The 56,275-nt window shown below is 60.4% G+C and carries 52 protein-coding genes (2 of these 52 cut by a window edge); 26 read left to right on the top strand and 26 right to left on the bottom strand.

Going from position 1 to position 56,275, the window contains the following annotated elements:
* Positions 1 to 477 carry the 5' portion of an Rnf-Nqr domain containing protein gene (locus PspS34_RS22605; protein ID WP_154860461.1) on the bottom strand. 93 nt of this gene lie to the left of the window's left edge, so only the first 477 of its 570 coding nucleotides appear in the window; its start codon is at positions 475 to 477; its stop codon lies off the left edge, out of view.
* A gap of 253 nt (positions 478 to 730) precedes the next feature.
* Complete coding sequence (gene metG / locus PspS34_RS22600) at positions 731 to 2,782, bottom strand: methionine--tRNA ligase (RefSeq protein ID WP_056726133.1); 2,052 nt, start codon at positions 2,780 to 2,782, stop codon at positions 731 to 733.
* Between the two features lie 332 nt (positions 2,783 to 3,114).
* On the opposite strand from metG, the gene apbC reads away from it, so the two are divergent.
* Positions 3,115 to 4,209, top strand: coding sequence for an iron-sulfur cluster carrier protein ApbC (gene apbC, locus PspS34_RS22595; RefSeq protein WP_150813353.1), 1,095 nt, complete (start codon positions 3,115 to 3,117; stop codon positions 4,207 to 4,209).
* 133 nt (positions 4,210 to 4,342) lie between these two features.
* Here apbC and PspS34_RS22590 read toward each other — a convergent pair whose 3' ends face one another.
* Positions 4,343 to 5,101: an SDR family oxidoreductase gene (locus PspS34_RS22590; RefSeq protein ID WP_154860460.1), complete on the bottom strand. Its 759-nt coding sequence runs from the start codon at positions 5,099 to 5,101 to the stop codon at positions 4,343 to 4,345.
* 163 nt (positions 5,102 to 5,264) lie between these two features.
* Between PspS34_RS22590 and PspS34_RS22585 the strand changes: the two genes are divergently transcribed.
* From PspS34_RS22585 to groL, 4 genes are all read left to right on the top strand, one after another.
* Complete coding sequence (locus PspS34_RS22585; RefSeq protein ID WP_150813351.1) at positions 5,265 to 5,996, top strand: HugZ family protein; 732 nt, start codon at positions 5,265 to 5,267, stop codon at positions 5,994 to 5,996.
* 66 nt (positions 5,997 to 6,062) lie between these two features.
* Positions 6,063 to 6,539: an FxsA family protein gene (locus PspS34_RS22580; RefSeq protein WP_008053539.1), complete on the top strand. Its 477-nt coding sequence runs from the start codon at positions 6,063 to 6,065 to the stop codon at positions 6,537 to 6,539.
* Positions 6,540 to 6,787: 248 nt separating this feature from the next.
* Positions 6,788 to 7,081: a co-chaperone GroES gene (locus PspS34_RS22575; RefSeq protein WP_007985847.1), complete on the top strand. Its 294-nt coding sequence runs from the start codon at positions 6,788 to 6,790 to the stop codon at positions 7,079 to 7,081.
* A gap of 50 nt (positions 7,082 to 7,131) precedes the next feature.
* Positions 7,132 to 8,778, top strand: coding sequence for a chaperonin GroEL (gene groL, locus PspS34_RS22570; protein ID WP_090457529.1), 1,647 nt, complete (start codon positions 7,132 to 7,134; stop codon positions 8,776 to 8,778).
* Positions 8,779 to 9,007: 229 nt separating this feature from the next.
* On the opposite strand, the gene PspS34_RS22565 is transcribed toward groL, so the two are convergent.
* Complete coding sequence (locus PspS34_RS22565; RefSeq protein WP_154860459.1) at positions 9,008 to 9,751, bottom strand: phosphatase PAP2 family protein; 744 nt, start codon at positions 9,749 to 9,751, stop codon at positions 9,008 to 9,010.
* 218 nt (positions 9,752 to 9,969) lie between these two features.
* Between PspS34_RS22565 and colR the strand changes: the two genes are divergently transcribed.
* From colR to PspS34_RS28720, 5 genes are all read left to right on the top strand, one after another.
* Positions 9,970 to 10,653 carry a two-component system response regulator ColR gene (gene colR, locus PspS34_RS22560; RefSeq protein ID WP_007985839.1) on the top strand — a complete coding sequence of 228 codons (684 nt, stop codon included), beginning with the start codon at positions 9,970 to 9,972 and terminating at the stop codon, positions 10,651 to 10,653.
* The gene (locus PspS34_RS22555) at positions 10,643 to 11,917 is read left to right on the top strand and encodes a HAMP domain-containing sensor histidine kinase (RefSeq protein ID WP_057713451.1); all 1,275 of its coding nucleotides are present in this window, start codon (positions 10,643 to 10,645) and stop codon (positions 11,915 to 11,917) included. The genes colR and PspS34_RS22555 overlap by 11 nt, the downstream gene beginning before the upstream one ends.
* Before the next feature lie 154 nt (positions 11,918 to 12,071).
* The gene (locus PspS34_RS22550) at positions 12,072 to 12,740 is read left to right on the top strand and encodes a class I SAM-dependent methyltransferase (protein ID WP_057716567.1); all 669 of its coding nucleotides are present in this window, start codon (positions 12,072 to 12,074) and stop codon (positions 12,738 to 12,740) included.
* A 4-nt stretch (positions 12,741 to 12,744) separates the two neighbouring features.
* Positions 12,745 to 13,458: a lipopolysaccharide kinase InaA family protein gene (locus tag PspS34_RS22545; RefSeq protein WP_154860458.1), complete on the top strand. Its 714-nt coding sequence runs from the start codon at positions 12,745 to 12,747 to the stop codon at positions 13,456 to 13,458.
* Positions 13,459 to 13,460: 2 nt separating this feature from the next.
* Positions 13,461 to 13,688, top strand: coding sequence for a hypothetical protein (locus PspS34_RS28720; protein ID WP_079246712.1), 228 nt, complete (start codon positions 13,461 to 13,463; stop codon positions 13,686 to 13,688).
* Between the two features lie 183 nt (positions 13,689 to 13,871).
* Here PspS34_RS28720 and PspS34_RS22535 read toward each other — a convergent pair whose 3' ends face one another.
* From PspS34_RS22535 to PspS34_RS22505, 7 genes are all read right to left on the bottom strand, one after another.
* Positions 13,872 to 16,898 carry a multidrug efflux RND transporter permease subunit gene (locus tag PspS34_RS22535; RefSeq protein ID WP_150813349.1) on the bottom strand — a complete coding sequence of 1,009 codons (3,027 nt, stop codon included), beginning with the start codon at positions 16,896 to 16,898 and terminating at the stop codon, positions 13,872 to 13,874.
* 13 nt (positions 16,899 to 16,911) lie between these two features.
* On the bottom strand, positions 16,912 to 18,060 hold the full coding sequence (locus PspS34_RS22530) for an efflux RND transporter periplasmic adaptor subunit (protein WP_150813348.1): 1,149 nt from the start codon (positions 18,058 to 18,060) through the stop codon (positions 16,912 to 16,914).
* Between the two features lie 200 nt (positions 18,061 to 18,260).
* Positions 18,261 to 19,361, bottom strand: coding sequence for a DUF1513 domain-containing protein (locus PspS34_RS22525; RefSeq protein ID WP_090457519.1), 1,101 nt, complete (start codon positions 19,359 to 19,361; stop codon positions 18,261 to 18,263).
* A 14-nt stretch (positions 19,362 to 19,375) separates the two neighbouring features.
* Positions 19,376 to 20,440: an imelysin family protein gene (locus PspS34_RS22520; RefSeq protein WP_057713455.1), complete on the bottom strand. Its 1,065-nt coding sequence runs from the start codon at positions 20,438 to 20,440 to the stop codon at positions 19,376 to 19,378.
* Positions 20,441 to 20,467: 27 nt separating this feature from the next.
* Complete coding sequence (locus tag PspS34_RS22515) at positions 20,468 to 21,895, bottom strand: di-heme oxidoredictase family protein (RefSeq protein ID WP_154860457.1); 1,428 nt, start codon at positions 21,893 to 21,895, stop codon at positions 20,468 to 20,470.
* Between the two features lie 277 nt (positions 21,896 to 22,172).
* Positions 22,173 to 23,522, bottom strand: a complete 1,350-nt coding sequence (locus tag PspS34_RS22510; protein WP_154860456.1) for an imelysin family protein — start codon at positions 23,520 to 23,522, stop codon at positions 22,173 to 22,175.
* Between the two features lie 241 nt (positions 23,523 to 23,763).
* Positions 23,764 to 25,815, bottom strand: a complete 2,052-nt coding sequence (locus tag PspS34_RS22505) for a GGDEF domain-containing phosphodiesterase (protein ID WP_102671210.1) — start codon at positions 25,813 to 25,815, stop codon at positions 23,764 to 23,766.
* 1,255 nt (positions 25,816 to 27,070) lie between these two features.
* Here PspS34_RS22505 and PspS34_RS22500 point away from each other — a divergent pair.
* A complete protein-coding gene (locus PspS34_RS22500; RefSeq protein WP_090457509.1) occupies positions 27,071 to 27,334 on the top strand; it encodes a DUF6124 family protein in 264 nt (87 codons plus the stop codon).
* Positions 27,335 to 27,527: 193 nt separating this feature from the next.
* Here PspS34_RS22500 and PspS34_RS22495 read toward each other — a convergent pair whose 3' ends face one another.
* The 3 genes from PspS34_RS22495 to PspS34_RS22485 all read right to left on the bottom strand — a co-directional run bounded on the left by PspS34_RS22495 (position 27,528) and on the right by PspS34_RS22485 (position 29,299).
* Positions 27,528 to 28,124, bottom strand: a complete 597-nt coding sequence (locus tag PspS34_RS22495; RefSeq protein WP_008022038.1) for a Fe-Mn family superoxide dismutase — start codon at positions 28,122 to 28,124, stop codon at positions 27,528 to 27,530.
* A gap of 164 nt (positions 28,125 to 28,288) precedes the next feature.
* Positions 28,289 to 28,891: a LysE/ArgO family amino acid transporter gene (locus PspS34_RS22490; RefSeq protein WP_154860455.1), complete on the bottom strand. Its 603-nt coding sequence runs from the start codon at positions 28,889 to 28,891 to the stop codon at positions 28,289 to 28,291.
* A 6-nt stretch (positions 28,892 to 28,897) separates the two neighbouring features.
* Positions 28,898 to 29,299: an ACT domain-containing protein gene (locus PspS34_RS22485; protein ID WP_150813343.1), complete on the bottom strand. Its 402-nt coding sequence runs from the start codon at positions 29,297 to 29,299 to the stop codon at positions 28,898 to 28,900.
* Positions 29,300 to 29,395: 96 nt separating this feature from the next.
* Here PspS34_RS22485 and PspS34_RS22480 point away from each other — a divergent pair, with 96 nt between their 5' ends.
* The 4 genes from PspS34_RS22480 (at position 29,396) to PspS34_RS22465 (ending at position 33,423) form a co-directional block, all read left to right on the top strand.
* A complete protein-coding gene (locus PspS34_RS22480; RefSeq protein ID WP_057713462.1) occupies positions 29,396 to 30,289 on the top strand; it encodes a LysR family transcriptional regulator ArgP in 894 nt (297 codons plus the stop codon).
* 54 nt (positions 30,290 to 30,343) lie between these two features.
* Positions 30,344 to 31,336 (top strand): NAD(P)-dependent oxidoreductase, encoded by a 993-nt coding sequence (locus PspS34_RS22475; RefSeq protein WP_150813342.1) that lies wholly within the window; start codon positions 30,344 to 30,346, stop codon positions 31,334 to 31,336.
* Positions 31,337 to 31,452: 116 nt separating this feature from the next.
* Complete coding sequence (locus PspS34_RS22470; protein WP_154860454.1) at positions 31,453 to 32,325, top strand: ATPase; 873 nt, start codon at positions 31,453 to 31,455, stop codon at positions 32,323 to 32,325.
* A 249-nt stretch (positions 32,326 to 32,574) separates the two neighbouring features.
* Positions 32,575 to 33,423 carry a cache domain-containing protein gene (locus PspS34_RS22465; RefSeq protein WP_154860453.1) on the top strand — a complete coding sequence of 283 codons (849 nt, stop codon included), beginning with the start codon at positions 32,575 to 32,577 and terminating at the stop codon, positions 33,421 to 33,423.
* 123 nt (positions 33,424 to 33,546) lie between these two features.
* On the opposite strand, the gene PspS34_RS22460 is transcribed toward PspS34_RS22465, so the two are convergent.
* Entirely contained in the window at positions 33,547 to 35,064 is a 1,518-nt protein-coding gene (locus tag PspS34_RS22460; RefSeq protein WP_154860452.1) for an MDR family MFS transporter, read from the bottom strand.
* A 78-nt stretch (positions 35,065 to 35,142) separates the two neighbouring features.
* On the bottom strand, positions 35,143 to 36,336 hold the full coding sequence (pobA, locus tag PspS34_RS22455) for a 4-hydroxybenzoate 3-monooxygenase (RefSeq protein WP_154860451.1): 1,194 nt from the start codon (positions 36,334 to 36,336) through the stop codon (positions 35,143 to 35,145).
* 181 nt (positions 36,337 to 36,517) lie between these two features.
* Here pobA and PspS34_RS22450 point away from each other — a divergent pair, with 181 nt between their 5' ends.
* Positions 36,518 to 37,414, top strand: a complete 897-nt coding sequence (locus PspS34_RS22450) for a helix-turn-helix domain-containing protein (RefSeq protein WP_150813337.1) — start codon at positions 36,518 to 36,520, stop codon at positions 37,412 to 37,414.
* Between the two features lie 9 nt (positions 37,415 to 37,423).
* Here the strand turns inward: PspS34_RS22450 and PspS34_RS28345 are convergent, their stop codons facing one another.
* Both PspS34_RS28345 and PspS34_RS22445 read right to left on the bottom strand, forming a co-directional pair.
* A complete protein-coding gene (locus tag PspS34_RS28345) occupies positions 37,424 to 37,600 on the bottom strand; it encodes a hypothetical protein (RefSeq protein WP_007978514.1) in 177 nt (58 codons plus the stop codon).
* A 140-nt stretch (positions 37,601 to 37,740) separates the two neighbouring features.
* A complete protein-coding gene (locus PspS34_RS22445; protein ID WP_202982163.1) occupies positions 37,741 to 38,646 on the bottom strand; it encodes a LysR family transcriptional regulator in 906 nt (301 codons plus the stop codon).
* Positions 38,647 to 38,869: 223 nt separating this feature from the next.
* Here PspS34_RS22445 and PspS34_RS22440 point away from each other — a divergent pair, with 223 nt between their 5' ends.
* Together PspS34_RS22440 and PspS34_RS22435 are read left to right on the top strand one after the other, a co-directional pair.
* Entirely contained in the window at positions 38,870 to 39,745 is an 876-nt protein-coding gene (locus PspS34_RS22440; protein WP_150813336.1) for an MBL fold metallo-hydrolase, read from the top strand.
* 220 nt (positions 39,746 to 39,965) lie between these two features.
* On the top strand, positions 39,966 to 40,580 hold the full coding sequence (locus PspS34_RS22435; protein WP_154860450.1) for an NAD(P)-dependent oxidoreductase: 615 nt from the start codon (positions 39,966 to 39,968) through the stop codon (positions 40,578 to 40,580).
* Positions 40,581 to 40,721: 141 nt separating this feature from the next.
* Here PspS34_RS22435 and PspS34_RS22430 read toward each other — a convergent pair whose 3' ends face one another.
* Entirely contained in the window at positions 40,722 to 41,603 is an 882-nt protein-coding gene (locus tag PspS34_RS22430; protein ID WP_154860449.1) for a LysR substrate-binding domain-containing protein, read from the bottom strand.
* 159 nt (positions 41,604 to 41,762) lie between these two features.
* Between PspS34_RS22430 and PspS34_RS22425 the strand changes: the two genes are divergently transcribed.
* The 6 genes from PspS34_RS22425 to PspS34_RS22400 all read left to right on the top strand — a co-directional run bounded on the left by PspS34_RS22425 (position 41,763) and on the right by PspS34_RS22400 (position 49,274).
* Positions 41,763 to 43,400, top strand: a complete 1,638-nt coding sequence (locus PspS34_RS22425; RefSeq protein WP_154860448.1) for a 5-guanidino-2-oxopentanoate decarboxylase — start codon at positions 41,763 to 41,765, stop codon at positions 43,398 to 43,400.
* Complete coding sequence (locus PspS34_RS22420) at positions 43,397 to 44,845, top strand: aldehyde dehydrogenase family protein (RefSeq protein WP_154860447.1); 1,449 nt, start codon at positions 43,397 to 43,399, stop codon at positions 44,843 to 44,845. Before PspS34_RS22425 ends, PspS34_RS22420 begins: the two co-directional genes overlap by 4 nt.
* A 304-nt stretch (positions 44,846 to 45,149) precedes the next feature.
* The gene (locus PspS34_RS22415) at positions 45,150 to 46,253 is read left to right on the top strand and encodes an extracellular solute-binding protein (RefSeq protein ID WP_159390335.1); all 1,104 of its coding nucleotides are present in this window, start codon (positions 45,150 to 45,152) and stop codon (positions 46,251 to 46,253) included.
* Between the two features lie 193 nt (positions 46,254 to 46,446).
* On the top strand, positions 46,447 to 47,355 hold the full coding sequence (locus tag PspS34_RS22410) for an ABC transporter permease (protein ID WP_057713477.1): 909 nt from the start codon (positions 46,447 to 46,449) through the stop codon (positions 47,353 to 47,355).
* Positions 47,352 to 48,200, top strand: a complete 849-nt coding sequence (locus PspS34_RS22405; RefSeq protein WP_007978496.1) for an ABC transporter permease — start codon at positions 47,352 to 47,354, stop codon at positions 48,198 to 48,200. The genes PspS34_RS22410 and PspS34_RS22405 overlap by 4 nt, the downstream gene beginning before the upstream one ends.
* An 18-nt stretch (positions 48,201 to 48,218) precedes the next feature.
* Positions 48,219 to 49,274: an ABC transporter ATP-binding protein gene (locus tag PspS34_RS22400; protein WP_057713479.1), complete on the top strand. Its 1,056-nt coding sequence runs from the start codon at positions 48,219 to 48,221 to the stop codon at positions 49,272 to 49,274.
* A gap of 126 nt (positions 49,275 to 49,400) precedes the next feature.
* Here the strand turns inward: PspS34_RS22400 and PspS34_RS22395 are convergent, their stop codons facing one another.
* Positions 49,401 to 50,330 (bottom strand): AraC family transcriptional regulator, encoded by a 930-nt coding sequence (locus tag PspS34_RS22395; RefSeq protein WP_154860446.1) that lies wholly within the window; start codon positions 50,328 to 50,330, stop codon positions 49,401 to 49,403.
* Between the two features lie 339 nt (positions 50,331 to 50,669).
* On the opposite strand from PspS34_RS22395, the gene PspS34_RS22390 reads away from it, so the two are divergent.
* Positions 50,670 to 51,023, top strand: coding sequence for an antibiotic biosynthesis monooxygenase family protein (locus tag PspS34_RS22390; RefSeq protein ID WP_057713481.1), 354 nt, complete (start codon positions 50,670 to 50,672; stop codon positions 51,021 to 51,023).
* Between the two features lie 41 nt (positions 51,024 to 51,064).
* Positions 51,065 to 51,295: a hypothetical protein gene (locus PspS34_RS22385; RefSeq protein ID WP_150813329.1), complete on the top strand. Its 231-nt coding sequence runs from the start codon at positions 51,065 to 51,067 to the stop codon at positions 51,293 to 51,295.
* Here the strand turns inward: PspS34_RS22385 and PspS34_RS22380 are convergent, their stop codons facing one another.
* The 6 genes from PspS34_RS22380 to PspS34_RS22360 form a co-directional block, all read right to left on the bottom strand.
* Positions 51,296 to 51,925 carry a flavin reductase family protein gene (locus tag PspS34_RS22380; protein ID WP_056726095.1) on the bottom strand — a complete coding sequence of 210 codons (630 nt, stop codon included), beginning with the start codon at positions 51,923 to 51,925 and terminating at the stop codon, positions 51,296 to 51,298.
* A gap of 268 nt (positions 51,926 to 52,193) precedes the next feature.
* On the bottom strand, positions 52,194 to 52,427 hold the full coding sequence (locus PspS34_RS22375; RefSeq protein WP_154860445.1) for a hypothetical protein: 234 nt from the start codon (positions 52,425 to 52,427) through the stop codon (positions 52,194 to 52,196).
* Between the two features lie 165 nt (positions 52,428 to 52,592).
* The gene (locus PspS34_RS28840) at positions 52,593 to 52,724 is read right to left on the bottom strand and encodes a hypothetical protein (RefSeq protein ID WP_263289999.1); all 132 of its coding nucleotides are present in this window, start codon (positions 52,722 to 52,724) and stop codon (positions 52,593 to 52,595) included.
* A 146-nt stretch (positions 52,725 to 52,870) separates the two neighbouring features.
* Positions 52,871 to 54,190 carry an MFS transporter gene (locus PspS34_RS22370; RefSeq protein ID WP_150813328.1) on the bottom strand — a complete coding sequence of 440 codons (1,320 nt, stop codon included), beginning with the start codon at positions 54,188 to 54,190 and terminating at the stop codon, positions 52,871 to 52,873.
* Positions 54,191 to 54,504: 314 nt separating this feature from the next.
* The gene (locus PspS34_RS22365) at positions 54,505 to 55,830 is read right to left on the bottom strand and encodes a sigma-54 dependent transcriptional regulator (RefSeq protein ID WP_008052500.1); all 1,326 of its coding nucleotides are present in this window, start codon (positions 55,828 to 55,830) and stop codon (positions 54,505 to 54,507) included.
* Positions 55,824 to 56,275, bottom strand: partial view of an ATP-binding protein gene (locus tag PspS34_RS22360; RefSeq protein WP_154860444.1) — the end only. It continues 1,315 nt past the right edge of the window; the window shows 452 of its 1,767 coding nt (coding positions 1,316-1,767); its start codon lies beyond the right edge, outside the window — the gene reads right to left on this strand; its stop codon occupies positions 55,824 to 55,826. The genes PspS34_RS22365 and PspS34_RS22360 overlap by 7 nt, the downstream gene beginning before the upstream one ends.

Here is a 56,275-nt window from a genome sequence, read left to right as displayed (position 1 = left end):
AACATCGTTGTCGGCCGTGCGTTCACGCAAATCAGTGAACAGGCTCAACACCAGCCAGAAGCCCAACCCTGCACCGAGGCTCAAGGCAGTGGCGTGAAAAAAGCCCTTGTCTTCCTGAGCATTGAGCAGGGCCACGCCGAGTACGCCAGCGTTGCCCAATAGCAACGGCCAGAGGCCTTCGAATGGTAGTGTCGAAAACAACCGCGCCAGCAACTTCAGCAACGGGCTGATCAGCAGCACGCTCAATGGCAGAAACACAAACAGACGCAGCGGCGTCAATTGTAGTGGCACCAGCATCCATTGATAGAGCGCGTAGCCGAGCATGCCCACGACCAGCATCAGGCATGTCGTCGCAATGCCCAGGGCATGTACCTGACGACGCTGACCGGCCAACAGTGGATCGACGGCCAATGGCCATTGCAACACGAGGTTGTTGATCAGGGCAGCGCTGATAAGCGTAAGCAGGATTTCGGTCATTGTTCGTGCCGACAAGAACGGTAGTTTTTGTAGGAGCGAGCTTGGTCCGGGCGGCGTTCCGACGATCGACTCAAGGGCGCTGCGTTCAACCTGTGGACACGCATAATCGTTAACGACCATCGCGAGCGAGCTCGCTCCTACAGGAGATGGTCTAAAAAGCTTAGGCATTATCCGGCAAGGCGGGAGGGTGGGCCAGACATGAAAATCCCACAGCCGCGCCAGGCACGACTGTGGGATCGTTTTGCCGCAGACCTTACTTGATGCGCTGGCCAGGCTTGGCGCCGCTGTCAGGGCTGAGCAGGTAGATTTCTTCTCCGCCAGGGCCTGCCGCCATCACCATGCCTTCGGAGATACCGAACTTCATTTTCCGTGGCTTGAGGTTGGCGATCATCATGGTCAGGCGCCCATCGAGCTTGGACGGGTCCGGGTAAGCGCTCTTGATCCCGGAGAACACGTTGCGTTGCTCGTCACCGATATCCAGGGTCAGGCGCAACAGCTTGTCGGCACCTTCCACGTGTTCAGCCTTGACGATCAGCGCGACACGCAGGTCGACAGCGGCAAAGGTGTCGAACTCGATTTCCGGCGACAGTGGATCCTTGGCCAGTTCGCCATTGCCGGCAGGTGCGGCTTCGCCGGTGTCGGTCTGGCTGGCGGTCAGGTCTTCTTTCGAAGCGTCGGTCATGGCTTGCACTTTTACCGGGTCGATGCGGGTCATCAGCGGCTTGAACTCGTTCAGCTGGTGATTGCCGAGCAAGGTCGCGTGATCGTTCCAGGTCAGCGGCGCGACGTTGAGGAACGCCTCGGCGTCGGCGGCCAGCAGCGGCAGCACCGGCTTGAGGAAGATCACCAGTTGGCGGAACAGGTTGACGCCTGTGGCGCAGATGGCCTGGACTTCATCCTGTTTGCCTTCCTGTTTGTTCAACGACCACGGCGCCTTGTCGGCGATCCAGGCGTTGGCGCGGTCGGCCAGGCCCATGATCTCGCGCATGGCACGGGCAAAGTCGCGGGCTTCATAGGCGTCGGCGATACCTGGCGCGGCGGCCAGGAAGGCTTCGGTCAGTTCAGGCGCGGCGTTGGTGTCGACCATTACGCCAGCATTGCCCTTGTTGATGAAACCGGCACAGCGGCTGGCGATGTTGACGACCTTGCCCACCAGGTCGGAATTGACCTTCTGCACGAAGTCTTCGAGGTTCAGGTCGAGGTCATCAACGCCACGGCCCAGCTTGGCCGCGTAGTAATAGCGCAGGTATTCCGGCGACAGGTGGTCCAGGTAGGTCCGGGCCTTGATGAAGGTGCCGCGGGACTTGGACATTTTCTGACCGTTGACAGTCAGGTAGCCGTGCACGTTGATGCCGGTCGGCTTGCGGTAGCCCGCGCCCTCGAGCATGGCTGGCCAGAACAGGGCGTGGAAGTTGACGATGTCCTTGCCGATGAAGTGGTACAGCTCGGCGGTGGAGTCCTTGCCCCAGAACGCGTCGAAGTCCAGCTCCGGCGTGCGGTTGCACAGGTTCTTGAAGCTGGCCATGTAACCGATCGGTGCATCCAGCCACACGTAGAAGTACTTGCCCGGCTCGTCGGGGATTTCAAAACCGAAATACGGTGCATCGCGGGAGATGTCCCACTGTTGCAGGCCGGCATCCAGCCATTCGGCGATCTTGTTGGCGACGGCATCCTGCAGGGTGCCGCTGCGGGTCCAGGTTTGCAGCATTTGCTGGAAGTCTGGCAGCTTGAAGAAGAAGTGCTGGGAATCCTTGAGCACCGGGGTGGCGCCGGAGATCGCCGACTTCGGATCCTTCAGGTCGGTCGGTGCGTAGGTCGCACCGCATTTTTCGCAGTTGTCGCCGTACTGGTCTTCGGTGCCGCATTTCGGGCAGGTGCCCTTGATGAAGCGGTCGGCCAGGAACATTTTCTTTTCCGGGTCGAAGTACTGGGTGATCGAACGCGTGGCGATGTGCCCGGCGTCACGCAGCTTCAGGTAGATCTGGCTCGACAGCTCACGGTTTTCTTCGGCGTGAGTGGAGTGGAAATTGTCGAAGTCCACCAGGAAGTCGGCAAAGTCGGCGCTGTGTTCGGCCTGGACGTTGGCGATCAGTTGTTCCGGGGTGATGCCTTCCTTTTCCGCGCGCAGCATGATCGCCGAACCGTGGGCGTCGTCGGCGCAGACATAGATGCATTGATTGCCGCGGTGCTTCTGGAAACGCACCCACATATCGGTCTGGATGTATTCCAGCATATGGCCGAGGTGAATCGAACCATTGGCATAGGGCAGGGCGCTGGTGACGAGGATCTTGCGTGGCTCGGACATGGGGCTCGGCTACTTGATGAAACGGAGGTCGGCCACTATAAAGCGCCGGCGCATATTTTTCACCCTGTGAGCCTGTTTCCGGATGCATAGCTGGTGAAAACTGTGGCGAGGGGGCTCGCCCCCGTTCGACTGCGCAGCAGTCGTAATAAGGCTGATGCGATCCAATTGTCGGAACCGGGCTGCCGGGATTGGGGCGGCTTCGCCACCCAACGGGGGCAAGCCCCCTCGCCACATGAATGCCTGCGCAACAAATGGTCTACAGGCATGCCGCCTCGGGCGCAGAACAGGTACGATACCCACTATCTTTTCCAGTCCTGTTTTCGGAGTTGCCCATGAGCGCCGTCAATCGCGCAGCGGTGGAAGCCGTCCTTCGCCAGTATACCGACCCTTACCTGAACCTGGACCCGGTCAGCGCCGGGTGCGTGCGCAACATCGAGATTCAGGGCGACCGCGTCAGCGTTCAGCTTGAACTGGGTTACGCCGCCGGTCTGTTCAAGAGTGGCTGGGCGCAGATGCTGGAAATGGCCATTCAGGGGCTGGATGGCGTGGCAAGTGCCAAGGTCGAAATCACCAGCGTGATCGCCGCGCACAAGGCTCAGGTGCAGATTCCGGGCTTGGCGAACGTGAAAAACGTGGTGGCCGTGGCGTCCGGCAAGGGCGGCGTGGGCAAATCCACCACGGCGGCCAACCTGGCCCTGGCTCTGGCCCGGGAAGGCGCCAAGGTCGGGATTCTCGATGCGGACATCTACGGCCCGAGCCAGGGCATCATGTTCGGCATACCCGAGCGTACCCGCCCCGAGGTCAAGGATCAGAAGTGGTTCGTTCCGCTCAAGTCCCATGGCGTCGAAGTGATGTCCATGGCTTTCCTCACCGACGACAACACGCCGATGGTCTGGCGCGGGCCGATGGTTTCGGGCGCCCTGTTGCAACTGGTCACCCAGACCGCGTGGGGTGACCTCGATTACCTGGTCATCGACATGCCGCCAGGCACCGGTGACATCCAGTTGACCCTGGCGCAGAAAGTGCCGGTGGCCGGTGCGGTGATCGTGACCACCCCACAGGACCTGGCATTGCTGGACGCACGCAAGGGCGTGGAAATGTTCCGCAAGGTCAACATCCCGGTGCTGGGCGTGGTGGAGAACATGGCCGTGCACATCTGCTCCAACTGCGGGCATGCCGAGCATCTGTTTGGCGAAGGCGGTGGTGTGAAACTGGCCAACCAGTATGGCGTTGAACTGCTGGCTTCGCTGCCGCTGTCGATGGTCATCCGCGAGCAGGCCGATGGCGGTAAGCCAACAGTGATCGCCGAGCCTGATAGCCAGATTGCGATGGTTTACCAGGAACTGGCCCGCCATGTCGGCGCGCGGATCGTGTTGCAGGAAGCGTTGACGCCGGCGATGCCGAACATCAGCGTCAGCGACGACTAATGTTCGCCAGATAAACGCTGACCAAATGTGGGAGCGGGCTTGCTCGCGAAAGCGGTGTGTCATTCAACCAACAAGTTGACTGATCTATCGCCTTCGCGAGCAAGCCCGCTCCCACAGTTGTTTGGGGTTGGGCTTAGATCCGCAACCCGCCATCCATCTCCAGAATCCGACCGGTGTAATAGTCGTTCTCGAAGATGTAAGCCGCCGAATGGGCGATTTCCTCAGGCTTGCCCATGCGCTTGAGCGGGATCCCCGCAGTCATCTTCTCCAGCGCTTCAGGCTTCATGCCCAGGGTCATTTCGGTTTCGATGAAGCCCGGTGCAATGCCGGCGACGCGAATGCCGTAGCGTGCCAGCTCCTTGGCCCAGGTCACGGTCGCCGCAGCAACACCGGCCTTGGCGGCGGAGTAGTTGGTCTGACCGACGTTGCCGGCGCGGGAAATCGACGAGATATTGATGATCGCGCCACTGTTGTTCAGCTCGACCATTTTCGCCGCGACTTCACGGGTGCACAGGAACACGCCGGTCAGGTTGACGTCGATGACGGCCTGCCACTGGGCCAGGCTCATCTTGGTCATTTCGCCATCCTTGACCTTGAGCAACAGGCCGTCGCGCAGGATCCCGGCGTTGTTGATCAAGCCATGGATCGCGCCAAAGTCTTCAGCGACCTGGGCAACCATGCGGGTCACTTGCTCTTCGTTGGCCACGTTGCACAGGTAGGCGCGGGCCTCGACACCTTGGGCCTTGCAGGCCGCGACGGCGTCGTCGAGTTTTTCCTGGTTCAGGTCCACCAGCGCGAGTTTCGCGCCCAGGCCTGCGAAATACTCGGCCATGGAGCGGCCTAAACCCTGGCAACCGCCAGTGATAATGATTACTTTGTCAGTGAGTTGCATTCGCATGCCCCGGTAGCAGGTCTGAGTGGTTTCCTTTAGAGAGCCTCTCGATCTGCGCCTGACCTGGCCTGGCTGCACATGAGAACTGCCCCCGATGGCGTGCTGGGACTTTCGCCAGCAGCTCGTCCGTTTTTCTGACGGATTCTATTTAAGGAGTCATAAATTGAGCGTTGAAGCGGCTAAGCATGCACGAGAATTGCTTCTCAAGGAATACCGTGGGGTGCTCTCGACGCACTCCAAATCAATGCCCGGTTTTCCGTTCGGTTCCGTGGTTCCGTACTGCCTGGACGAGCAGGGCCGGCCGCTGATCCTGATCAGCCGCATTGCCCAGCACACTCATAATCTGCAAAAAGATCCGAAATGCTCGCTGTTTGTCGGCGAACGTGGTGCCGAAGATGTCCAGGCCGTTGGTCGACTGACTTACCTGGCTGAGGCGCAACAGCTCGAAGACGAAGCCGCCATCGACGCTGCCTCCGAGCGTTACTACCGCTACTTCCCGGAGTCGAAGGGTTATCACAAGGCCCACGATTTCGATTTCTGGGTGCTTGAGCCTGTACGCCACCGTTACATCGGCGGTTTTGGCGCGATTCATTGGGTCAACGACCTGACCCTGGCCAACCCGTTCGCCGGCAAGGCCGAAGTGAGCATGGTCGAGCACATGAACGCCGATCACGCCAAGGCCATCGCCCATTACGTCGATCTGGCCGGGCTGCCGAAAAACGTGCCGGCGCAAATGGTCGGCATCGATTGTGAAGGCATGCACCTGCGCATCGGTCAAAGTCTGTACTGGTTACCGTTCCAAGCGCCTTGTAATACGCCGACACAAGTTCGCGAAGCCTTGGTTTCTCTGGCCCACGCCGATCATTGGCCGAAAAATGAAGTGGCCGACGCTTGAATTCACGAAACGGCGACGTCATCTAAGGTGAACTGGCAAGGCATTCTTGCGTTGAGGAACCATTTGATGCGCCCTTTTTTGTTGCTCTTTCTGCTGTTCCCGGTGTTGGAGCTGTTCGTATTCGTCAAGGTGGCAGGGTCCATCGGGTTCTTCCCGGCCCTGCTGCTGATCATTCTCGGCTCGATGTTCGGCGTGTTTGTGCTGCGCATCGCCGGCCTGGCCACGGCCCTGCGTGCCCGTGAAAGCCTGAGCCGCGGCGAACTGCCGGCCCAGACCATGCTCGAAGGCCTGATGCTGGCATTGGCCGGTGGCCTGCTGATTCTTCCGGGCTTCATCAGCGATGTGATCGGCCTGTTCATGCTGCTGCCGTTCAGTCGTCGCCTGCTGGCCAATAAAATGCGCCAGCGCGCCGAAGAGCAGGCGATGCGTCAGCGAGCGTTCGCCGACGACCTACAGGCCCGTGGCGGCCCGGCGCCTCGCGAGCCGCTGGGCCGCGAGCCCAACGTGATCGAAGGCGAGTTCGAACACCGCGATACCAAGTAATACGCACATCGACACGGCACCTTCGGGTGCCGTGTTCGTTTGCGGGGCATCGACCTGAAAAATTTTTCATCGCCGCCCTTGTAATAAGCTTATGCGCCCTTATGTAACGGTCACCGCAAGGTTTCTGGCGAACAAGCCAGACAGACTTCCGCGGTTCGCTTGACGAACCGCAACCGGCACCGCCGGCCTTTGTTAAACCCGCCGGGACTACACCGGCCGATGAAAACCACAATTAGGAGAGATCGACAATGAAGCTTCGTCCTCTGCATGACCGCGTCGTCATCCGTCGCAGCGAAGAAGAAAAGAAAACCGCTGGCGGTATCGTCCTGCCAGGTTCGGCTGCTGAAAAAGCCAACAGCGGCGAAATCCTCGCTGTAGGCACCGGCCGCGTACTGGAAAACGGTGAAGTGCGTGCACTGTCCGTGAAAGTGGGCGACAAGGTTGTGTTCGGTCCTTACTCCGGCAGCAACACTGTGAAAGTCGACGGCGAAGACCTGCTGGTAATGAGCGAGAACGAAATTCTCGCCGTTATCGAAGGCTGATACCCCCGTTCATTTTCCCGCTACTACAAAGTATTTAAGGAATATCGATCATGGCTGCTAAAGAAGTTCTGTTTGGCGATTCCGCCCGTAAAAAAATGCTCAAGGGCGTCAACGTCCTGGCTGACGCAGTAAAAGCGACCCTGGGCCCGAAAGGCCGTAACGTGATCATCGAGAAGAGCTTCGGCGCTCCGACCATCACCAAGGACGGCGTTTCCGTCGCCAAAGAAATCGAACTCGAAGACCGTTTCGAAAACATGGGTGCGCAGCTGGTCAAAGACGTTGCCTCCCGTGCCAACGATGACGCTGGTGACGGTACTACCACCGCTACCGTTCTGGCTCAGTCGATCGTCAACGAAGGCCTGAAAGCCGTCGCTGCCGGCATGAACCCGATGGACCTCAAGCGCGGCATCGACAAGGCGACCATCGCCATCGTCAAAGAGCTGAAAAACCTGTCCAAGCCATGCGCTGACACCAAGGCTATCGCTCAGGTCGGCACCATCTCGGCCAACTCCGACAACTCCATCGGCGACATCATTGCCGAAGCCATGGAAAAAGTCGGTAAAGAAGGCGTAATCACCGTTGAAGAAGGCTCGGGCCTGGAAAACGAACTGTCGGTTGTTGAAGGCATGCAGTTCGACCGTGGTTACCTGTCCCCGTACTTCGTCAACAAGCCAGAGACCATGGTCGCTGAGCTGGACGGCCCGCTGATCCTGCTGGTCGACAAGAAGATCTCGAACATCCGCGAAATGCTGCCAGTGCTGGAAGCCGTTGCCAAAGCCGGCCGTCCACTGCTGATCGTGGCCGAAGACGTTGAAGGCGAAGCCCTGGCGACTCTGGTTGTGAACAACATGCGTGGCATCGTTAAAGTCGCAGCCGTCAAGGCTCCAGGCTTCGGCGATCGTCGCAAGGCCATGCTGCAGGACATCGCCGTTCTGACCGGCGGTACCGTTATCTCCGAAGAGATCGGTCTGAGCCTGGAAAGCGCAACCCTGGAAAACCTGGGCAGCGCCAAGCGCGTGACCCTGTCCAAGGAAAACACCATCATCGTTGACGGTGCTGGCGTACACGGCGACATCGAAGCACGCATCACTCAGATCCGTGCTCAGGTTGCCGAAACTTCCTCGGACTACGACCGTGAAAAACTGCAAGAGCGTCTGGCCAAGCTATCCGGCGGCGTTGCAGTGATCAAGGTTGGCGCTGGTTCCGAAGTTGAAATGAAAGAGAAGAAAGCCCGCGTTGAAGACGCCCTGCACGCTACCCGTGCAGCCGTTGAAGAAGGCGTGGTACCTGGCGGTGGCGTTGCGCTGATCCGCGCTCTGCAAACCCTGAACGATCTGAAAGGCGACAACGCTGATCAGGACGTAGGTATCGCTGTTCTGCGCCGTGCCGTTGAAGCACCGCTGCGTCAGATCGCTGCCAACAGCGGTGACGAGCCAAGCGTTGTGGTCAACGAAGTCAAGAACGGCAAAGGTAACTTCGGTTACAACGCTGCGACTGGCGAATACGGTGACATGATCGAAATGGGCATCCTGGACCCAACCAAGGTCACCCGTTCCGCGCTGCAAGCTGCATCGTCGATCGGCGGTCTGATCCTGACCACCGAAGCCGCTGTTGCTGATGCACCGAAGAAAGAAGGTGCAGCTGGCGGCGGTATGCCAGACATGGGCGGTATGGGCGGCATGGGCGGCATGATGTAAGCCAGCCTTACCCCTGTACGAAAAACCCCGTCTGCGAAAGCAGGCGGGGTTTTTTATTGCCCGGACTTCAATGTTCACATCGATCCATTGTGGGAACGGGCTTGCTCGCGAAGGCAGTGTGTCAGTCGATATAGATGCTGAATGACATTCCGCTTTCGCGAGCAAGCCCGCTCCCACAAGGAACTGCATAAATCCTGTGGGCGCGTGGCTTGCCCGCGAAGGCGTCAGGTCAGGCGCTGACAGGTTCTGCACTTGCCTCGCGATCCGCCCTCAAGGCCGGTCGATACAGAACGTAGTAATACGACCCCAAACAAATCAGCCAGCAGAACACCGCCGTCCACACGTTGTGCGAGAAGAAGTGCGCACCCTGCATCATCCGCCCGATGGAGAACACCGAGCCGAGGGCAAAGGCGAAGACCAACGCTGCGCGAGCCATGCGCGGGCGACGGTCGCGCAGTACGAAAAACAGGGCAAACAGGGTGAAGCCGGTGGCCGCATGGCCGCCGGGCCAGCAACGCCCTGGTTTATCGGTGTGCGGGCGAGGACTCAACAGTTCGCTGTAGGTTTCGTGACCGCCGAATTGTTCGAGGCTCCATGGGCATTGCACCGCGGTCACTGCTTTGATGGGCGTGACAAAGGAAGTCGCCAGGCCCAGGGACAGCACCAGGCAACCCAGTTCCCGCTTGAGCGGTTTGAGCCTGGCCATGAAGAACGAAGCGATGAAGGCGAGAATGGCAAACACCGAGAAGGCGATGACCACTTGCTTGGCGCGATCGTGCAGGATGTCCTCGAGGAAGTAACTGTGGCGTCCGATGAATTCCCCGGTGACCGGGTCGTAAAACAGCTTGGCCAGGTCCATGTCCAGACTGGTCAGTTCGAGCAATACCAGAATGATCGCAGCTACGGCGGGGACTCCAAGGCACACCCAGAAATTGAGCGGACGAGGGGAAGGGCGGGCAAGGGTCGAAACCATGCTAGTTCCTTGATCAGTGAAATGTTCTCAAATGCGCAGCCGCGCAGAGTTTGAACCCGATTCTGTCGCCAGCATGTGAATCGCCGGTGAAAAACTCGTTAAGGCTGTAATCGGTCAATTTCCGCGCTTTTGCGCTTCACTCAGTCCTAGCCCTGAGCGGAACTTCGCCTTAAGCTGCGCGGGCCACGACGGCCGTTACTGTGGACGGAGAGATACCCATGCGAATTCTATTGGTTGAAGACAACCGCGATATCCTGGCCAACCTGGCCGATTACCTGGGGCTCAAAGGCTATACCGTCGATTGCGCTCAGGATGGTCTGTCGGGCCTGCACCTGGCGGCCACCGAGCACTACGATTTGATCGTGCTCGATATCATGTTGCCCGGCATCGATGGCTACACCCTGTGCAAGCGCCTGCGCGAGGATGCTCGCCGCGAAACGCCGGTGATCATGCTCACGGCTCGCGATCAACTGGATGACCGTCTGCAGGGCTTCAAGTCCGGCGCCGATGACTATCTGATTAAACCGTTCGCCCTGTCGGAGCTGGCGGCGCGTATCGAAGCGGTCATGCGCCGAACCCAGGGCGGCGGGCGGCGGACCTTGCAGGTCGGCGACCTGAGCTACGACCTCGACACCCTGGAAGTCACTCGCGAAGGCCGGTTGCTGAAACTCAACCCGGTCGGCCTGAAGTTGCTGGCCGTGTTGATGCAGAAAAGCCCTCATGTGTTGCGCCGTGAAATTCTTGAAGAGGCGCTCTGGGGCGACGACTGCCCGGACAGCGACAGCCTGCGCAGTCATGTCCACCAGTTGCGCCAGGTGATCGACAAACCGTTCGCCAAACCATTACTGCAAACCGTGCACGGTGTGGGGTATCGCCTGGCCGAGGGCCGTGATGGAGTTTAAGCAGAGCCTTGCTCAACGCATCATCATTGCCTTTGCGCTGATGAGCGCACTGGTGGCGGGTGCCTTTGCCATGGGCATCGTGGCGACCGTGCACCTGGTGGAGGAAAAACTGATTTCGGCCGGTCTGGGCGGCGATTTGCAGCGCCTGTTGCTGATGGACAATGTCACGGACTGGAGCCACCGCCCCGAACCGGACCAATTGTTCTACTTCAGCAACGGGCCAGGCGATTTCAATTTGCCCAAGGATTTGCGGCATCTGGAGCCGGGTTTCCACGAAGTGTTCCGCGAAAACCTGTCGTACCACGCCATGGTCGAAATCGTCGACGGCCGACGTTACGTACTTTTGCAGGACCAGAGCGATTTTGAAGAGCGCGAGCGGGTGCTGTTTGCCGTGGTGCTGGTGGGTTTCGTACTGAGCCTGGCACTGGCTGTATTTCTCGGCTGGGTGCTGGCACGCAAGGTCATGGCGCCGGTGGTACGGCTGGCCCGCCAGGTACGCCATCGCGATCAACTGCTGGGTTTGGCTCCTCCCTTGGCTCCGGATTATGCCGCCGACGAAGTGGGCGAACTGGCCGTGGCCTTCGACGCCACCCTCGGGCGCTTGCGTCAGGCCCTGACCCGCGAGCGTTTGTTCACCAGCGACGTCAGCCACGAATTGCGTACGCCCCTGATGATCCTGGCCAGTTCCTGCGAGTTGTTGCTGGAAAACCCAGGTCTCGATCAGCGCGGTCGCGCCCAGGTCGAGCGCATTGCCCGGGCATGTGAAGAAATGCGTGAGCTGGTGCAAACCTTCCTGATGCTGGCCCGCGCCAAGCGCGAAGATAACAGCATGTCGCCGCAGCAGCCCCTGGGCCAGGTAGCCGAGGGCCTGGTCGGTCTGTGGCGCGGGCCCATTGAAAGCAAAGGGTTGAAACTGATCTTCGAACCGGGCAACCCTGAGGCCAAGGGCTACAATGCGACGCTCCTGCACGCGGTGATGGGTAACTTGCTGCGCAACGCCTTGCACTACACAGAACGGGGCTTCATCCGCCTGAGCCTGACGGGCACGGGATTTCTGGTCGAAGACAGCGGTGTGGGCATTCCCGAAGAAAAACGCGAGGCGATGTTCGAACCCTTCGTTCGGGGCACTGAAAAACGCGGGGAAGGCTTGGGCCTGGGGCTTTCACTGGTGCAGCGGATTTGTGAAAACCAGGGCTGGAGCGTCAGCCTGACTACGATGGAGCCCAGTGGCTGCCGTTTTCAGGTGGAGCTGTCCCGAACTTGAGCTGTTAAGTCAGGCGTCCAGCAAACCCTGTCAACTCCGTAAAACCCTGTAATATTTCAGGTTTTCCCATAACGATATTTTCACAAATGGATGACCAGACGCCGACACTACAAAATCTAAGGTAGCTGCTATCAGAAGTTCAGGAGACCTGATGATGGACGGCCCGATCAAGCTCGATTTTTCCGAAAAGTACGACGATCAACACGCGCAACGCTATTTGCGCAAACACCAGGAAGGTCTCGGCCGTCGATTGTCCCACTGGCGTGACGAACAACTGGCGCGCAAGGCACTGGCCCTGGTTGGCGAGCCTGGTCTGGTCCTCGATTTGCCTTGTGGTGCCGGGCGTTTCTGGCCCTTGTTGGCGGAAAAATCCAACCGAGTGATCATCGGTGCCGATAACTCGCCGTCCATGCTGAAGGTCGCAACCCAGGCACAACCTGCCGATGTGGTGAAGCGGGTACAACCCTTGCACACATCTGTATTCGACATCGCCTTGCCGGACAACGCCGTCGACAGCATTTTTTGCATGCGTTTGCTCCACCACATCGGTGAAGCCAAGCATCGCATGGCTATTTTGCGTGAGTTCGAGCGGGTTTCCCGCGACAGCGTGATCCTTTCGCTGTGGGTCGATGGCAACTTCAAGGCCTGGAAACGCAAGCGTTCGGAGAAAACCCGTGGGCAGGAAGGTTACCAAAACCGGTTTGTGTTACCGGCCGCTACCGTAGAGAAGGAATTTGAGCAGGCGGGTTTCCGAATCCAGGAACAACTGGACTTTTTGCCGCTCTATGCCATGTGGCGAGTTTACGTATTACGCAAGAGGTAACAGGATGGCAGTGCAGTGTGCAGCAGAAACGGAAGTCGTTCCCCAGGACCGCTTCGATTACTTTTGGAATCAGCGCGGTGAATGGGTAGAAGAACCCAACGTCCGTCGCGGCGGGGAAAGCGGCGTTCAACGCCTGATGGGCAGTGATGGTCAACTGCTCTACGTCAAGCGCCAGACCGGGCATATTCATCGTAGCTTGCAGCACCCTTTCGGGCGGCCGACGGTCATGCGCGAGCATGCTGCGCTCACCGGTGTGACCGCACTTGGCGTACGGGTTCCGGAAATCGTTTTTTGTGGTGCACAGCGCGATCCAGTGCACAAGTGGCGTGCCTTGCTGGTCACCAAGTCGCTGGACGGCTTCGAGGAAATCGATCGCTGGTACGCCGGTGGCGGTCGCGAGCGTCATGGTGAAGCCATAAACGAACGAGTGCTCAAGGACCTGGCTGAAAACCTGGCTCGCATGCACAAGGGCCGCTGGCAGCACGGATGTATTTACGACAAGCACGTATTCGTTCGCGTGACCGGTGAGGGCGAGACGGCCAAGGTCGAAGTGGCCCTGATCGATCTGGAGAAATGCCGACAGCGTTTGACGGCCCATCGCGCAGCTGTCCATGACATTAAGCAATTGCGTCGCCACTCGTCGTTCAGCGACGCAGACTGGGAAAAACTCATCTACTTTTATGAGACGGCGTTTGGCAGCGCTATCAAGGGTTTATAGCGATGAAACTCGAAATTGCACGAGGTTTGTTTCTGGTAGGAGCCTTGGCAGTTGCATCGATCGCGATGGCAACCTGGGAGCAACCACGCCCCCAGGTTCTCAGCTCGATAAACGCAGAAGAACATTGTCCGTTGCCACGGATTGCCAAGGCATCCGTGGCCACTCGACCCGATCATGACTTGTTGCTGTTCATGTTCGGACTTTCTCAGGGATTGAGGCCGCAGAGTTGAACCGATTGAAGCCAAAATGAAAGGCCTCGCTGATGCGAGGCCTTTTTTATTGCCCTGACTTCGGGCTTCAACACTGACCTGTGTGGGAGCGGGCTTGCTCGCGAAGGCGATCTGTCAGTCGACATTGAGGTTGACTGGAATGACGCCTTCGCGAGCAAGCCCGCTCCCACAGGTTTTTCTGCATCAGGGTTTATCCGGCTTGGCCAGCAAGGTGTAGACGCAGGGCAATACAAACAAGGTGAACAGGGTGCCGATCGACATGCCGGTCGCGATGACCGTGCCGATGTCGAACCGGCTGACCGCGCCAGCACCGCTGGCGATGATCAATGGCACCATGCCGAACACCATTGCCGCCGTGGTCATCAAGACCGGACGCAGCCGGATGGCCGCCGCTTCCTCCACCGCTTCCCGTGCGCTCAGGCCCTTGTCCTTGCGTAACTGGTTGGCGAACTCGACGATCAGAATGCCGTGTTTACTGATCAGCCCGATCAAGGTCACCAGCCCGACCTGGGTATAGATGTTCATGCTCGACCAGCCCAGGAACAGCGGAATCAATGCACCGCAGATAGACAAGGGCACGGTGACCAGGATCACCAGCGGGTCGCGGAAGCTTTCGAACTGGGCCGCCAGCACCAGGAAAATGATCGCCAGCGCCAGGGCAAAGGTGACCCACAGGGCACTGCCTTCCTGAACGTACTGCCTCGATGCGCCGGCGTAGTCGAAGGCAAAACCGGCGGGTGCCTCCTCCCGGGCGATCTGGCGCACGAGGTCGATGGCTTCCCCCATGCTCACCAGCGGCACGCCGGACAGGATGGCCGAGTTGAGTTGCTGGAACTGGTTCAGCTGTCTCGGTCGGGCACGGTCGGTGACGGTGATCAGGGTCGACAACGCCAACAGTTCACCCTTGGTGTTCTTCACGTAGTAATTGTTCAGCCAGTCCGGATTGTCACGGAACGGCCGCTCGACCTGGGCAATGACCTTGTAGCTGCGACCTTCAATGGTGAATCGGTTGATCTCGCCTTCACCCAGCAGGGTCGCCAGGGTCCCCCCCAGGTCCTGCATGGAAACCCCCATCTGCGCAGCCTTGGCACGGTCGATATCCACCACCACTTCCGGCTTGTCGAAGGCCAGGTCAACGTGGACAAACGCAAACTTGCCGGATTCCTTCGCACGTATTTTTATCCGGTCGACCACTTGCAGCAGCAGTTCGTAATCATTGGCGGAGTTGATGACGAACTGGAATGGCACGCCTTCGCCGGTGCCCGGCAGTGATGGCAGGTTGAATCCGAAAATCTGCAACCCCGGGATCTTTCCCAGTTTGGCCTGCACTTCGGGCAGGATCGCCATTTGCGTGCGACTGCGCTCGTCCCATGGCTTGAGCAGGAAACCGCCGATGCCCGATTGCACACCGTTGAAACCGTTGATCTGGAATGACGAGTAGTACTCGGGAAACGCCTTGAAGATCGAGACGAACTCGTCGGTGTAGGTGTTCAGGTAGTCGAGGTTGGTCGGCTGCGGGGCGTTGGCTATCATGAAAATGATGCCCTGGTCCTCATCCGGTGCCAGTTCCGACTTGGTGAAATTGAGAAGGACCGGAATCAGGCACAACACGATCACGGCGAACACCAGCACCACCGGCCGGGTGTTGAGGGTGCCGTGGAGCAGGCTTTGGTAGCGGCGCTTGAGGCGTTCGAAAGTCATGTCCAGGCGATGGGCCAGGCCGCTGGGGTTCTCGTCGTGACGCAGCAGAAACGCACACATCATCGGCGACAGGGTCAGGGCGACGATACCGGAAATCACCACCGCGCCAGCCAGGGTCAGGGCGAACTCCTTGAACAGCGCCCCGGTCAGGCCGGTCAGGAAACCGATCGGTGCATACACCGCCGCCAGGGTGATGGTCATCGAAACCACCGGCATGGCGATTTCCCGGGCGCCTTCAATGCTGGCCTCGAGCGGTGTCTTGCCTTCCTCTATGTGACGGTGAATGTTTTCCACCACCACGATGGCATCGTCCACCACCAGACCGATGGCCAATACCATCGCCAGCAGGGTGAGCAGGTTGATCGAGTACCCCATCATCTGCATGAAGAACATGACGCCGATCATCGACAGCGGGATGGTCACCACCGGGATCACCACCGAACGCAGGGCACCGAGGAACAGGAACACCACCACGATCACGATCAGCACCGCTTCGAACAGGGTCTTCACCACTTCGTCGATCGAGGCCTGGATGAACAGGGTGGCGTCGTAGGCGATTTCACCCTTGAGGTTCGGCGGTAGCTGGGCCTCCAGGTCCGGCATGATCTTGCGCACTTCCTTGATCACTTCCAGCGGGTTGGCGCCGGGCGTCGCCTTGATGCCGATGTACACCGACGGGGTGCCACCGAACGAGCTGATGGAGTCGTAGTTCTCCGCGCCCATTTCCACGCGTGCCACATCCCGCAGCAGCACACGGCTGTCGCCATCGACCTTGAGCGGAATCGTCCCGAAGGCTTCGGCGGACTTGAGTTCGGTATTGGCGTTGATGCTGGTGACCACGTATTCGCCCTTCACCTCGCCGGCGGCAGAGAGGAAGTTGTACTGACGCACCGCGTTGGTCACATCGCTGGCACTGAGGCCGAATCCCGCCAGCTTCATCGGGTCCAGCCACAGGCGCATGGCAAATACCTGGTTACCGAGGATCTCGGCTTCGGCCATGCCGGGCAAGGTCGCCAGCTTGGGCTGGATCACCCGTGACAGGTAATCGGTAATCTGCGGGTTGCTCAACTCCTTGCTGAAGTAGCTGATGTACATCAGCACTGACGCATCGGCCGACTCTTTGCTCAGTACCGGGTCTTCAGCGTCCTGGGGCAGCTGGTTCTTGACCTCGTTGGCCTTGGCCAGCAGTTCGGTAAACAGACGGTCGCTGTCGGAGCCGACGCGCGCGTAGATCGAGATCACCGAGAAGTTCTGGCGACTGACCGAGGTCATGTAGTCGATGCCCTCGGCGCTGGCCAGGCTTTGCTGCATCGGTTGGGTGATGTAGCCCTGGATGGTTTCGGCGTTGGCCCCGGGGTAGGCGGTGGTTACCGTGATCAGGGCGTTTTCCATTTGCGGGTACTGGCGTAGCGGCAGCTTGCTCCAGGCCTGGAAGCCCAGCAGTACAATCAACAGACTGACCACGGTAGCGAGAACCGGACGGCGGATGAACGGGTCGGTAAAAGCCATGGGAATTCCTTGATCAGTCCGCGCGTGGCTGGCTGTTCTGCCCGGCCAGGGTCTTGTCGTCGCTGATGGCAATGCGTGAGCCGTTATCCAGTTTGAGCTGGCCGGCGGTTACCACTTTCTCGCCGCTCTGCACGCCTTTGGTGATCATCACTTGCCCATCGCGGCGTTCGCCGGTCTCGACAAACCGCCGTTCGGCGATCAGCACCGGTTGGCCCTTGTCGTCCTTTACCAGGCTGCCATCCTCGGCTTTCTTTGGTACGGCCACATACACCGAGTTGCCGTAGAGCGTGTAGGTAATCGCGCTTTCCGGCACCACGATGCGCGGTTGCGGGTCGGGCAGGAGCACCTGGAGGCTGGCGAACATGCCTGGCATCAACTTGCCATCGGGGTTGGCGAGGGTGGCGCGGACCTGCACGTTACGGGTGCTGTTCTCGACTTTAGGGTTGATTGCACTGATGGTGCCGGGGTACTCCACGGTCGGATACGCCGCGACAATGACCTGCACTGGCTGGCCGAGCGCAATCTTCGGTACCGACTGCTCGGGCACAAAAAAGTCGACATACAGGCTACTGAGGTCTTGCAGGGTGGCGATCATGGTGCCACTGGCCATGTAGTCGCCAACGTCCACCTGACGAATGCCAATGGTGCCGCTGAACGGCGCGATGATGCTTTTTTTGCCGAGCGCAGCCTTGAGTTGATTGACCGTGGCCTTGCTCTTTTTCAGCACCGCCGAAAGTCGGTCGAATTCGCCTTTGGAAATGGCCTGGCTGCCGACCAGTTGGCTACCGCGACCGTAATCAAGCTGTGCCAGCCCGAGGTCGGCCAGAGCAGTTTCCAGCAGGGCACTTTCAACGGCGCTGTCGAGGCGCAGGAGTGGTTGGCCGGCCTTGACCTTCTGCCCCGACTCGAACTGGAGATCGATGACGGTGCCATCGGTCTCCAGGCTCAGGTCCACCCCCTGCAATGCCTTGAGCGTGCCAACGGTAGGCAGGCGGGCTTGCCATGGGCGCTCGATGGCGGTGGCCACGGCAACGCTGATCGCCGGTCTAGGCGCAGAGAAGCCTTGAACCATCGTGTAGATAGAGAAAGCTTTGTACGCGGCCAGGACCAGCACAATCAGTAGAACCACACCCAACATGATCAGCATGCGGCGACGCAGCATATTCCAGTTCCTTGGAGAAAATCAGGTGAGACAGCGGGGAACATTACCGGGAGTGTAGAGGGTAATCTAACTGCCGTTTTTACAGGTTGTGAGGTATTAGAGGGGTGAAAGCCTGAAAAAATTCGCCGCCTCGGGTCGCGCCTGCGGGGTGTAGGTCATCCCGATGCAGGCGCGGCCCAAGGCGGCGATTTTTCAATGATTCAGGCCATCAGGTGCAGATGGTTGTCCCAGAGCCCTGCGGGTAGCTCCAGCGGTTTTGCAACAAGGTTTGTCTGGCGGCAGTCGTAGTAACGGCAGCGTCCCTGGCCCGAGGTCACGACAAAACCATCAGCCACGGCGCCGACGCCGGCGCAATCGGGCAGTGGCGCGTCCAGACGTACTTCACCGCTGTCCAGGTCCCAGATGAAAAAGCGGTTGCCCCGCGGTGCGGTCAACGCCACCAGGCGCAAGTCGCTGTGTACTGCGACGCTGGCGGTGTAGTGTCCCATGGCCTGCAACTGGTGCTCGGGTACCGGGAACGCGACGAAGGGCTGACCGGGGCGCTTGATCGCCAGCAACTCCGACGACTCGTGGGCCGCACCCATGAACTGCTGGCTGGCGACGATGGTGCCGTCGCTGGCGATGGCCAGATGACGCACGCTGTTCATCTGCTGGGCGAGGGTTTCCTTGCTCAGCAGGGTGCCGTCGCGGTGCATCAGGACCAGGCTCGGTTCCATGGCGTTGAGGTTCATCTCTACCCGGCTTTCGGCCTCGGTGCGAATCCCGCCGTTGGCCACCACCAGGGTTTCGCCATCGGGCATCCACGACACCTGATGCGGACCGAGGCCGTGGGTGGAAATCTCACCACTGTGCACCAGCCGTTCGCCTTCGAACTTATACACGCCGAGCAGGCCGCGGCCCGGATCGGAGGTGTCGTTTTCGGTGGCGTACAGCCAGTCGCCGCTGTGGTGAATGACCGCGTGTCCGTAGAAGTGCCGGTTCGGCTGTGACACCACGGTTTGCAGGAGCGCGCCGTCGCGCAGGTCGATCAGATAGCTCTCGGTGCCCGGACGGCGAGCGACGAACAGTGCAATCGGCTGTGTCGGGTGGTTGATGATGTCGTGGCAACGCTGGCCGACCCGGGTGGCGAACACTTGGGTGCCATCGAGCCGATAACCGACGGCGTAATGCTGGCCGTCGGTGTCGTCCCGTGCAGAAAGCAACAACGGACTCCTGTCCTTTTGCTTGAACAGCTTCCAGCCGCCCAGCGTCACTGCACCCAGCAGCAAACTACCTAATGTCAGAACCTGGCGTCGCAGCATGGAACCGGCCCTCATCAGTCACCGTCGTTGGCGTTGAAGCCCAGCTGGATGCCCAGTGCCTTGGCCAGATCGGCCTCGTGCAGGCGATGGACGACGTTGAGACTGTCATACAGCTCGTTGAGTTGCTGGCGGCCGGCCTCGTCATTGAGCATGTCGGTCAGCGAGCGCTGGTTGCCGGCGAACAGTTTCAGCGAGGCGGCATAGGCTGCATCGATCTTGTCGGCCAACGGCTTCTGCTCGCTCGGCAACAGGCCGCGCAGGCCTTTGTTATCCACACCTTCCCACACGGTCCTGGCGGCCGCGAGGCTGGCTTCGAGGCTGGTCAGGGACGCCTGGCTGCGCCATGCATCGGCCTGGAACGGTTGCGGCACGCCCTTGCTCTGGCGGCCCATCGGCGTGCCGAGTTTTTTCTTCAGGGTGTCGATGGCGGTGACTTGCACGCGCAGCAGATCGGCGATCGCCTCATGGGAGTCCGCGTAGCGCTGGTTCGGGAACTTGCTCATTTGCGCGAGCATGCCGTCGGTGTTGTTCCAGGTTTGCAGAATTTCTTCGGCCAATTGCTTCTGGCGTTCGCCGATGGCGATCAGCAGCGGGCAGTATTTGCTCTTCTGCTCAGCGTTGGCCACGTCGGGCTTGCTGTCGAACAGAATGTATTCGTAAGCCGAGAGCCCCTGTACCACGACGCTGGACTTGGCCAGGGCGGCGGCATCGATTTGCGGCTGGGCGGTGACCAGTTGCTCGACCTGACGGCCGACCAGGTTTTTCTTGTCCGGCCAGAACTGCACTTGCCACGAACGGTTGCCTTCGGCCAAAGGCCCGATCAGCAGCGGTTGCAGCTCGGCCCAGGCTTTTTGCGCATGCAGGAAGTCGGCACGGGCGGTTTCCAGGGTTTCCTTGCCTTCGCAGTAGGCGAGGGCGCTGACCGCCAATTGACGGTCGGCCTCAACCCAGCGGGTGTAGGTCGGCAGGATCACCGACTTGGCAATGGCCGCCGACGTGACCGCTTGCGGGTCCTGGGGCGAGCAGGCGCCCAGGGCGAGGGCGGCAAGGCTGGTGAACAACAGTTTGGGACGGAACATGTCGGGCTCCCGCGAGTGGAATGCGTGTTAAAGGGAATTCAGGAACGCCAGCAACGCAGCGCGTTGCTCGGCATTGAAAGACAAAACCTGTTGTTGCGCCGCAGTCGCCTCGCCGCCATGCCAGAGCACGGCTTCGAGCAGGTTCCGGGCGCGGCCGTCGTGCAGGAACTGGGTGTGGCCGCTGACCGCCTGTGTCAGGCCGATGCCCCATAACGGCGGGGTGCGCCATTCGCGGCCGCTGGCCTGGAATTCGCTACGGTTGTCGGCCAGGCCGTCGCCCATGTCATGCAGCAGCAGATCGCTGTACGGGCGAATCACTTGATTGGCCAGTTCAGGTTCGGCGGCGTTGGCGACGGTGGTGTATTTCGGTGTGTGACAGGACTGGCAACCGGCTTGATAAAACAGGGTCTTGCCGGCCAGCACTTCAGGGGCGTTGACGTCACGGCGGGCCGGTACGGCAAGGTTGCGGCTGTAGAACAGCACCAGGCGCAGGATGTTGTCGCTGACTTCCGGCTCGCCATCGGGGCCGTTGCCACTGGGTGCCTGTTTGCAGGCCGTTTGCGCGTCCGTGCAGTCATCAAGGGGCCTAAGGCTGGTTGTGAGCCCCATATCCCCCGAAAACGCGTGGACATTCTGTTGATTGAGGTTCGGTTGTCCGGCTTTCCAGCCAAATCGTCCCAGAACGGTCTTTTGCAGAGCGTCATCCCAGACCCGGTTCGGTCGCCCGCTGATGCCTTTGTTCGCCTTGGCCTGTGCCTCGGCGTTGGCCAGGATCGCCTCCTCGGGGATCGCTTCGAGCAGACCCAGGCCAATCATTGGCGGCGCCACACGGGCCGAGAAACGGGTGTCGGGGTGCATCGGGCCGTAACCCAGCTGGGTGATGTTCAGGCTCGGTTTGCGTAACTCGACTTCGGTGCCGTCCTTGAAGCGAACCGGCACGGGGGTGTAATCGACCCGCACTTTGCCTTCGGGGGCCACGCCGGGTACGGACATGTCCTGGAACTGGCCGCCGTAGACGGGCTCCGGCACCACGCCGAGCTGTTCGATGACCTTGGCATACGCCGGGGCATCGGGAATCGACAGGCGTACCAGCATCGACACCGCGTTCACATCGTCGGGCGTCGGCGGATGGCCGCGGCCGTCCTTGATGTGGCAGCCCTGGCAGGCATTGGTGTTGAACAGTGGACCGAGACCATCGCGAGCGGTCGTCGTCGACGGGGCGATCACCCAAGGGCTGCGGAAGAAGCTGTTGCCGACACTGAAATCCACACGCCGTGATGGCGGCAGGTTTGCCGAGGGCATGGAAAACGCGTTCTGATCGGTCTTGCGCACCGTCGCACTGCCGCCGGAGCGGGCTTCACCGGGTTCGGCCCGGGTGAATTTCGGGGCGTCATCGCAGGCACTCAGGCCCAGGGCCAGAAACAGTGCGGACAAGCGAAGAGGCAGCGGGGGCATCAGACATCCTGCAAGACGAGCAAAACAAGGGCGCAAAGTCTAACAGGGGATGGGAATTTGAATAAGAGGAATTATCGTTTGCTTGATGTGGGACAGGTAATTTTGCTTGCCCATAACCCTGTGGGAGCGGGCTTGCTCGCGAAGGCGGTGTGTCAGTCACCACAATTGTTGAATGTGACGCCGTCTTCGCGAGCAAGCCCGCTCCCACAAGGGCATGTGTGTAGCAGGAATGAAAAAAGCGACCCGAAGGTCGCCTTTTTCACTCAGCCAGCGTTGATCAGAATTCGTGATCAGCGTTGTCCGGGTTCAGGTCGGCGATACCCAGTTTGCCAGCGGCGGCTTCGATCGAACCGGTCTGCTTGACCAGGGACGCGATGGCGTCACGGACGATCTGGTTGCCTGCGGTGTTGCCGGCAGCGATCAACTGGTCGTAGTGCTCGCCCTTGTTGGCGTGGTCGACCATGACCTGAAGCTTGGCTTCAGTGGCGGCCAGGTCGTCCTTGAGCGCGGTGTCGGCAGCCGGGTCGGCTTTGGCCACCAGGGACGACAGGCTGGCGCCGGTCATTTTGGTGCCATCGACGCGAGTGTATTCACCCAGGTACACGTTACGAATGCCCTTGGCATCGTAGAAGTGCGAGTTGTGGGTGTTGTCGCTGAAGCAATCCTGTTCGTCTTCCGGGGAGTTGGCTTCCAGGGAAACCTTCATGCGCTCGCCCGCCAGTTCGCCCAGGGACAGGCTGCCCATGCCGAACAGCATTTTGCGCAGGCCGGTTTCAGCCGGTTCTGCTTCCAGGGTGGCGCGGTAGTTGTCGGCCACGTTCGGCTTCCAGTTACCGACCATTTCTTCCAGATCGCTGACCAGCAGCTGGGTCACGGACTTCAGGTAGGCACGACGACGATCATTGTGACCGCCGGTAGCGCCTTTGCCTTCCAGGTAGTCCGAAGCCGGACGATTGCCGGCGCCAGGGCCGGTGCCGTTCAGGTCCTGGCCCCAGAGCAGGAATTCGATGGCGTGGTAGCCGGTGGCGACGTTGGCCTCGGAACCGCCCAGTTCGTTCAGGCTGGCGAGTTTTTCCGGGGTGATGTCTTTGACATCAACCTTGTCTTCGCCGATCTGCACTTGAGTGTTGGCGATGATGTTGGCAGTGGCACCCGGGTTGCCCAGGGCGTGTTCATAGGATTTGTCGACGTAGTCGATCAGGCCTTCGTCCAGCGGCCAAGAGTTCAGCTGACCTTCCCAATCGTCAACGATGGTGTTGCCGAAACGGAACACTTCGCTCTGCAGGTAAGGCACGCGAGCGGCAACCCAGGCAGCCTTGGCGGCTTTGAGGGTGTCGGCGTTCGGCTTGGCGAGGAAGGCGTCTACGGCGGTTTGCAGGGTCTTCGCGGTGGATTCGGCATCGCTGTAAACGGCGAAAACGATGTCGGCGTAATGGGCGACAACGGCTTTGGCGGCAGCTTCGTCGACTTTACCGGCAGCGGCAGGCGCAGTGGCTGGAGCAGCCGGGGCAGTTGCAGTGCTGGCAGCTGGCGCGGCAGCTTTTTCTTGGTCTTTACCTTCGCCGCAACCGGCGAGGGAAATAGCGATGGCCAACAGACTGGCGGTAGCCAGAGGCATACGAATCATGGCGAACATCCTGCTTCGATAGGGGTGGAGTCGTGCTATGCACACGCAAAACTGCGACATAATGCAAATCTTTCGCATTATGTGTAAAGGGTTGTACCTGTAAATATTTCTTATTCACAGAGCGCGGCTCGCAACCCTGTAGGAGCGAGCTTGCTCGCGATGAACCTGAGAACCACGCGCTCATCCCGAATGAACGCGTTATCGTTCACGACCATCGCGAGCAGGCTCGCTCCTACAGGGGTTAGAAAATAGCCGCATTGCTGCGTTGGGCCTGCTTGAGGTAAACGCCCAGTTCCCGTGCCGGCAACGGTTTACTGTAGTGATAGCCCTGACCTTCGTGGCAGCCTTCGGAAATGATGTAGGCCTCTTGCTCGGCGGTTTCCACGCCCTCGGCAATCACCTGCATGCCCAGGCTTTTGCCCAGCTGGATGATGGCGCGAACGATGGTCGCATCGTCATCGTCATCGAGCAGGTCCTGGACGAAGCTCTTGTCGATCTTGATCTTGTCCAGAGGCAGGCTCTTGAGATAGCTCAAGGACGAATAGCCGGTTCCGAAATCGTCGATGGCGATCAGCGCGCCGGAGCGGCGCAGGCTGAGCAAGTGCTGGGCCGCGGTGCTGATGTCTTCCATCAGACCGGTTTCGGTGACTTCCAGCTCCAGGCTGCGCGGTGGCAGGCGGTACATCTGCAGCAGGTTGTTGACCACCCGTGGCAGTTCGGCGTGGTGCAGTTGAACCGTAGACAGGTTCACCGCCATGCGCAGGTCGGAGAAGCCCTGGTCATGCCACTCGCGTAGTTGTTTGCAGGCCTGGTCCAGCACCCATTCGCCGATGGCGATGATAGTGCCGTTCTGTTCGGCCAGCGGGATGAACAGGTCCGGCGGCACCATACCGTGCTCGGGGTGTTGCCAGCGAATCAGGGCTTCGACGCCCACCACGCGGTTGTCGCGGTAGCTGATCTGCGGTTGATAGACGAGGTAGAACTGATTGCGGATCAACGCATCGCGCAGGTCTTTTTCCAGCTCGCGGCGGCGACGCATTTCGGTATCGACGCTGGCGATATAGAACTGATAACGGTTGCGCGAACGGGTCTTGGCCAGCGTCATGGTCTGCTCGGCCTTTTGCAGCAACTTCTCGGTGCTGTTGCCGTCCTCGGGGAACAGGGTGATGCCGATAGTGGCGCGCAGGCGGATCTCCTGATGATCGAGGGCAAACGCCGCTTCCAGGTCATCGAGAATGCTTTGCGCCAGCTCGGCGGCTTCGTAGGGCTGCTCGATATCGGCCTGGACCAGGGCGAACTGGTCGCCACCGAGGCGGGCGAGGGCGCCCAGGCGACCGCTATGACCGCGCAGGCGATCAGCCAGGGCCAGCAACAACTGGTCGCCGGTCTGGTAGCTGAACTGCTCGTTGATGCCCTTGAAGTCATCGAGGCCGACACACAACACCGCGACCCGGCGCTGCAATTTGCCGGCGTCGATGAGGATCTTGTCCAGTTGCTGCTGCAATTGCTGGCGGTTCGGCAGCCCCGTCAGGAAATCGTACTGGGACATGCGCACCAGGCTGTTTTCCGCTTCGTGGCGCAGATGGGTATTGCGTTCGATGGATTCGAGCAACTGGTTGGCGGTGTTGATCCAGATGCCCAGTTCGTTGTTCTCGTGGCCCTTGAGCAGCGGAATCTTGTGTTCGCTGGGACGATCCGGATTGATTTCCGTGAGGTGCTCGATGATCCGCGACAGCGGCTTGGTCAGCAGCCAGTGGTAGACCAGGTACAACACCAGTCCCATGGCGAGTGCGCGCAGGACGCCGGAAATGAAGATGATCACCGAGCTGACAATGAACCCTTGGCCGTAGGTGGCGGTATCGAGGGTGATGCTCAGGTCGCCGTAATACTCACTGTAGGGCCCGCGACCGACCAGTTGGGTGGTGAAGGTGCGTTCCTTGCCAAGAATCAGGTCGGTCAGCCAGCGGCTGTGGGAGTGCTGCAATTCGCGGGTTTTTTGCGCGAGCATGGCTTCGTTGGGATGGCCGATGGAGGCCTTGCGCACGGCGGCGTCCTGAAACAGGCCTTCGATCACCTGCATGCCCATTTCCCGGTCCAGGCTGTAGACGGCCTGGGTCGAGGGGTCGCGAAACATGTCGAGGATGCGTTCGGCATCGCTGGCGACGGCCTGGCGTGTTTTATAGGCATCGAACACGATCTGCGCGCAGCTCAAGACCACGCCGACGATCAATGCCGACAGGAGTACGACCCGGAGCAACTTCACCGACAAGCTGTTCTTGAGTTCCAGCTTCAAAGGGTTATTCCTTGTTCCGTGCGGGTAGCATCAAGTTGCCATGAGTATTGGCAATCCCGTGATGGCAGTCAAAGGGACAATCATCCTTGGGGGATTTTGCCTGCTGCTTGGCCGATTTGCAGTTGACCTGGCGAGTTAGCCTATTAGTACTGTGTCGGTTGTCGAGTCCTTCAACTTGAGGGGCGGGATGGAGATATTTTCCTTTTGTTTGATGTTAGTCGGCGTGGGCGGGGGAGCAAGGGGCTGGAGGCTGGTTTCATCTTGGGAGATTGGCTTCGTCCGGGTTTGGGTGGGGTACATATCCGTTTTTTTGGTAACGGCGGCTGGCGGTTTCGCCCTTACGGCGAGTCCCTTTTGTCAAACGACACAAAAGGAACCAAAAAGTCTCGCCCCGAACGTACGGCCCCTCGCCAGGGCTCGGGGTTCCTTCGCTCCGGCATTCATCCGGGGGCATCGCCCTCCGGTTGGCTTCGCTGGCACCTACATGCGATGTGTTCGACTGCGTCGAACGGCGCTGCGCGCCAATCCCCGGATGAACACCTCCACTCAGCCTGCCGAGGGGGCGGGTGGATCAAGATCAAGAGCTGCAGGCGAGCTAACGCTCGGCCTGTTGAGTGGTGAGAAGCGTGGGTGTATGCCGATCTGCCTTTGCTCGGCTCTTCTGTGGGAGCGGGCTTGCTCGCGAAGGCGGCCTGACAGCCGAAAGGTATTTCGCGGATGTACCCAGTCCCTGTGGGAGCGGGCTTGCCCGCGATGGCAGCCTGTCAGCCGACCATTTTCTCTCGGATGCCCCCCGGCCTAACTGTGGGAGCGGGCTTGCTCGCGAAGACGGCGGGACAGTCGACATTGCATTTTCAGCCACGCCCCAACATATCGTTTCCACACGCCCGCGTGGGAGTGCTGCCAGGGACGGTCCGCGTTACGTTTTGGGCGTTAGCGCGGTGTAGGAAAGCGCCAGAAGTTTCCCACGCAGTTTTCAGGTTGTCCGTCGGAAGCGGGCTGAATAACCTTTGGCTGTCGCTGAAACTCAGCGATCGGGTGTGAGAACCCGGCTACTTATGGTCATCCAGAGCCTGTGCACGCATAATCGCCGCCAGCTAATCCGCTGTCTGTAAATGCGTCATGGCGGCTGTGTGCGGGCAGACTTAGGTCTGGCCCGGGTGTCCATACCGGTTTCTCACCTCGCACATAGCTGCCACCTCTTCACCGCGTGAGAAACGGCAAGTGGTGGCCCCAGCGCTAGAGGAATGGTTTTATGGACAAATTAATCCCCGATCCCCCCTGCAACACCACCAAACCCTACAGCCCTCGCACCATGTTCATGATCGTCCCCGACATGGACACTGAAAGCCTGCTTGCCCACGCTTGTGAATCACTGGCTTCAGCCAATGTCATGGCGAGTGATTTCGCCACCTGCCTGGCTGGCCCCCAGCGCAACACGGCGCTGGCCATTTCGCAGATTGTCATGTTGGCGGAGCTGGCGGTGAATCGCGCGCTGGATAACCTCGATCCGCAGTAGTTGGCAGGCTAACCGCGTTATCGTTCTTCGCGAGCAAGCCCGCTCCCACTGGCTCGGTGGTGACCTGTGGGAGCGGCGGTGCGGCGATCCGACTTGCTCGCGAAGACGGCGGGACAATCACCACCGTCCCTTTGCTCATATTCTTTCCATAAAAAAACCCGGCACAAAGCCGGGTTTTTGTCTGGCATCGAGCTTAAGCGGTGAAGGTTTTGCCTTCGAACTGCTCAGCCACGAATTTCCAGTTGACCAGGTTCCAGAACGCTTCGACGTACTTCGGACGCAGGTTGCGGTAGTCGATGTAGTAAGCGTGTTCCCAGACGTCGCAGGTCAGCAGCGGGGTGTCGCCGTTGGTCAGCGGGTTGCCGGCGCCGATGGTGCTGGCCAGGGCCAGGGAACCGTCAGCCTTCTTCACCAGCCAGCCCCAACCGGAACCGAAGGTGCCGATGGAAGTCTTGCTGAACTCTTCCTTGAACTTGTCGAACGAACCGAAGGCCGCGTTGATGGCTTCAGCCAGTGCGCCGGTTGGTTGACCGCCAGCGTTTGGCGCCAGGCAGTTCCAGTAGAAAGTGTGGTTCCAGACCTGAGCGGCGTTGTTGAAGATACCGCCCGAGGAAGTCTTGACGATTTCTTCCAGGGTCTTGCCTTCGAACTCGGTGCCTGGCACCAGGTTGTTCAGGTTCACGACGTAGGTGTTGTGGTGCTTGTCGTGGTGAAACTCCAGGGTTTCCTTGGAGATGTGCGGCTGCAGGGCATCGTGTGCGTAAGGCAGCGGCGGCAATTCGAAAGCCATGATGATTCTCCTAGTCAGGTCAGTTGCGGTGAGCGCAAGGCCGATCACGGGCGGCCAGACAAGCGCCGGGGAGTTTGTACTCTTTGCGGCGCAGGGAGTCGGATCATAGCACCGGGGGGGCGGCATAACCACGCAACAACTGTGTGGAATAGAGGTTGTGCGAATCAGATGGCCGCGATCAACTGGAACGCTACGGCAAACATCATCACCGCCACCATCAGATCGAGAATTCGCCAGGTGCCGGGCCGGGCGAGCCACGGCGCCAGCCATGCCGCACCGAGGGCCAGGGTGAAGAACCACAGCAGCGAGGCACTGGCCGCGCCTACGACATAAGCGCCGGGCTCGGTTTGTTGGGCGCCCAGGGAGCCGATCAGCAAAACGGTGTCCAGATAGACGTGCGGGTTGAGCAAGGTCACCGCCAGCGCGCTGAGCATCACCGCCCGCAGCGAGCGTACGGTCTGGCCTTCGCCCTGCTCAAGGCTCTGCTTCGAGAAGGCCCGGCGCAGCGCCTGGCTGCCGTACCACAACAGGAACGCTGCGCCGCCCCAGCGTGCGATGGCCAACAGCGTCGGGTTCTGCGCCAGCACCGTCGCCAGGCCGAATACCCCGGCGGCTACCAACAGGGCATCGCAGGTCACGCAGAGTGCCGCCACCGGCAGGTGATGTTCACGCCGCAGGCTTTGCGCCAGGACAAACGCATTCTGGGTGCCGATCGCCATGATCAGGCCGAAGGCCACGAGCAGCCCGTTCACATAACTTTGCCACATGATTTCTTACTCCGCGTTGGCTGCCAGGTCCCGCAGCACTTGCAGGGCGCGGTCGGCGTCGGCCTGGCCGACGAACAAATGGTCGTGGTAGTAGCCGGCAATCACGTTGCAGCTGATTCCGGCCTTGCCCAATGCCGTGGCGAACGCGGCGGTCAGGCCGACGGCTTCGAGGGCCGAATGTACGTTCAAGGTGATCCAGGCGGCGATGTAGTCGAAGCTGAATCCGGCTGTTTCGGCGTGGGAACGTTCGAGAATCACGGTCAGGCCTTCCTGTTCGCGGAAGCTGCCGACAATCTCCAGATCCGTAGGCAATTTACCGTCGCGCAGGGTGCAGAACACGTATTCGCCTGCGTTGAGTTGCGGGCTCATGCTGCGCAGCAGCGTTGCCAATGAAGTTTCGCCAGCCATGTGGGTGATCCTTGTTCAAGAGTTCTTGCTGGTCATTGTCCTTGTGAAGGTTGTATAAGAAAAACCAATCTTGCTGATCGCTCATTAGGAAAACTGATGTTCGACTATAAATTGCTTTCTGCCTTGGCCGCCGTGGTCGAACAGGCCGGTTTTGAACGGGCGGCTCAGGTGCTGGGCTTGTCGCAATCGGCGATTTCCCAGCGCATCAAGCTGCTGGAAGCGCGGGTTGGTCAGCCGGTGCTGGTGCGGGCCACGCCGCCAACGCCGACGGAAATCGGTCGACGGCTGCTCAACCACGTGCAGCAGGTGCGATTGCTTGAACGGGATTTGCAAAGCCTGGTGCCGGCGCTGGATGAAGAGGGCCTGCCGGAACGCCTGCGGATCGCCCTGAACGCCGACAGCCTGGCCACTTGGTGGGCGCAGGCCGTGGGGGCGTTTTGCGCCGAACAGCATCTGCTGATGGATCTGGTGGTCGAAGACCAGACCGTCGGCCTCAAGCGCATGCGCGCCGGTGAAGTGGCGGCTTGTGTCTGCGCCAGCGAGCGGCCGGTGGCGGGTGCGCGCAGCGTGTTGCTGGGGGCCATGCGCTACCGTGCGCTGGCCAGCCCCGCCTTTATTGCCCGGCATTTTCCGCAGGGCGTACGCGCCGATCAGTTGGCCCGAACCCCGGCGCTGGTATTTGGCCCGGACGATTTCCTGCAGCATCGCTACCTTGCGTCCCTCGGCGTCGAGGGTGGATTCGAACACCATTTGTGCCCGTCCTCCGAAGGTTTTATCCGCTTGGCGGAAGCCGGTCTGGGCTGGGGGCTGGTTCCGGAACTGCAGGTGCGCGAGCAACTGCAAAGGGGTGTATTGCAGGAGCTGCTGCCAGATAAGCCGATCGATGTGCCGCTGTACTGGCATCATTGGCGTAATGGCGGCCAGCTGCTGGGGCTGCTCACCGATCAATTGGTCAGCGCATCGAAGCAATGGCTGGTGCCCTTGGACTGACGCGCAGCGTCAAGACCTCACGTAATACGCAAAACGAAATATTCGGAGCAATTCATGAAGATTCTGGTTACCGGCGCAAGCGGCTTCATTGGCGGGCGCTTTGCGCGTTTTGCCCTGGAGCAGGGCCTGGACGTGCGGGTCAACGGTCGCCGGGCCGAGAGCGTGGAGCATCTGGTACGCCGGGGAGCCGAGTTCATCCAGGGTGACTTGAGCGACCCGGAACTGGCGCGCGAGCTGTGCTCGGACGTCGAGGCCGTGGTGCATTGCGCCGGTGCTGTTGGTTTATGGGGACGTTATCAGGACTTCCATCAGGGCAACGTCCAGGTCACCGAGAACGTGGTCGAAGCCTGCTTGAAGCAACGGGTTCGGCGGCTGGTGCATTTGTCGTCGCCGTCGATCTACTTCGATGGTCGCGATCATCTGGGCCTGACCGAAGAACAGGTGCCCAAGCGCTTCAAACACCCTTACGCCGCCACCAAGTACCTGGCCGAGCAAAAAGTCTTCGGTGCCCAGGAGTTCGGTCTCGAAACCCTGGCCCTGCGCCCGCGTTTCGTCACCGGGGCCGGCGACATGAGCATCTTCCCGCGCCTGTTGAACATGCAGCGCAAGGGGCGCCTGGCGATCATCGGCAACGGTCTGAACAAAGTTGATTTCACCAGCGTGCAAAACCTCAACGAGGCGTTGCTCAGCAGTTTGCTGGCCAGCGGTTCTGCGCTGGGCAAGGCTTACAACATCAGCAACGGCACGCCGATTCCCCTGTGGGACGTGGTCAATTACGTCATGCGCAACATGGAAGTCCCACAGGTCACCCGCTACCGTTCCTACGGCCTGGCCTACAGCGTGGCGGCGCTCAACGAGGGCGTGTGCAAGTTGTGGCCGGGGCGTCCCGAACCGACGCTGTCGCGTCTGGGCATGCAGGTCATGAACAAAAATTTCACCCTGGACATCAGCCGCGCGCGGCATTATCTGGATTACGATCCCAAGGTCAGCCTCTGGACGGCGCTCGATGAATTCTGTGGCTGGTGGAAGGCCCAGGCTGTTCGCTGACGCTCGAACAACGACCCCCGACTGAACCGGATTCGGGCTTGGGGGTCAATGGTTGCGGCTGTGGGGTTTATACTGCGCGGCATAAAGCCATTATGTGATTCACTAAGGTTGATTCAATGTCCATGCGAAACGATGCCAACGACGACTTCGATGATGTACCGAGCCTGCGTGCAGACGTTCTCGATGACGACTTTGCGCCCACCGCCCGCACGGTCGTGCATTCGCGCACGACGCCGGTGGTGAAGGTCAAGGCGGCGAGTACCGGTGCCTTGTGGGCGTTGGTCGGGGCGTTGTTCTTTGCGTTCGCGGGCCTGGCTTGGTGGAGCTTTCAGCAGATCTCCCTGATGGAACAGCAACTGGTGGCGACCCAGGAAAGCTTCGCGCGAATCAGTGAGGAAGCGGCAGGGCGCCTGCAGGATATTTCCGGAAAGGTTGTTGCCAGCCAGACCAGTGTCAACACCGACAGCGAGGCCTTGAAGCTGCAAATCCGCCAGCTGGAAAGCAAGCTCCAGGACCAGAACGCCCAGCAGCAAGGTGTTGCCGGCCAGGCCTCGGACCTGGACAAGCGACTGGCACAAATGACCGCGCAAACCACCGAACTGGATAAGCGCCTGGCGCAATTGAATGCCCAGAACACCGAACATCAGACGGCCAATACGCAGTTGCAGGCCCAGGTCAAAGCCTTGAGTGCTGAATTGGCCACCCTGAAAAGTGCCCCGTCGGACGCTGAAAAACTCGATGCACAACTGAAGAGCCTGGGCGCCGATATCACCGCGCTGAAGAAACAAGGCAACCCAAGCGCTGCTATCGAGCGTCTCGAGCAAGACATGATCGTGCTCAAGAGCGAGCAGGACAACCGTCCAGCGGTCACGCCGGGCTCGACCAATACCGCCGAGTTCGATGCGTTCCGCAGCCAGGTCACCCGCAACATCAATACCCTTCAGGCGCAGATCCAGAACCTTCAGCAGCAACTGCGCGCCCGGCAGTAATCCGAACACTTGTGGCGAGGGGGCTTGTTGTGGCGAGGGGGCTTGCCCCCGTTGGGTGGCGAAGCCGCCCCAAATCCATTCGCCGCGGTTCACCAGATCAACCGCGGTGCCTGATTTACGACTGCTACGCAGCCGAACGGGGGTAAGACCCCTCGCCACAAAAGCCTATGACCCTGTTCTGGCGAATATTCGTACATATCCCATTGCCGTCTACGCTCTTGAAACACCATCAGGAACGAGGAATGCGCAATGGGGTTTCTGCATAGGTTCGCCTTGCTGTGCGGCATGTTTTTGTTGTGCCTGGGCCAGGCGCAAGCCGCCGGGACGGAAAAGGACGACAGCAAGGCGGCCATTGCCCTGCTGGAAAAAGCCCTGGCCTACTACCACCAGAATGGCGACAAGGCGCTGGCGGCGTTCAGTCGACAGGGTGAATTTGTCGACAAGGACCGTTATGTCTTTGTGCTCGACACCAAGGGCGTGATGCTCGCCAGTGGCGGGCCGTCGTCGGCGCTGATTGGCCGGGACGTGTCGCAAGTGCTTGGACCGGATCTGCAGAAAGCTTTCAAGGACGCCCTGAAGGTGCCGGAGGGCAATGGCATTCAGCAGGCGGAATATCGCTGGCAGAACTGGAATGACGGCAAGGTCGAGCGCAAGCATGTCTACTACCAGCGCGTTGGACAGCGGATTCTGGCGGTCGGTTATTACCTGCCACGGGCCTCCGCCGAACAGGCCATGGCCTTGCTGAACAAAGCGGCAACCGATCTGGCCAAGGACGAAAAGGGCACCCTGACGGCGATCAATTCCCTCAAGGGCGGCTACCTGCAGGATGATCTGTATGTGTTTGTCGTCGACCTGGATACCCAGCGTTACGTGGCCCACGGCACCAACCTGCGGCTGATCAATACCGACTTCAGCAAGATCGTGGACCCGGAAGGCAAACCGGTGGGCGAGCCGATTCTGGCGTTGATGGCCCAGCAGGATTACGGCGAATACGAATACCGCTGGAAAAACCCGGTGACGGGCAAGGTCGAGAACAAGCATGCCTACCTGAAGAAGGTCGGGCATTTTTTGGTGGCGGTCGGGTATTACAGCCCTTGAATCGTAGTGGCTGTTAGACCGCCTTCGCGAGCAAGCCCGCTCCCACAGTTGACCGCGTGCTCATGAAGAACTCGGTCAACTGTGGGAGCGGGCTTGCTCGCGAATACAGGCGACCCGGTCTATCTATCGAACCTTGTCCTCGCGCCCGCGCAACAACATGTTCGGCATGGCAATCGCCGCCGCCAGCCCAAGCAATGAAACGGCCGCGCTGACCGTCAGCAAATGCCGGAATGTCAGTGACAATTCGGCGCGCAGGGTGTTCTGCGCGTCACCCGGCGCGGCATTCAAACCATCCAGCAATACATTCCCCGAGCTGCCTTCGGCAATCAGAGACGAACCGGCCAGGTGCGCGAAACTCGAATCCTGCAACAACGCCAACAGCAGCGCCGACATCAACGCCACACCCACGGCACCACCCAGCGAACGGAACAGGTTGGTGGTGCTGGTGGCTACACCGATGTCCTGCTGGTCCACCGAGTTCTGCGTGCCGACCAATGACGTCGGGAACTGCATGCCCGAGGATATCCCGCAGAGCAGCATGAATAGACTGCTCACGACGAACGCCTGCGGCGGGCTGAACGCCATGCCGATAATCGAGACAGGCATCAGCGCCGCACCGGTAAGGATCATCGGTTTGTAGCGCCCGGTGACCGAGGTGCGGCGGCCTGCGAAATACGCGCCAATCGGCAAACCCATGGCCAGTGGCAGCAGGTGCAGGGCGGCGCTGTCGGCACCGGCGCCGGTGACGCTCTGAAAGCGCAGCGGCATCAACACAATCAGCGAGATGGCTTGGAAACTGGTGAAGAAAATCGTGCACCAGCACAGGATCGCATTGCGGTTGGCGAACAGATGCATGGGCAACAACGGTTCTCGCGCCCGTCGCTCGTGGACGACGAACAGCCCCAGCACCAGCACCGCACAAGCGAGCAGCGCCAGCACCTCGGCACTGCGCCACGAATGGCCCTGGCCGACCTGGGTGATGCCCAGCAACAATGCTGTCAGCCCGATGATCATCAGCACGGTGCCCAGGTAGTCGATGATCGGTTTGCGTTGCGGAATCGGCAGGCCCACCAGCGTGTGATAGGCGACCAGCCAGGCGCCCAGGCCCAGTGGCAGGTTGATCAGGAACACCCAGCGCCAAGACAGGTATTCGGTCATGTAACCGCCGAGTACCGGGCCGGCCACGCTGGCCACGGCATACATGCTGCTGAAATAGCCCTGATACCGGCCGCGCTCCCGTGGCGGCACGATGTCACCGATGATCGCCTGGCTCACCGAAATCATCCCGCCGGCCCCGATGCCCTGGAAGATTCGCGCCAGTACCAGTTGTTCCATGCTCTGTGCCATGCCGCAGAACAGCGACGCCAGGGTGAACAGGCCCATGCCGAACAGCATCAGCTTGCGCCGCCCGTACAAGTCGCCCAGTTTGCCGTAGATCGGCACCGCCACGGTCATGGCCACCATGTAGCCGGAAATCACCCAGGCCAGCAGGCTGACGTCCTTGAATTGCGCAGAAATGGCCGGCATCGAAACGGCGACGATGGTCTGGTCCAACGCACCGAGAAAGATCGCCAGCATCAGGGCGATCAGCACGCTGCGAATGGCCGGTTTGGGCGTTTCAGGCTGGTGGAGATTGGTCACGGGAAAACCTGCGGGCAGTGATTGACCCGCAAGAGGCAAGGCGAGCGGGGATGCTCGCCAGTGTAAGTCGATAGGAAGCTATTCGATAGCCTCATAAGGAAGCCCGACGTAGTTTTCTGCAATGGTTTTGCGACCCGCCTGCGAATCGACAAAATAGTCCAGTTCCGACTCGGCAATGCGCTGGCTAAAGGCATCGTGATCATCAAAGCGGTGCAGCATCGAGGTCATCCACCAGGAAAAACGCTCGGCTTTCCATACCCGGCGCAGGCAGATTTCCGAGTATTTCTCCAGCAGATCAAGGCGATCGTCGCGGTAAACCTTGACCAGGATGTTGAACAGCGTGCTGACGTCACTGGCCGCCAGGTTCAGGCCCTTGGCCCCGGTGGGCGGGACAATGTGCGCGGCATCACCGACGAGGAACATCCGCCCGTACTGCATGGGTTCGACGACGAAGCTGCGCAGCGGCGCGATGCTTTTCTCGATGGACGGGCCGGTCACCAGTTTTTGCGCAAGATCGACCGGCAGGCGGTTTTTGAGCTCGTCCCAGAAGCGTTGATCGGACCAATCCTCGACATTTTCCTCTGCGGGCACTTGCAGGTAATAACGGGTGCGCGTCGGCGAGCGCATGCTGCACAAGGCGAAACCGCGCTCATGGCGGGCGTAGACCAGTTCTTCATGGACCGGCGGCGTGTCGGCCAGGATCCCGAGCCAGCCGAAGGGATAGTTCCGTTCGAAGACTTTCAGGCTGTCGGCGGGAATCGATTGTCGCGCCACACCGTGGAAGCCGTCGCAACCGGCGATGTAGTCGCAATCGAGTCGATACGGCTCGCCGTCCTTCTCAAAAGTGACAAACGCTTCATCGGTTTTCATGCCGTGGGGAACGACGTTGCTGGCCTGGTAAATCGTCTGCGCGCCCACCTCCCGACGAGCGGCCATCAGGTCACGGGTGACCTCGGTCTGGCCGTAGATCATCACCGTCTTGCCGCCGGTCAACGCTTGCAGATCGATGTGCACCCGACGCCCGTCGAGGGCCAGTTCGAAGCCACCATGGACCAGTCCCTCGGCGTCCATGCGCTGACTCACGCCGGCCTGACGCAACAGCTCTACCATGCCTTGTTCAAGCACGCCGGCGCGGATTCGACCGAGTACATAATCGGGGGTTTGACGTTCGAGAACGATGTTGTCGATGCCGGCGTTGTGCAGCAATTGGCCGAGCAGCAAGCCTGAGGGGCCAGCACCGATAATGGCAACTTGGGTTTTCAGTGTTTTCATTGTTCTTATGACTCGCAAGCTCCACACGACCTGGGCCGGTGAATGATTTTTATGGATCGAGTGCTTGCATTTTTCCCTTGCGAGTCTGTCAATTGAAGGTGAAAACTGAGCCGATAGCTGTACATTCTGCCAATCGGTGCGATTATCGCCCGAGATCAACCCTGAGGCCTGGATTGAAGTGATGAACAAGCCTGACCTGCCTTCGATTCCGGTGTTCAAGCTCTACGGTGAAAGCCTGGATTGGCCGACCCCGGACTTGCTGCACTGTGAAACCATTTCCAAACGCAGTCGCGAACATCATTGGGAAATCAAACCTCACCGCCACGCTGACTTGTGCCAGTTGCTCTTCGTATTCAAAGGTCAGGCCGAGCTTGAAATCGAAGGCAAGCGAACGCAACTGGTGGAGCCGGCAATCCAGATCCTGCCACCGCTGTCGGTGCACGGCTTTCGTTTTTCCGAGGACGTGGAAGGGTTTGTCGTAACCCTGGCCGCGCCGCTGATCGCCCACCTGCAGATGCAGTTGGGGCAATCGGTCAATGCCCTGGCCCAGTCCGAAAGCTACCCGGCAGGCAAGGACGCCGAGTACCTCAACAGCCTGTTCAGCGCCTTGCAGAACGAATACACCAGCCATCAACCGGCGCGGGAAATGCTCATGCATTCGCTGGTCAGCGTGATTGTGGTGTGGATCAGCCGCCAGGTGATCCAGCGTCGCACCGCCATGGCGCGACCGCAGCGGGCCCGGGAATATCTCAACGGCTTTATTCAACTGGTGGAAGAGACGTATCGCCAGCACGTCAAGGTCGAGGATCTGGCACACCGGCTGGGAATTTCCGTGTCCCACCTCAACGGCACCTGCCGTGAGCTGGCGGGGCAACCGGCGTTGCAGATCGTGCACGAACGGCAATTGCTGGAGGCCAAGCGTTTGCTGACCTACACCAGCATGACCATTTATGAAATGTCCGACGTGTTGGGTTTTTCCGATCCGACCAACTTCACGCGCCTGTTCCGGCGTCGTGTGGGGATTTCGCCCAAAGCGTTTCGCGACCGCTTGAAGGCCGATCAGGACAACGAAGCCTGACCCCCTTCGTTACCGGAGGGCGTTGAGGGTGGCGTTGTGGGGGATGCAGCGCTCGAAGTTGCAGCTCGCGGCTTCACGGGGCAGGTTGCGCAGTTGCTCGACGCGCCAGGCCGCAGCGCCATAAAGCCCGAGCGTGACCGCACAGGTGATGAAAATCGCGAGGTATCTTCTTGTTCTGATGTTCATGGCGTTGACCTCTGAACGAATACCTTTCGGTATTACTTTGAGCATAGGTCAGCGCCGGTGAGTTACCAGCAATAACGCGGTATTCAGAACACTGATCACCCCTGTGGGAGCGAGCTTGCTCGCTCCCACAGGGCTTCCATTTACAACCCGATATCCCATTCCGGTTCTTGCGGAAACCTCACCACCAGAAAATCCAGCAAGCTGCGCAACGCCGCCGGCATGTGCTTGCGCGAGGCATACACCGCATACACGTTCATTTGCCGGGGTTCGGCCGTCGGCAGCAGGCGAATCAACTCGCCGCTGTGGATGTGCACGCCGGCCTGGTAGGTGGGCAGCATCGCCACCCCGGCGTCGGCTATCGTTGCGCGCAGCAGTGTGCTGGCCTCGTTGGCGCTGATGTTGCCTTGCACCGGTACTGAAACCTGCTCGCCGTCCTGTTCGAAATGCCACAGGCTTTTGCCGAAGTAGGAGTGGGTCAGGCAATTGTGCAGGCTCAAGTCCTCGACCCGTTGCGGCGCCGGGTGCTCGCGCAAGTAAGCGGGGGACGCGCAGATCACCGAGCGGCAAACCGTCAGGCGGCGGGCGATCAGGTTCGGGTCCAGGTCGTTGCTGGTACGGATCGCCAGGTCGATGCGCTCATCCACCAGGTTCACGGTGCGGTCGAGCATCTGCATGTCGATGCTGACGCCGGGGTAGCGTCGGACATAGGCGGCCATGGCGTCGGCCAATTGCGCCTGGCCGAAGGAGGTGCTTACGCTGATTCGCAGCAGGCCGCGAGGTGCGTCATCCGGTTCGCTGACGGCAGCTTGCATGTCGGTGGATAAATCGAGCATCTGCCGACAGCGGGGCAGGATCTCGGTGCCGGCGGCGGTGAGGCTCAACTTGCGTGTGGTGCGATGCATCAGGCGCGCGCCGACCCAGTCTTCCAGTTCCGCCAGATACCGCGACACCACCGGCCGTGACAACTCCAGATGATCGGCGGCGGCCGACTGGCTGCCGAGGTCGACCACCGTGACGAACACACGCATTGCTTGAAGACGATCCATGATTTGCCCGCTTTCAGAAACAAACTATGTTCAAGCATCGCATTTTTTGTACCGAGTCAGGCAACTAAGCTCTGTTCCTCTGTGTAGGAGCGAGCTTGCTCGCGATGGTCGTTAACGATAACGCGGGATACCGGTTATACGCGGCGCCTTCAAGTCCATCGCGAGCAGGCTCGCTCCTACAAAAGGCATCGCCAAACATGGCATCGGGATCACGGAGCAACAGATGATCGGTTTCACCTCACTTAAGCGAGTCTTGCTGGCCACCACCTTCGGTTTTGCCGCCCACGCCAGCGCCTCGACCCTGACGCTGGATGTCTACAACCCCGGCGAAAAAGCCATCTTCCCGGTGACCTCGGTGCTGGTCAGTGGCGAGAAAGAAGCGATCCTGGTGGATGCGCAATTCGGCAAATCCCAGGCCGAACAGGTAGTGGAAAAAATCCGCGCCAGCGGCAAGCAGTTGACCACCATCTACATCAGCCACGGTGACCCGGACTACTACTTCGGCCTCGATACCCTGACGGCCGCATTCCCCAAGGCCAAGGTCCTCGCCTCGCAGCCGACCGTCGACCACATCAAGCACACCGTCGACGGCAAACTGGCATTCTGGGGCCCGAAAATGGGGGCCGACGTGCCTGTAAAAACCATCGTGCCGGACGTGCTCAAGGGTGACAGCCTGATCCTCGAAGGGCAGAAGTTGCAGGTGGTGGGTCTTGAGGGCCCGCAGCCGGATCGCAGCTTTGTGTGGATTCCATCGATCAAGGCCGTGGTTGGTGGTGTCGTGGTGGCGCAAAACATCCACGTCTGGATGGCTGACACGCAAACTCCGCAGTCCCATGCCGATTGGCTGACTACGCTGCATGCCATTGAAACCCTGAAACCGCAGACCGTGGTGCCGGGTCATTACCTTGGCGAGAGCGATCGTTCACTGACGGCCGTGCAGTTCACCGCCGCCTACATCAAGGCCTTCGACGAAGAAACCGCCAAGGCCAGGGATGCTGCCGCGCTGATCGCCGCGATGAAAAAACGCTTCCCGACCCTGGGCGATGAAAGCTCCCTGGAGCTGAGTGCCAAGGTCGCCAAGGGCGAGATGAAGTGGTAACCGGAAGTACATGAAGCTGAAGCAAGTTTTGAGATGAAATTGATTACCTGTGGCGAGGGGGGCTTGCCCCCGTTGGAGTGCGAAGCGCTCCCCTGCAATCCAACAGTCACACCCTAAGTACAGGTTTACGACTGCTACGCAGCCGAACGGGGGCAAGCCCCCTCGACACAAAGGTCAGCGCAATTTGATACCGATACTTTCAAGCCAACTGGAGAACGTCATGAGCAAAATCGCAATCATCGGTGCCACCGGTCGTGCCGGTAGCCAACTGCTGGAAGAGGCCCTGCGGCGCGGTCACAGCGTTACCGCCATTGCCCGCGACACATCGAAAATAGACGCGCGTGAAGGTGTGGTCAGCAAGGCCGTCGATGCCCTTGATGCCCCTGCGTTGCAAGCTGCAATTGCGGGCCATGACGTAGTCATCAGCGCCGCACATTTCGCGACCCTGCCTGCCAGCGCAGTCGTTGGCCCGGTGAAAAAAGCCGGGGTTAAACGTTTGCTGGTAGTGGGCGGGGCGGGTTCGCTGCTATTGCCCGATGGCGTTCGAGTGATCGATAGCGAAGGTTTCCCTGAGGCTTACAAGGCAGAGGCCAGCGCCGGTGCCGAATTCCTCGCAAACCTGCGTGAAGAGCGGGATCTGGACTGGACCTTCCTGTCGCCATCGGCCGAATTTGTCGAGGGCGAGCGCACCGGGAAATTCCGCATCGGCCAGGATGATTTGCTGGTGAGCAGCGAAGGGCGCAGCTGGATCACGTTCGCCGATTATGCGATCGCGATGCTCGATGAAGTGGAAGCCCCGAAGCATTCGCGGCAGCGGTTTACCGTCGGTTATTGAGTTCACTGATCTCCTGTAGGAGCGAGCTCGCTCGCGATGATCGCCAACGATAACGCTGGGGGACCTGATACCCCGCGGCGTTCTCAGGTTCATCGCGAGCAAGCTCGCTCCCACAGGGTGGTGCACCAGGATTTTGCGGTTTTACCGCGATTGCGCCTGCTCCACCAACCACCCCATCAATTCACGCAACTTCGGCGAAGGCCCGGGCTTTTCCGGGAACACCAGGTAATACGCCAGTCCCGTTGTCACTTTCAAATCGAATGGCATGACCAGCCGCCCGGCGTTCAGGTCATCGCCGATCAGCGACCAGTCGCCAATGGCCACCCCCGTTCCCTGGGACGCCATCGACATCGCCAGGTCCAGTGTTTCGAAGTGCTGGCCCTTGCCGACATTGGTCAAATGCACATCCGCGGCTTTCAACCAGGCTTTCCAGTCCCGTTCGTCGCGGGTCGGGTGCAGCAACAGGTGTTGTTGCAGATCGGCCGGAGTCTGCAGGGGCATGGGGCCTTCGAGCATTGGTCTGGAACACACCGGCGTGAGTTGTTCGTCGAAGAGTTTTTGCGACATCAATGAATCATCCGGCGGTGCGCCGTACATCACCGCCGCATCGAATTGCTCGCGATGAAAATCCACCCCGTGCTTGACCGTGGTGGTCAGTTCCACCGGCACGTCCGGGCGTTCCTTTTGCCATTGCAGCAGACGCGGCAGCAACCAGCGCATGACGCAGGTCGGTGCCTTGAGTTGCAGGGTTTCACGCTTCTCGCCGATCTGTTCAACGGCCTCGTCGATCAGGCCGAAAATCTGCTGGACCCGTGGCAGCCATTCCCGACCCTCGGCTGTCAGGTCCAGGCCTCGGGCCAGGCGGATGAACAGTTCATAACCCAGATGATCTTCCAGCCCGGCGATCTGCCGACTCACCGCGCCCTGGGTGATGTGCAGCTGTTCGGCGGCCCGGGTGAAATTGCAGCACTGCGCGGTAATCAGAAAAGTGTGCAGCGCCGGCAGGGGAGGCAGTCGTTTCATTGGGATCCAAGGTATGACGTGAGGACATGGCTAGTATGACTTTTTATCCATTGTTGCGGCTACCTGTCGCCCGTTCCAATGAGGCCATTCCCGGGCCTGCGAATCCATCATAAACACAGCGCACGCCCGGCGTCTCAAACGAACAAAAAGGGCAAAGACATGGCGACGTGCGGCGAAGTATTGGTCAAGTTACTCGAAAACTACGGGGTCGAGCAGGTGTTCGGCATTCCGGGGGTGCACACCGTGGAGCTGTATCGCGGGCTGGCCCGTTCGAGCATCAACCACGTCACGCCGCGCCATGAACAGGGCGCCGGCTTCATGGCCGACGGCTACGCCCGTACCAGCGGCAAACCGGGTGTGTGCTTCATCATCACCGGCCCTGGCATGACCAACATCACCACCGCCATGGGCCAGGCCTACGCCGATTCGATCCCGATGCTGGTGATCTCCAGCGTGCAATCGCGCAGCCAGTTGGGCGGTGGTCGCGGCAAGCTGCACGAACTGCCGAACCAGGGCGCACTGTGTGCCGGCGTCGCGGCGTTCTCCCACACCCTGATGTCGGCGTCGGAATTGCCGGGTGTGCTGGCTCGCGCCTTTGCACTGTTCCAGGCTGGCCGTCCGCGTCCGGTGCACATCGAAATTCCGCTGGATGTTCTGGTTGAAGAAGCCGACGACTTGCTCGCCAGTCTGCCGGTCAATATCGACCGCGCCGGTGCTTCGCCGAGCGCCGTGTCGCGCATGGCCGAACTGCTGGCCGGCGCCAAGCGTCCGCTGATTCTCGCCGGTGGCGGTGCCATCGACGCGGCCATCGAACTGACTGAGCTGGCTGAGCTGCTGGACGCGCCGGTCGCCCTCACCATCAATGCCAAGGGCATGCTCGCCTCCGGCCATCCGCTGCTGATCGGCTCGACCCAGAGCCTGGTCGCCACCCGAGCGCTGGTCGCCGAGGCTGACGTGGTACTAGCCATCGGCACTGAACTGGCCGAGACCGACTACGACGTGACCTTCGCCGGTGGCTTCGAAATTCCTGGCAAGTTGCTGCGCGTCGATATCGACCCGGACCAGACCGTGCGCAACTACCCGCCGCACGTGGCGCTGGTGGCCGACTCGCGCAACGCCGCCCAGGCGTTGCTCAGTGCCCTGTCGCACAAATCCCTGGCCGAGCGTCGCAACGATTGGGGACAAGTACGTGCCGCCCGTCTGCGTGAAGACCTGGCCGCAACCTGGGACGCACCGACCCTGGCCCAGACCCGCTTCCTCGAAACCGTGCTGCAGGAACTGCCGGACGCGGTGTTCGTCGGCGATTCGACCCAGCCGGTGTACACCGGCAACCTGACGTTCAACCCGGAGCGTCCGCGTCGCTGGTTCAACTCGTCCACCGGTTACGGCACCCTCGGCTATGCCTTGCCGGCGGCGATTGGCGCCTGGCTGGGTGGCCGCATCGAAGGTGGCGCGCGTCCTCCGGTGGTGTGCCTGATCGGCGACGGTGGCCTGCAGTTCACCTTGCCGGAACTGGCCAGTGCCGTTGAAGCGCGCACCCCGGTGATCGTGCTGCTGTGGAATAACCAGGGCTACGAAGAGATCAAGAAATACATGGTCAACCGCGCCATCGAGCCGGTGGGCGTGGACATCTACACCCCGGACTTCATCGGTGTGGCCAAGGCATTGGGTTGCGCCGCCGAAGCGGTCAGCAGTGTCGAGCAATTGCGCGGCGCATTGCGGGTGGCTACCGATCGCCAGGGCCCGACCCTGATTGAAATCGACCAGACCCAGTGGATGCAGGCGGTGTCGAAATGAGCTTCCCGACGACTCTGGATGGCCTGTACATCAACGGTCAATGGTCGGCCGGCAACGAACACCTGCGGGTGATCAACCCGGCGACCGAAGCCCTGTTGACCACCGTCAATGGCGGCGACGAACGCGCGGTTGATCAAGCCGTGAACGCAGCGACCCAGGCGTTCGCCGACTGGTCGAAAACCACGGGCGCCGAACGCGGTGCGATCCTGCGCAAAATCGCCACGGGCGTGCAGGCCAACCGTGAAAAACTGATGCACTTGCAGTCGAGCAACAACGGCAAACCGCAGTTCGAAGCCGCGATCGACGTCGATGACGTGATCGCCACGTTCGAGTATTACGCCGGTCTGGCCGAAGGCCTGGATGCCAAACAAGACAGCGCGGTAGAGCTGCCGACCGACGACTTCAGCGCTCGCCTGCGCCGCGAGCCGTGCGGTGTGGTCGGCCTGATCGTGCCGTGGAATTTTCCGATGGTCACCACCGCATGGAAACTCGCCCCAGCCCTGGCCGCCGGTTGCTGTGTGGTGCTCAAGCCTTCGGAAGTGACGCCGCTGCCGGAACTGGAACTGGCCGCGATCATCGCTCATGCCGGTGTGCCGGCGGGTGTCTTTAACCTTGTGTGCGGCACCGGCCTGGCCGTTGGCGCTCCGCTGTCGGCAGACCCGCGCATCGCCAAGGTGTCGTTCACCGGCAGCAATGCCGTTGGCGTGCAGGTCATGCAACGGGCGGCGGAAACCGTCAAAGGCGTGAGCCTGGAGCTGGGCGGCAAATCTTCGCTGTTGGTGCTGGCCGATGCCGATCTCGAACTGGCGGTGGAAGTGGCCTGTGGCGGTGGTTTCTTCAACGCCGGGCAGATGTGCTCTGCCACCAGCCGCGTGCTGGTCGCCGATGAACTGGCCGATGAATTCCTGAGCCGAGTGAAGGCCCGTGCCGAAGCCATTCGCGTGGCCGACCCGTTCGACCCGAACGTGGAAATGGGCGCGCTGGTCAATCAGGCGCAATACCAGCGCGTGCTCGGTCACATCGATCGCGGTTTGAGTGCCGGTGCCAAGCTGGTTTGCGGTGGCAATCGCCCGGCCGACCTGCCGCGCGGATATTTTTTGCAGCCGACGGTGTTCACCGAAGTGCCCCTCGACAGTGCGTTGTGGAATGAAGAGATTTTCGGCCCGGTGATCTGCGTGCGCCGTTTCGCCTCCGAGGCCGAAGCGATTGCCCTGGCCAACGACAGTCAGTTTGGCCTGGTCGCCAGTGTGGTCACGCGCAATGCCGAGACCGCCGACCGCGTCGCCAACGCTTTGCAGGCGGGGCTTGTGTGGATCAACGCGCCGCAGGTGATCTTCCCGCAGACCGCCTGGGGCGGCTACAAGCAGAGCAGCATCGGCCGCGAATTGGGGCCATGGGGCTTGCAGGCTTTCCAGGAAATCAAACACGTGATCCGGGCCGTCTGACGCCTGGCACTGTGTAGGAGCGAGCTTGCTCGCGATGGACGCATGGACGACACGGGCTGTCTGATGCCCCGCATTATCGTTGACGTCCATCGCGAGCAAGCTCGCTCCCACAAGGAAAAGGAGGCATGCGCTGGCGTCATGGCTTCAATGAGTTTTTATCGATAGTCAGGTGTTTTACACGACCTCAGGATGAACTCGCTGGCTCAGCCAAGCCCCCGAAAATACGAGGGCTAACGCTGGTCCGGTCGCGCGGATGCAACAGTTTCGACCTGCCTTATACCTACAAAAACAAAGGGAGTCCGTAATGGGCGAGCATGATCTGAACAGACGTCAATTCATCAAGACCGTGGGCGTAGCCTCGGTTGCAGCGGCAGCCATGAGCATGCCGTTCATCAAGGCCAATGCCAGCGACACACGCTTTGCCGGCAAGACCCTTCGTCTGCTGACCTGGTCCGATGACACCGGCCTGGCCGCACTGCGTAACATCGCCGCGACGTTCGAAGACAAGTACGGCTGCAAGGTCATCGCTGACCGCACCGGCAGTACCTCGGAAATGGTCGCCAAGCTCAAGGCCGGCGGTGATCGTCCGCAATACGACATCATCACCCTGGCAGGCGTCGGCGCCGAAGGTCTGGCCGCCGCCAACCTGCTGGAAAAACCCGACCTCAACCGCATTCCCAACCTCGTCGATGTACCGGAGAAATACCGCACCGGCGCCAATGGCCACGGTATCGGTTACCTGCTGTGGTGCAACAGCCTGGTCTACAGCACCCGCACCCAGAAAGAAGCCCCGACCAGCTACGCCTCCCTGTGGGATGCCGACGCGGCGCCGAACATCTTCCTGCCGCCGCCGAACTGGACCGAGGCCATGGACCTGATCATCATCGCCGCCAAACTGGCCGGTGGTGACGAACACAACATCGAGCCTGGCTTCAAGAAGCTCGCCGAGCTGAAGGATCGTGTGGTGACCCTGGGTGAAAACCCGAACCAGATCGCCGAACTGTTCCGCACCGGTTCCCTGGACATGGGCGGCCTGTACGCGCCAGCCTTCTTCCCGAAACAGATCCGCGATCCGAACTACGGCCTGGGCGCCACATTCGGCATGAAGGAAGGTTTCTACACCGACCTGATGCTGTCGGTGATGCCGAAGAACCGTCCGGGCGATACCGACATGGCCTACGCCTTCATCAACCACTCTCTGGACCCGCTGGTGCAGGGCAAGATGGCTGAAGACATCTACAACGGCCCGGTCAACGCCAAGGCGATCATTTCCGCCGAAGCACGCAAGAGCTCGTACATCCTCACGCCGGAGCAGATTGCCGAGAAGGCGATCATGCACGACAACGCCTTCCTGGCCAGCGTGCATGACCAATGGATTCGTCGTTACACGGAAATCTTTTCTTCCTGATCGAGTGACGTACACAAGACCTTGAAGCACCACAAATCAAATGTGGGAGCGGGCTTGCTCGCGAATGCGTCGGCACATCCAACATCAATGTGACTGATACACCGCTTTCGCGAGCAAGCCCGCTCCCACAGGGTTCACGGTGGTATCGAGGCTTGTGTTTGTCAGCTGCTGTCCATTGACGAGACCCTTTGCTATGGAACACCAACCTCTGACTCATCCGCTGAGTGCCGCCCCCGTGCGCGCCGCTCGGGGTGTTTCGCCGACCGCGCGCGCTTGGCTTTTCCTCACGCCGTCGATGCTGTTTCTCGGCGTTTTGATTGCCGCGAGCCTGCTGGTACTGCGCATGAGCGTGGGCACCAAAGGCGCGGAATGGTCCGGGTTCAGCCTGGCCAGTTACGCCCAGTTGCTGGAACCCTATTACCTCAAGTCGCTGATGCTGACCCTGCGCCTGGCGCTGATCAGCGCGGTGATCGCAGTGATTCTGGCGATCCCGGTGGCCTACACCATGTCGCGCCTGACCTCGCCGTTCGTGCGACGGATCTTCCTGGCGGCGGTGTTGCTGCCATTGCTGGTCAACCTGCTGCTGCAAAGCTACGGCTGGCTGGTGATCCTCGGCCCTGGCGGCATGCTCAACCAGGCACTGATGGGCCTGGGCCTGATCAAGCGCCCGATCATGCTGTTGTACAACCAGAACGGCGTGTTGATGGGCTTGGTGCAAACCGCCTTCCCGCTGGCCGTGTTGCCGATTGCCAGCGCCATGCGCGGTGTCGCCCGCAGCTACGAAGAAGCTGCCGCCACCCTGGGCGCCAGTCGCTTCCAGGTGTTCCGCCAGGTGGTATTGCCGATGAGTCTGCCGGGGATCATTACCGGTGCGACCCTGGTGTTCGCCTACAACGCCAGCAGTTTCGTGGTGCCCTTGCTGCTCGGAGGTCGGCGCGTGCCGATGCTGGCGGTGATGGTGCATGACCAGATCGCCCCGCTGATGAACTGGCCCGCCGCATCCGCTGCCGGCGTGGTGCTGATCGTCACCACCCTCGCGATCATGACCTTGTCCGAATACATCACTGGCCGTCGTCGGCGCATGCTGGAGGCTTCCCAATGAGCACCCTGACCAAAAAGCGTTATGGGCTGTTGCCCGGCGAGACCGGCAAGTTTGCCGGCATCCTTTCCGGCTTCATCCTGCTGCTGGCGGTACTGCCGATCCTGACCATGATCGTCATGTCGTTCAGCGGCGCGTCGAACCTCGACTTCCCGCCGAGCAGCTACAGCCTGCAATGGTACAAGGCCGCCTGGCACACCTTCGTGTCGCCGGATGCCAGTGACGTCCTGAGCCTCGGCCAGGCCATGAGCACCAGCCTGCTGGTGTCGTGCCTGACCATGATTTTCGCCACGATCATCGCGGTGCCGGCGGCCTACGCGCTGACCCGTTGCGAGTTCCGCGGCAAGGCCGTGGCGCTGCAGCTGATGTCGTTGCCGCTGGTGTTTCCGATGGTGGTGTTGGGCCTGGCGTTGCTGCTGGTGTTCGACAGCCTGCCGTTCCACATGACCACCTCGCGCCTGGTGATTGCCCACGTGATCCTCGCGTTGCCATTCGTGGTGAAGAACTGCACGGCGGCGATGCTCTCCATCGGCAGCGAAGTCGAAGAGGCCGCGCAAATGCTCGGTGCTTCACCGCTGCGGGCGATTGTCGATGTGGTGGTGCCGTTGATGAAGTCGGGGATCCTGGCGGGCATGCTGCTGGCGTTCATCGTCTCGTTCAACGAATTCACCGTGACCTATTTCCTCTACACCATCGACGTCATGACCGTGCCGATCTGGATGTACAGCCGCACCGTGTCTTCGCTCGACCCAACCGTATTTTCGTTTGCCGTGCTGATCGTGCTGATCGACTTCGTCCTCATCTGGGCGCTGGAGAAGCTGGTTGGTGAAGGTGGCGTTTCGTTCTGATTTCTTGAGGTGATTCTTATGTCTGGTCTGATTCTGGAAAACGTCGAGAAACATTACGGCTCGGCCTGCGCGGTAAAGGATGTAAACCTGCATTTGCCCGAGGGCAAACTGGTGTGTTTCCTCGGTCCTTCGGGCTGTGGCAAAACCACCTTGCTGCGCATGATTGCCGGGCTGGAAACCCTGAGCGGTGGCGAGATTCGCCTGGACGGTGAGGACATCGGCCACACCCCGGCGCATCTGCGTAATTTCGGCATGGTGTTCCAGTCGCTGGCGCTGTTCCCGCACATGACGGTGGGGGAGAACATCGCCTATCCGCTGAAACTGCGTGGCGTCAGCAAGGCTGACCAGCAGGCGCGGGTGGTGGAATTGCTGGAACTGATCCAGCTGCAAGCGATGATCAATCGTCCGGTGGCCAAGCTGTCCGGCGGCCAACGCCAGCGCGTGGCGATTGCCCGGGCGATTGCCAATCACCCGAAAATCCTCCTGCTCGACGAACCTCTGTCAGCGCTGGATGCCAAGCTGCGCGAGTCGATGCAGGTGGAAATCCGCCAACTGCAACAACGCCTGAACATCACCACCATCATGGTGACCCACGACCAGCGCGAGGCCATGACCATGGCCGATATCGTGGTCGTATTGGGTGAGCACAAGGTGCAGCAGGTGGGCACGCCGATCGAGATCTATCGTCACCCGGCCAACGAGTTCGTCGCGGACTTCATCGGCTCGGGCAACATCTTCCCGGCCACGGTGCTGGGTAACGGCAAGGTCAGTTTGCCGGGCGGCGATGCGCTGCAAGTACCGATCTGCAGCAGCATCGTGGTCGGTGAAAAGGTGAAGATGCTGATTCGCCCGGAAGACCTGCAACTGTCCGCACCCCAGGCGACCGCGGGCAACCGCTTGCTGGGCAAGGTGACGTTCGTGCGCGATATCGGCGCGACCATCGAGACCACGGTGGAGTGTTCCGGGGTGTCGTTTACCGCGCTGAGCACGCCATGTCAGGGCTTTGGCCTGAGCGTTGGTCATCCGGTGTCGGTGACCTTGCCGGTGGAGGCATGCCGGGTACTGGGCGCCTGATCCAGGATTTGTATTGCCTGAGCTGGACTCTTCGCGAGCAAGCCCGCTCCCACATTTGGAATGCATTCCACCTGTGGGAGCGGGCTTGCTCGCGAAGGGGTCAGCAGCCACACCAAAAACTCCGGATCAAACCGTCAACCGCAACCGCGCCAGATCCCGCAACGGCGGCGCACCGAACAACCGGCTGTACTCCCGGCTGAACTGCGACGGACTTTCATACCCGACCCGATACCCCGCCGCCGAAGCCTCCAGCCCTTCGGCGAGCATCAGCCGCCGTGCTTCCTGCAGGCGCAGCTGCTTCTGATACTGCAACGGACTCATCGCCGTCATCGCCTTGAAGCGGTGATGCAGCGTCGACACGCTCAGGTTCACTTCCTTGGCCAATTCATCAATGCGCAACGGCTGTTCGAAATTGCCGTTGAGCCATTTGATCGCCTGGCTGATGCGATGGCTCTGACTGTTGGCGATGGCGATTTCGTACAGCCGATGCCCCTGTTTACTGCGCAACAGGCGATAGAGGATCTCCCGGCGAATCAGCGGCGCGAGCATGGCGATGTCTTTTGGCGTGTCCAGTAATCGTGCCAGGCGCAGCACGGCGTCGAGCATCGCGGTGTCGAGTTTTTCGACATACAGCCCGCGCCCGGTCGGCCGGGTGGGCACGCCGAGGGGGCCGGCGTCAGCGATCAGTGCGGTGATTTCCGTCGGGTCGATGTCCAGGCGCAAGGCCAGGATCGGTTCCTCAGGCGAGACATCCACCACTCGTCCACTGAGCGGCATCGAGACCGAGACCACCAGGTAGTTCAGCGGGTCGTAGTTGAAGTATTCGTTGGCCAGCTGAACTTCCTTGCGCCCCTGGGCCATGATGCACAGCGCCGGTTGCGCGAGCACCGGGGCGAACTCGTGGGACTGGCTGTGGCGGGACATGAACAGCGAGCCGATGGCCGTGGCATAACTGCCATCTTCGGCGGTGTTGCGGCGGATGATGGCCGCCAGTTCCGCGCGCTGCTTTTCCATGTCGGTGTCCAGCGGGGCTTGAAAGTGATCGAGCGACGACATGCGAGGCATCCTCGGCAAGGCATGAAGGGAGTGGTGCAGAGCATAAGTTTGTGCAAGCGACAGCGGTAGACACATCCTGCCGGATGCTTGCCTGATTCTGCCAGGGGTCGACCGGCGGTGTAGCCAATAGAGCCTTGTGCCGCAAGAACTTGCTTGAAACTCGTATGGCAGAACCGTGACAGGGTTTTACAGCTTGTTACAGGCTGGCGATGAAGTTTCGCAGGATTGTGCAACGCGCCGGCAGGAATCGACTAACGAGACAGGCGTCGCGGCCCTTAACCTTTGATCCTGTCGCAGCCCGTCCCCCGGCTGCCACGCGACTCCCCGGGAGGGTTGAACATGTCCACGCAGATCCCCGTCAGTCATATGGCCTTCGTTCGAGCGCGCGCCGGGCGCTCGGAGGAACTCGGTGTGCGCCTCAGCGCCCTGATCGAACCATCCCGCGCAGCGCCAGGCTGCCTGAGCTTTGCCTTGCAGCATTCGCAATGCGATCCGGAGCTGTGGCTGGTGTCCGGTTTCTGGAGCAATCAACAGGCCATGACCGCGTACTTCAGCACGCCGGCGATGGAGATTTTTGCCGAGCTGGTGCAGGAGCTGGTGGTCAACAGTCTGGATTTCCACACCTTCAAGGATGTCTCGGCGGCGCAGGCCCTGGGGCAGTCCGCAGTGGCGGTACACAAACTGGCCGGTTGAGGGTTTAATGACGGCATTCTCAACCAGCCAGGATTCGCGACATGGCACGTAAAGCCTTTGAACACTTCGAAGCTGTTTCCGCTGTAGTACCGGGCGAGGGTGGTTACCACGCCGCTATCGCCGTCAAAGCGCTGGGTGGTTCCGGCGCCCCGCGTTTTCACAAGGTGCTGGAAGGGCAGATCTTCAAGACCGCCCATGACGCCGACCTGGCAGCGGCCAAAGAACTGACCCACCTCAAGGACGTCAAAGAAGACGCCGACCTGCTCTGGTGATCACTTCACCGCCCCCGGGCGGTACATCTTGAACAACGCCTCAGGCCCCAGCTGGAAGTAATCCGCCGGCCCGCCGCCGCGCAGAATCGGTTCTGCCGCGGCGGTGTCGTATACCCCGTCCTTCAACAGCCATTTGGCGATATGCACGGCGACCACTTCGCCGAGGATCAGCCAGCTCGGCACCACGTTGCCGTCCGCTCGTTGCAACTGAATGATCTGCGTGACCTTGCACTCGAAGGACACCGGGCTCTCTGCCACCCGTGGCACCTGAATGACCTTCGAGGCAGCGGTCGTCAGCCCGGCCAGTTCGAATTCGTTGACCTCAGGCCCGACCATGGCGCAGCTCTGGTTCATCTGCTCGGCCAGCGGCCGCGTGGCCAGGTTCCAGGCGAACTCGCCGGTCTGTTCGATGTTGTTCAGGCTGTCTTTGCGCCCGACGCTGGAAAACCCAATGATCGGCGGAATGTAGTTGAAGGCGTTGAAGAAACTGTAGGGCGCCAGGTTTAAGCGGCCCTCGGCATCCTGTGAAGAGATCCAGCCAATGGGGCGCGGGCCGACGATAGCGTTGAACGGATCGTGGGGCAGGCCGTGGCCGTTGGCGGGTTCGTAGAAGTGGATGTCGTCAGGCATTGGAGATAATTTCCGGAGCGGGCTGGAGGCGCTCATGGTGCAAGCACGCGCCACGGATTTCCAGTCGGATTCGGTACTTGAGTTGATGAGATCCAATGTGGGAGCGGGCTTGCTCGCGAAAGCGGTGTGCCAGTCACATTGATATTGGATGTGCCGCCGTCTTCGCGAGCAAGCCCGCTCCCACAGGATTTGTGGTCTGCCGGAAGAATTGTATTACCCCAAAAACGACCAAGCCCGGCCGAAGCCGGGCCGTGAGTTCCCTCCACGATCAGCCGATAGCTTCAGCGCTACCGGTTTTGTCGAAACCGTCGGCAGCGACAGCGTCCGCGGTGCCGGTTTTATCGAAACCATCAGAAGCATAGGTGCCCGAGTGGCTGCGTTCGATGGCGGCGCTGGCGCCGGAGCCGTAAGAGGCCGAGCCGGTTTTGTCGTAGCCATCGGCGGCGAACGTGTTGGCGGCCAGTACGGAAAGGGCCAGGGCAAGGATCAGTTTGGTCTTCATGGTGGTGACTCCCGTCTCGTTGGCGTTTAGTGGAAAAAAGCCAAGACGCCAGATATATCGATTAAATTTCGCAATTAAATCCTGCTACTTATCGATTAATTGGATGTTAAGGCCGTCAGGCTTTTTCGCTTTCAAGGACTGAGTGAGCGCATCGCAATGAATCGATCAGGCCGTTAAAGGTTGGGCGGCGAGCATTAACGCGTGATTAATCGGCTCTTTTACCTGGGTGACGGATTTTTCATGAAGCCCTTGTCCACTTTTCAGTGTGGCATCGCCGAGCCTGGGTTTGGCTGTCATGACGATGCTGACTTGATACCGAGTCGGCTCCATTCGCGAGCAAGCCCGCTCCCACATTTAACCGGGTTGTTCCAGAAGGAACGCGGTCGAATGTGGGAGCGGGCTTGCTCGCGAAGAGGCCGGTACAGCCAGCTTCGATCTATCTGTCAGTCAGTGACGATCCGCGAATGCTTGCGGGTGTCTTTCATGGTGATGTACACCAGCAACGACACGGCAATACACGCGGTGACGTACCAGTAGTAACCAGTCTCCATACCGATGCTCTTGAACCACAGCGCGATGTATTCAGCGGTGCCGCCGAAGATCGAGACGGTCAGTGCGTACGGCAGGCCCACGCCCAGGGCGCGGATCTCGGTCGGGAACAGTTCGGCTTTCACCACGGCGTTGATCGAGGTGTAGCCGCTGACGATGATCAGCGCCGCCATGATCAGGAAGAACGCGCCCCACCAGGTCGTAATGGTGTGCAGGGTGGTCAGGATCGGTACGGTGAACAGCGTGCCCAGGATACCGAAGGCAATCAGGATCGGCCGACGACCGATTTTATCCGACAGCCCGCCGATGATCGGTTGCAGGCACATGAACAGGAACAACGTGGCAGCGGAAATGGTGGTGGAGTCGGAAATGCTCATGCCGACGGTATTCACCAGGTATTTCTGCATGTAGGTGGTGTAGGTGTAGAACGCCAGCGTACCGCCCATGGTCAGGCCGACCACGGTCATCAGTTCCTTGGGGTGGCGCATCAAGGTGCGCATCGCGCTTTCCTTGGCTTTTTCTTTCTTGGTGAAGGACTCGGTTTCTTCCATGCCACGACGCAGGTACAGCGCAACCACGGCACACAGCGCGCCGATGGCGAACGGGATGCGCCAGCCCCAGGCGTAGAGCTCCTCGGTGGTCAGGAAGTTCTGCAGGACAATCAGCACCGCCAAAGCGATGAGCTGGCCGGAGATCAGGGTCACGTACTGGAAGCTGGAGTAGAAGCCGCGACGCTCCTTGGTCGCCATCTCGCTGAGGTAAGTGGCGGAGGTGCCGTATTCGCCACCCACCGACAGGCCTTGCAGCAAGCGCGCGAACACCAGCAGGATCGGCGCGCCGATGCCGATGACTTCATAACCCGGGCTCAGGGCAATCAGCAGCGAGCCAAAGCACATCAGGTACACCGAGGCCATCAGGGCCTTTTTGCGCCCGACCTTGTCGGCATACAGACCCATCAGCCAGCCACCGATCGGACGCATCAGGAAGCCCACGGCGAAGATCGCGGCGGTGTTGAGCAGTTGGGCGGTGGTGTCGCCTTTGGGGAAGAAGGTTTTGGCGAAGTACAGGGAGAAGGCGGCGTAGACGTACCAGTCGTACCACTCGACCATGTTGCCAACGGAGCCGCTGAAGATCGACTTGATGCGGCTGGAAGTGGTTCTTTCTTTGGCCGGCGTGGCAGCCGACCCAAGCGGCAGGGAGTTGGAGTTATCCATTGAAGGATCCTTCATTTAATTGTTTTTGTGGAGCGCGATGAAACGCAGCCTGCCAGGGCTATAGCAGGAGGTGTGCCAACGGGGAGAGGGCCGGTTTAGAGGGGGTAGAGTGTTTTGGTGAGCGGGAATCCGCTTATCTTTGGCTGGTGGTGAGCGGAAAGTTGCTTATTTTGGCTCCTGGGTTTGTGTCGCCTGTACCGGCCTCTTCGCGAGCAAGCCCGCTCCCACAATTGATCTGAGACGTACACAAATCTTGTGTTCACTGGAGATCCACTGTGGGAGCGGGCTTGCTCGCGAAGAGGCCAGTTCAGGCGCTACAAAAACATCTCCCGGCTCAACCCATGCCGCTGCATCTTTTCATTGAAGGTCCGGCGTGGCAGTTGCAGTTCTTCGAGCACCGCTTTCACATCGCCCTTGTGCCGGGTCAATGCCGCACGCAGGCATTGCGCTTCGAACGCTTCCTGCTGAGCCGCCAGTGACTGGCCGGGCTCGATGCCCAAGGGTTCCGGTTCACCGAGCCCCAATACCTGACGCTCGGCGACATTCGCCAATTCGCGCACGTTGCCTGGCCAGTCGTGGCTCAGCAGGTGACTCAACTGGGCGCCGCTCAACGGCGGAAATTTACGTCCCAGGCGTTCGGCGGCGTTTTGGGCAAATGATTCGAACAACAGGGGTATGTCTTCACGGCGTTCGCGCAAGGGCGGCAGGCGTAGCTCAGCGACGTTCAAGCGATAGGCCAGGTCTTCGCGAAAACGTCCGGCCCGCGCTTCGTCGAGCAGGTCCGGCTTGGTCGCGGCAATGATGCGCAAATCCACGCGGATGCTCTGGTTCGAGCCCAGCCGTTCAAGCTTTTGCTCCTGCAACACCCGTAGCAGTTTCACTTGCTGGGCCAACGGCATACTTTCGATTTCATCGAGAAACAGTGTGCCGCCGTCGGCGTACTCGAGCTTGCCGATGCGCTTGCCGGACGCTCCGGTGAACGCACCGCTCTCGTGACCGAACAGCTCGGCTTCGAACAATTGCTCGGGGATGGCCGCGCAGTTGAGTGCGACAAAGGGCTTGTCGGCCCGCGGCCCGAAGTCGTGCAGGCAACGCGCGACCAGTTCCTTGCCGCTACCGGTTTCGCCGCGAATCAGCACGTTGACCGGCAGTGCTGCCAGGTCCAAAACTTGCCGACGCAGGGTCTGTAGACCCCGAGACACGCCGAGCAGCGTGGCATCCAGTTTGGCGCGGTTGTCCGCCTGCTCGTGCAGCGCGCGGTTTTCCAGCACCAGCCGGCGTTTGTCGAGGGCGCGGCGCAGGCTGCCGAGCAGGGTTTCCGGGCTGAAGGGTTTTTCGAGGAAATCGTAGGCACCGTCGCGCATGGCTTCGACGGCCATCGGTACATCGCCGTGACCGGTCAGCAGGATCACCGGCAAATCGGCATCCCGGCGTTGCACCTCGGCCAGCAGTTCGAGGCCGGTCATGCCGGGCATGCGCACATCGCTGAGAATCACCCCGGCAAAATGCCTGGGCAATTGCGCCAGGCATTCATCGGCGCGACTGAACAACTGCACCTCGAAACCCGACAGGCTCAACCATTGCTCGACGGCACTGCGGATGCTGCTTTCGTCGTCGACCACGATCACTGAGTTCAGCATGGTTTATGCACCTCCAGGTCGATGGGCAAGGTCACGGTGAACACGGCACCTTTGTCATGATTGTCGGCACTCAAGCGCCCGCCGGATTCGTGAACGATGGCAAACGATACGGCCAAACCGATCCCCAGGCCATCGCCCACCGGTTTGGTGGTGAAGAACGGATCGAAGACCTTGGACAGGTTCTCTTCGGCGATACCGCCGCCGTTGTCGATCACACTCAGGCGCCATAGTTGTTCGTCGGCTTCGAGGCGGATTTCCAGGCGTTTGCAGGGTTTATCCTGCATCGCATCGAGGGCATTGCGCAGCAGATTGATCAGCACCTGTTCCAGGCGAATCGCATCGCCACGCACCCAGGCCGGGCGGGTCAGATGCAGCACGGTGCTGACCTGTTCGTCGCGCAGCCGAGTGTCGAGCAGTTGCAGCGACTGATCCACCACCGCCGCCA

Source organism: Pseudomonas sp. S34 (genome assembly GCF_009866745.1).
GTDB classification, from domain to species: Bacteria; Pseudomonadota; Gammaproteobacteria; order Pseudomonadales; family Pseudomonadaceae; genus Aquipseudomonas; species Aquipseudomonas jessenii.
Note: the sequence above shows the minus strand (reverse complement) of the source record. Positions and strands in the feature narration are given on the sequence as shown.

What these genes read in the sequence shown, in the direction of transcription:
- metG (WP_056726133.1), bottom strand. Translation starts at nt 2,782, where the DNA reads ATGTCCGAGCCACGCAAGATCCTCGTCACCAGCGCCCTGCCCTATGCC.
- apbC (WP_150813353.1), top strand. Translation starts at nt 3,115, where the DNA reads ATGAGCGCCGTCAATCGCGCAGCGGTGGAAGCCGTCCTTCGCCAGTAT.
- PspS34_RS22590 (WP_154860460.1), bottom strand. Translation starts at nt 5,101, where the DNA reads ATGCAACTCACTGACAAAGTAATCATTATCACTGGCGGTTGCCAGGGT.
- PspS34_RS22580 (WP_008053539.1), top strand. Translation starts at nt 6,063, where the DNA reads ATGCGCCCTTTTTTGTTGCTCTTTCTGCTGTTCCCGGTGTTGGAGCTG.
- PspS34_RS22575 (WP_007985847.1), top strand. Translation starts at nt 6,788, where the DNA reads ATGAAGCTTCGTCCTCTGCATGACCGCGTCGTCATCCGTCGCAGCGAA.
- groL (WP_090457529.1), top strand. Translation starts at nt 7,132, where the DNA reads ATGGCTGCTAAAGAAGTTCTGTTTGGCGATTCCGCCCGTAAAAAAATG.
- PspS34_RS22565 (WP_154860459.1), bottom strand. Translation starts at nt 9,751, where the DNA reads ATGGTTTCGACCCTTGCCCGCCCTTCCCCTCGTCCGCTCAATTTCTGG.
- colR (WP_007985839.1), top strand. Translation starts at nt 9,970, where the DNA reads ATGCGAATTCTATTGGTTGAAGACAACCGCGATATCCTGGCCAACCTG.
- PspS34_RS22555 (WP_057713451.1), top strand. Translation starts at nt 10,643, where the DNA reads ATGGAGTTTAAGCAGAGCCTTGCTCAACGCATCATCATTGCCTTTGCG.
- PspS34_RS22550 (WP_057716567.1), top strand. Translation starts at nt 12,072, where the DNA reads ATGGACGGCCCGATCAAGCTCGATTTTTCCGAAAAGTACGACGATCAA.
- PspS34_RS22545 (WP_154860458.1), top strand. Translation starts at nt 12,745, where the DNA reads ATGGCAGTGCAGTGTGCAGCAGAAACGGAAGTCGTTCCCCAGGACCGC.
- PspS34_RS28720 (WP_079246712.1), top strand. Translation starts at nt 13,461, where the DNA reads ATGAAACTCGAAATTGCACGAGGTTTGTTTCTGGTAGGAGCCTTGGCA.
- PspS34_RS22535 (WP_150813349.1), bottom strand. Translation starts at nt 16,898, where the DNA reads ATGGCTTTTACCGACCCGTTCATCCGCCGTCCGGTTCTCGCTACCGTG.
- PspS34_RS22530 (WP_150813348.1), bottom strand. Translation starts at nt 18,060, where the DNA reads ATGCTGCGTCGCCGCATGCTGATCATGTTGGGTGTGGTTCTACTGATT.
- PspS34_RS22525 (WP_090457519.1), bottom strand. Translation starts at nt 19,361, where the DNA reads ATGCTGCGACGCCAGGTTCTGACATTAGGTAGTTTGCTGCTGGGTGCA.
- PspS34_RS22520 (WP_057713455.1), bottom strand. Translation starts at nt 20,440, where the DNA reads ATGTTCCGTCCCAAACTGTTGTTCACCAGCCTTGCCGCCCTCGCCCTG.
- PspS34_RS22515 (WP_154860457.1), bottom strand. Translation starts at nt 21,895, where the DNA reads ATGCCCCCGCTGCCTCTTCGCTTGTCCGCACTGTTTCTGGCCCTGGGC.
- PspS34_RS22510 (WP_154860456.1), bottom strand. Translation starts at nt 23,522, where the DNA reads ATGATTCGTATGCCTCTGGCTACCGCCAGTCTGTTGGCCATCGCTATT.
- PspS34_RS22500 (WP_090457509.1), top strand. Translation starts at nt 27,071, where the DNA reads ATGGACAAATTAATCCCCGATCCCCCCTGCAACACCACCAAACCCTAC.
- PspS34_RS22495 (WP_008022038.1), bottom strand. Translation starts at nt 28,124, where the DNA reads ATGGCTTTCGAATTGCCGCCGCTGCCTTACGCACACGATGCCCTGCAG.
- PspS34_RS22490 (WP_154860455.1), bottom strand. Translation starts at nt 28,891, where the DNA reads ATGTGGCAAAGTTATGTGAACGGGCTGCTCGTGGCCTTCGGCCTGATC.
- PspS34_RS22485 (WP_150813343.1), bottom strand. Translation starts at nt 29,299, where the DNA reads ATGGCTGGCGAAACTTCATTGGCAACGCTGCTGCGCAGCATGAGCCCG.
- PspS34_RS22480 (WP_057713462.1), top strand. Translation starts at nt 29,396, where the DNA reads ATGTTCGACTATAAATTGCTTTCTGCCTTGGCCGCCGTGGTCGAACAG.
- PspS34_RS22475 (WP_150813342.1), top strand. Translation starts at nt 30,344, where the DNA reads ATGAAGATTCTGGTTACCGGCGCAAGCGGCTTCATTGGCGGGCGCTTT.
- PspS34_RS22470 (WP_154860454.1), top strand. Translation starts at nt 31,453, where the DNA reads ATGTCCATGCGAAACGATGCCAACGACGACTTCGATGATGTACCGAGC.
- PspS34_RS22465 (WP_154860453.1), top strand. Translation starts at nt 32,575, where the DNA reads ATGGGGTTTCTGCATAGGTTCGCCTTGCTGTGCGGCATGTTTTTGTTG.
- pobA (WP_154860451.1), bottom strand. Translation starts at nt 36,336, where the DNA reads ATGAAAACACTGAAAACCCAAGTTGCCATTATCGGTGCTGGCCCCTCA.
- PspS34_RS22450 (WP_150813337.1), top strand. Translation starts at nt 36,518, where the DNA reads ATGAACAAGCCTGACCTGCCTTCGATTCCGGTGTTCAAGCTCTACGGT.
- PspS34_RS28345 (WP_007978514.1), bottom strand. Translation starts at nt 37,600, where the DNA reads ATGAACATCAGAACAAGAAGATACCTCGCGATTTTCATCACCTGTGCG.
- PspS34_RS22445 (WP_202982163.1), bottom strand. Translation starts at nt 38,646, where the DNA reads ATGGATCGTCTTCAAGCAATGCGTGTGTTCGTCACGGTGGTCGACCTC.
- PspS34_RS22440 (WP_150813336.1), top strand. Translation starts at nt 38,870, where the DNA reads ATGATCGGTTTCACCTCACTTAAGCGAGTCTTGCTGGCCACCACCTTC.
- PspS34_RS22435 (WP_154860450.1), top strand. Translation starts at nt 39,966, where the DNA reads ATGAGCAAAATCGCAATCATCGGTGCCACCGGTCGTGCCGGTAGCCAA.
- PspS34_RS22430 (WP_154860449.1), bottom strand. Translation starts at nt 41,603, where the DNA reads ATGAAACGACTGCCTCCCCTGCCGGCGCTGCACACTTTTCTGATTACC.
- PspS34_RS22425 (WP_154860448.1), top strand. Translation starts at nt 41,763, where the DNA reads ATGGCGACGTGCGGCGAAGTATTGGTCAAGTTACTCGAAAACTACGGG.
- PspS34_RS22420 (WP_154860447.1), top strand. Translation starts at nt 43,397, where the DNA reads ATGAGCTTCCCGACGACTCTGGATGGCCTGTACATCAACGGTCAATGG.
- PspS34_RS22415 (WP_159390335.1), top strand. Translation starts at nt 45,150, where the DNA reads ATGGGCGAGCATGATCTGAACAGACGTCAATTCATCAAGACCGTGGGC.
- PspS34_RS22410 (WP_057713477.1), top strand. Translation starts at nt 46,447, where the DNA reads ATGGAACACCAACCTCTGACTCATCCGCTGAGTGCCGCCCCCGTGCGC.
- PspS34_RS22405 (WP_007978496.1), top strand. Translation starts at nt 47,352, where the DNA reads ATGAGCACCCTGACCAAAAAGCGTTATGGGCTGTTGCCCGGCGAGACC.
- PspS34_RS22400 (WP_057713479.1), top strand. Translation starts at nt 48,219, where the DNA reads ATGTCTGGTCTGATTCTGGAAAACGTCGAGAAACATTACGGCTCGGCC.
- PspS34_RS22395 (WP_154860446.1), bottom strand. Translation starts at nt 50,330, where the DNA reads ATGTCGTCGCTCGATCACTTTCAAGCCCCGCTGGACACCGACATGGAA.
- PspS34_RS22390 (WP_057713481.1), top strand. Translation starts at nt 50,670, where the DNA reads ATGTCCACGCAGATCCCCGTCAGTCATATGGCCTTCGTTCGAGCGCGC.
- PspS34_RS22385 (WP_150813329.1), top strand. Translation starts at nt 51,065, where the DNA reads ATGGCACGTAAAGCCTTTGAACACTTCGAAGCTGTTTCCGCTGTAGTA.
- PspS34_RS22380 (WP_056726095.1), bottom strand. Translation starts at nt 51,925, where the DNA reads ATGCCTGACGACATCCACTTCTACGAACCCGCCAACGGCCACGGCCTG.
- PspS34_RS22375 (WP_154860445.1), bottom strand. Translation starts at nt 52,427, where the DNA reads ATGAAGACCAAACTGATCCTTGCCCTGGCCCTTTCCGTACTGGCCGCC.
- PspS34_RS28840 (WP_263289999.1), bottom strand. Translation starts at nt 52,724, where the DNA reads ATGACAGCCAAACCCAGGCTCGGCGATGCCACACTGAAAAGTGGACAA.
- PspS34_RS22370 (WP_150813328.1), bottom strand. Translation starts at nt 54,190, where the DNA reads ATGGATAACTCCAACTCCCTGCCGCTTGGGTCGGCTGCCACGCCGGCC.
- PspS34_RS22365 (WP_008052500.1), bottom strand. Translation starts at nt 55,830, where the DNA reads ATGCTGAACTCAGTGATCGTGGTCGACGACGAAAGCAGCATCCGCAGT.